Origin of the sequence: Spirosoma sp. 48-14 (genome assembly GCF_001898575.1) — a bacterium.
Lineage (GTDB): Bacteria > Bacteroidota > Bacteroidia > Cytophagales > Spirosomataceae > Spirosoma.
Window position 1 is genome coordinate 113,536 of the sequence record NZ_MKUD01000010.1, and the last position, 57,671, is coordinate 171,206.

The window sequence follows — 57,671 nt, forward strand, 5'->3', positions numbered from 1 at the left end:
TTCGCTGACCTTTTCGGCCTTGCTTATTGGATTGAATACCATGCATCCCGTCTGGTTTGCGGAGGTCCGGCAGGCAGTGGCACAGATTGATTTTGGCCGGGTATTGTTCGATGTCATGCTCAGCTTCCTGTTGTTTGCGGGGGCCTTTCATACCAATATCGATCAGCTTCGAGAGGTTCGTCGATCGGTTATCTTATTCGCCTTTGTTGGCGTCCTGATCAGTACCGGCCTCATTGGCACAGGGCTTTATGGGTTAGCAGGCTGGTTTGGATTTGCGCTTCCGTTGCCCTTGTGCTTACTATTTGGTGCGCTGATTTCGCCCACCGATCCCATTGCTGTGTTGGGTATTCTGGCCAAGTTTAAACTTCCGGAGAATGTCAAATACAATATTGTGGGTGAATCGCTATTCAACGATGGGGTAGGGGTAGTTGTCTTTGCATCCATTTACCGGATTGCTGTTGAGGGTACAGAAAGCATCAGCGTGGGCAACATCGCTTTGCTGTTTCTGGAAGAAGCAGGGGGCGGGATTCTGTTTGGCCTGATGCTGGGCTATGGGCTATTTCGGTTGTTGCGGTCTATCAATCACTACCAGACGGAGGTGCTCATTACAATAGCAGGGGTCATGGGTGGCTATCTGCTGGCACAAAAACTTCACATTTCCGGGCCATTAGCAATGGTGGTAGCGGGTTTACTGATGGGAAGTAAAGCCCGTGGTGAAGCGATGTCCGATGTCACTGAAGAGTATGTTGACAAATTCTGGGAATTGCTGGACGCGATCCTGAATGCCATACTCTTCGTATTGATGGGTATTGAGCTTCTACTGATTGATTTTCGTATGGCTTACTGGCCCCTGTGTGCAGCCGTTATCATACTGGTACTTTGTGCCCGGTTTCTGTCGATTTGGTTCCCCTTCGTAATAGCCCGTCGGTGGCTCAATCTGGACAAATACGCGCCAATCATGCTTACCTGGGGCGGTTTGCGGGGCGGCTTGTCTATTGCTATGGCGCTTTCTATCCCTATCAACCTTCCGAATCAGGACTTGCTGGTTACCATTACCTATGCCGTTGTGCTTTTCTCGGTCATTGGACAGGGGCTAACGATGGAACGGCTAATCAGGAGATTATACCCAACGGCTCCCTAGTCGTTTGATTCATATCGTTCTCAGCGTAGAAGAATAATCGTTAGTCTGGCTGAATTGTCTCAGACGTTTGCCGGGTATGTTCTGATTCAGGTTGCGCCAGAGCTTCTGTCACAAAACCGGCTTTCAGATGCTCATAAAACGATACCGGGTCTACCAGCGAGGCCGCTCCCTGCGCCATGAGCCCACCTAGCAATAACTGGAAAATTGCCGAATGGCGGTCGGTCATTTCCAGAACCAGAATGGCGGCCGTAAAGGGCGACCGCACAACGCCAGTCAGGAAACTAACCATGCTGACTAGAATCACCAAGTTCGTATCGGAAGGAGGCACCTGAACCAGTCGGGATAAGCCATCGCCAAGAATAGCCCCCGCACTAAGCGATGTGGCAAAGACCCCGCCAGCCGCCCCGCTACAGTAGCTAAGGGTCATACCGGCAAAGCGGACCGGAAACAGATACCAGGGAGTCAGATGGTCGTTTTGAAACAGCAATCGGTTGATGATGGGTTTTCCGGTGCCAAACGCATCTGTTCCGACCCAGAAGGCCAGCACGGCCAAGAGTAGCCCGGAGCCAGCCACCCAACCCGCCTGGGCAGGTAGCGTCGTAAACCGTCGGCGGTAGGCATTGGCCCATAACAGCACTTTGGCGAAAGCGGCCCCGGCCAGCCCGCAGAAGATCGCTACTAGCACGACTATCCCTAAAAACCAGCCCGTTGTTGAGGTAATCTTTGGAAAGCCAAGGTACAGATAGGGACCCAGAATGGCCTGGGCCGTCATGCCAGCAATGATAACAGCAGTAAAGACGGCCGTTCGGAAGCGGGTAATATGGGTTTGGGTGAGTTCTTCAACGACGAAGACAATCCCGCCCAATGGGGTGTTAAACGCAGCAGCCAGCCCGGCCGCTCCTCCGGTGACTAACGCAATCTGACGGGATAGTTGTGGCCATCCCGCTGGTTGTAAACGGTTGATAGCCCGAAAAATAGCTGCTGAAATCTGGATGGTTGGCCCTTCACGCCCGATTACCCCTCCACCTAATAACAGTACGACACTGCTCAGTACCTTCACGAGGGCAACCCGGAGGCTAAGCAAATACGCCAGACGCCTGTGTGTTTTTGGCGTTGATAATTCAATACCAGCCATTACCTGGGGTATGCCGCTTCCGCGTGCGGCTGGCGCTAAGCGGTTAACGGTGAGCCAGGCCAGTACGAAAGCCAAAGGTGTCAGGACAAATACCAGATAGGGTTGTCGACTCAACCACGTAAAGCTGATCCGTTCAGCCCAAAGAAACAATTCTTCATACCCAACAGCTATCAGACCAACCAGCAACGACGCTACCCAGAACGGTAAGCTTTGTAAAATAACCCGACGAACCCGTTCGGTATACAATCGGCGAATAAGATGCTGGTCCAGCCAGTCCAGCACACGAGCATACCGAGTTAATTTAGGAAGCATGCAGCTATTAAACAGTTTTTATTGAATAGTAACGCTGTTTGGATCGAGTTGATTTGCGAAACACACAGGTCTAAGCAAATTCTAATATCTCTTTAAGTCGTCTGTAACCAGGCCAGCGGAGCTTTGGGTATCCATTTATCCATTCTAAAACAACCACCTCATGCAGGAAACTGGACGCAATTCAAGCAATCTGGCCTGGACGTTGGCGCTGCTCATCGTTGTCGGGTTGGCTGGGGGCCTTTACTGGCGAACCAATCGAGCTTGGGCCACTCATTATAATCAGATTGAATTACGGGCCGACTCTTTACTGTCAGTCAAATTCCATCTCGAAGACGATATCCGCGACCTGAAAAGTCAGCTTGAGACGGCTGCCGACGATAAAGCCTATTTTGATAAACGCCTGAATCAATTCCACAACATGCTAAGTCGGCAAGATCAACAGCTATACAGCGTTCAGCAAGCCCGGCTTAATCAGACAAACTCGATTCGATTGCTAAAACAGCAAGGCGATTCCTTAACCCTTGTACGCGATAGTCTGGAGAACCAACTGGCAGCGTCGCGGGATAAGATTGGCTGGTTGACGGATGCTAATAAGCTGCTCATTGGTCAGAATAAGGAGCTGGAGCAGGAAGTAAGGAAGTTGACTACCGATATGGCGGGCAATGTTCCGCGCGCAACGCTCACGGGCAATGCCTTTCTGGTTGAACCTCGGAAAGCCAATACAAAGGTCACGGCCAAAGCCCGGAAAACCCGTAGTCTGCTTATTTCGTGTATGGTTCCGGCTGAGCTTCACCTGGAGGGGCGTCAGGAAGTTTTTGTAAGCCTAACCGATGAAAAAGGGGAAACAATGATGCCCGCCATTCGAACGACAACTGTCGAACTGCCTGACCTGAATGATGTTATACCCGTTCATGCTGCACAGATGGTATCGTTCACGCAGGGGCCCCAGCGTATTGTTTTTCAGATCAACCCTGCCAACACTTTGCGGGCTGGTCTGTACCGGGCCTCGATCTATACCCGGGAAGTTTTTCTGGGAACGGTTGAGTTTCGGTTGCGGGACAGTTTCTGGTTTTTCTAAAAGCTATGTGCAGTAATCAACAAATTAATTTTCAATCTATGGAAACGCTTAATTTCAAAACAAACCTGATGACATCCGACGATGTGGCGGCTGTAAACCTGAACCTAAACGACATCGAACCTGTCGACGGTTGGAACATAGATCCGAATGGATTGCTGACCGTTCAAACCACCGACAATCGAATTGCAGAACAGGTCATTCGCGCTGTCGAGCAGGCAGGGTATTGGGCTGAGATCCTTCCGGTTTAGCCAGTTTCCTGTTGTGGTGTCAGATGCTCACATCTGACACCACAACAGGAATCAGCAGCACAGGTAAAAATAATAAAAAGCCCTTCTAAGGCAATTCTAAGCAATCTTTAAGCCCGCTCTTAATCCTCCGTTGTAGTTTAGAAAAGCAATCCAGATCGTGTGGATTGACACGATTCCTAAAACAACAACGATTATGAAAACGCATGTTCGAATAGCCATGGTACTCGCTACGCTAACGGCTGCGCCGGCTGGTTTAGCACTAGCCCAAACAACGCCCCCTGATGCGAATACCTTACTCAACCTGGGCCGATTTGATGAGGCTAAACAACTTTTACTGAAAAACGTACAACAAAATCCATCTGCGCAAACCTATTTTGAAACGGGCTATGGATACCTGCGAACCGGCCAGCCCGACTCGGCCAGAATCTGGTTTGAGAAAGGTGTTCCGATGGATGAAAAGCGTGTTCCGCTGAATCAGACGGGGGCTGCCTTAACGTATCTGGTCAAACAGGATACCGCTAATGCCAAGCCCAAACTCGACGAGGTAGTTTCGAAAAGCAAGGGTAAAAACGCTGAGATCCTATACCGGATTGGAGAAGCTTATACGGGTTATCTGACGCCGGGAAATGGGTCCATCAAACCGATTTACCCGCGCATTGTCAATACCGCCAAAGCGATCGATTTCCTTAATCGGGCCGCCGACCGCGACAAGAAAAACCCAGCTATTCAGCTCGCCCTGGGTGATGCCTATTACCAGAACCGGGATGCTGGTACGGCTGTATCACGCTACGAAAGTGCCATTGAATTGGGTATGAATCCGTCGCGCGTGTACCAGCGTATTGGCGACATCTACTGGCAGGGCCGTAATCTGAATCTGGCCGTTGAGAATTATAAGAAAGCCATTGAGGCTAATCCCAACTATGCACCAGCCTATAACCAACTGGCCGAATTATACTTCCTGGTCAACCGATATAAAGAAGCCGCCAGCTATATCGATCAGTATGAAAACGTATCGAACGATAAACGGCAGGAATCACTGCTTCGGCAGGCACAGTTTCATTTTCTGGCGAAGGATTATCAACGGGCCATCAGCCTGATCGACAGTAACCGCACGGCCCTGGGCCAAAACCCAATTGTGTACCGGATTGAAGGGTGGGCGTATTCATCGTTGAAACAGCCACAGAAAGCCATCGAAAATCTGAATACGTTCCTGGAAAAAGCTCCGCAAAAAGCCATGCCCGACGATTACAAATACCTTGGACAGGCTTATCTGGCAACCGAAGCAACTGACGACGATTCGCTGGGTGTGCTTTATCTGGAAAAAGCAGCCCCTGCCGATACCAGCGAAAACCTCTACAGCGATATTGCCCGCTATTATTACCGGGCTAAAAAACATCCTGAAGCGGTTGCCGCACTCGATTCAGCCGCTAAGCATGGCTTCAAGGCCGACGTTCAGGATTTGTTCCGCTACGGCATGAGCAATTACACGCTGGGCTTTCAACGGGATAGCTTAGGGAAGCTTACCCGTGATACCGTCCGGTTTGCTCTGGCCGATTCGGCGCTGGCGCTGGCGCAACAGGGATCTCCTGACTATGCGCCAACGGTTCTGTACCGGGCCAAATCGAATTACTACGCCTATGCCCCTGAAGAGGCTGTGCGGAATGGGAAAGCGAAACCGTATTTTGAGCAGTTTATCACGATGGTAGCCGATAAACCCGAAGAACGGACTCGCTATAAAAATGATCTGGTGCTGGCCTTCAAATACCTCATTTCCTATAACGAACTGGTCACTAAAGACGAAACAGCCCGCAACGAATGGCTTCAGAAAGGGCTAGCCTGGTTTCCCGACAATAAAGACCTGGTCGCCATTGCTACGCCACCGTCCGGTTCTCAGTAATTGTTTTTCTATGTTGGTTCATTATGCCTTATTCTTACCGCTACCAGAGCATTGATCTCCGGTAGCGGTTTTGTTTTGAGGTTCAATCGTTCGTTTCCAATTTGACTATCGTTTAGCTATACCCAATTGGGGAAGCAACTTCTGTAATACATGCTGCCCGACATGTTCTCCCTGGACCGTACCCTCTTCAACCCCATCCCGATAATGGATACCTCCATAGACCCGGCTTATTGAGGCTTCCTGATAGGCCGCTTCAACGGAGGTAAACGACCGCACTCCATGCCCATATGGCAACTCAGTCGAATCGGTAAAGGCAACATTATTGCCAATTAACTGCCCGATGACCTTACCTGCTGCGGCCGAAATATCGCTGTGTCCACTCACATATTCGGGAAAAGCTGGGGTCTCCAGAAAAGGGCGCCATTGTGGATCGATGGTGTTATTGATCACCGTTTCGGGTCGAATTCGAGCATAGGTGTATTTTTCATCCCAACAGGCAATGAACGCGTCGAACATGGCAATGGATGTCAGCGCAAAGAGCTGAGTAGCCTGGATCATCGTCAGTTTTTGCTGCCGGGCCAGCGTCGTTGCAATAGCCAGCCAATGACCAACCGGCGACATTTTTTTGCTGGCAAACATCACATGGCCCGATATGTTGGTCACAAAGGCGTTATCGTCCCAGAAGTACGCAATAGCCTGTTCGGTCTTATCCTGCCGTTTACCAATGGTATACACTTCCTCGGTCAGTTTCCAGAACGGGCTGTTGCGATTCAGGTCGTATTTGGCTGGGGGAGGGCAACGAAACTGCCGGGCAGAGTCCAGCGTAAACACTCGAACTGTATTCCACTGAGGTTCGCAGGCATCGGCATAGGCCGGGGGCGTAGGTACCCAGGTTCCCGGCTCATTGGTCACCGTATACCGAAAGCCCCGTGTTTCTTTATAATGGTCTTTGCTGGCGTATTCCAAAACATGCTTGGCAATTAGTTCACCATACTGCACCGATCGATCATACACATCATCGGGAATCTGGAGGGCTTCTAAACGGGGCCAGAAGGTTTTCTCGAAAGCATCCCACAGATCAGCCGAAAAAGTCAGCGCCCGCCCTACCGTTATAAACGCTTTAAAACTGGCTACCGGATAGCAATAGGCAACACTCGAATCGGGCTTTGGAGACGCTTTGGAGCCGTTGAGCTTACCCATCAAGGATGAGTACTCCCTATAACCAGGTTGTAAAGCTTCATAGGCCGCCAGATAGGTGTATCCGTAAATTCGACTGGCAACAGGTGGTTTAAAAACATCATGGATCATAATATCCGTCAGCGTTTTTGAGCAATCGTAGAATAGTTGCGGATTCGATGCCTTCGGATTGTATTGTTCGGGGGGAGCACTGGGCTGGCAAGCCAGTAAACCCAACAGCAGAGAGAGAATCAAACGTTGTTTCATAAAATAGCCTGAATGGTATAGGGCTTCGTTGTGGGAAGCCCAAAAGGAAATAAGGAGCTTGTCGTCATGCCGTGGGGCACGGACGAGCTCGTTAAAGAAATCCGTTAAAAATCAGGCTATTGTTTGGGTGGGGGCGACGGGGCATCTATACCAACAGCAGCATAAGCCAGTTGAATGGCACTGTAGCCAGTACGGGCTTGCAGCGATTGAGCATCTGGCTGGGTAAGGCAGCAGGAGGTAGGGGGCAGATAAATGGTTAACCGTTCACTTAGCAATTTTAACAGACGACCCAGTGGTGATTTGGGCAGTGTTTGATCGTTGTCGCTGTTGATTTCCTGTAGCTGTTCGGCCAGATCGAAAAACCGCTCTTTCGCATTCTGGTTCGTTTTTAGTACCGTATACAAGGTGTCGTTGGCATATCGCTGGTGGACAATGTTATAAAACTCATCGCCATCCTGAATCAATCCTTCGTGGCCGTCTGCGTTTTCCCAGGATGATGTATAAGGAAGCGAAATAGGCAGTTTGACAACTTTCCATTGATCATCGCCCGACACTGGAGCTGCGGACTCATAACTCTGCTCAAAGGTAAGTACAGCCAATGGCAGCCCTATCCAGTGGTAGAGCAGCAGTACGAAAAAGCCGATGGCTGTTAATGACTTCACTTCAAAATTTTACACGCTTATGTGTAACTCGATTGTATGCTGAGCAAAATCCTGTATCTCTCAAGGAAAGCAAATTTCTCAAATTCTACTCAATTCTTCGCTCAAACTGACCTATATCAGTTCCTGGCCCTTTAAACTGGCTCTAAGGAAATTCTAAGAAATTTTTAATCTGCTCCTTAGTCGAGTATACCTTCTTGCTTGAAGAATAAACGCAACAGTCACTAAACCAATCAATTGTTTAGTCGATTAGACTAACTTCCTTATGCATACTCGCGCTGGTTTACTCAGTTTATTAATTGGTATCACCCTGACGGCCTGTTCTGATCATAGTGAGCAAAAGTCGGAAGCAACCGCTCTGACGCTTCCTGTTATTCAATTGACGGAACAGGATGCTACGCTCGATCACTTTTATACGGGTGAGCTGGAAGCAGTTCAGAATGTAGAAGTACGCGCTCGGGTAGCAGGGTATCTGGATAAAATCTTAATCGACGAAGGGCGACCCGTTCGTAAAGGCCAGCTATTATTCCAGCTTAATCCAACCGAATATCAAGTTGAAGTTGATCGGGGGCAGGCCAGTCTGGAAAGTGCGATGGCTGAAGAGCAATCGGCGGCTGTGGAACTGGAACGGGTTAAGCTCCTGGTCGGGAAAAATGTTATTTCACCTTCTGAACTGAAGCTGGCTAAAGCGAAAATGGAAACGGCTCGCTCCGCCATCAATGCGGCTAAAGCAGCGCTGACGAAAGCCCGGTTTCATGTATCGCTGACCAGCATCCGCGCACCCTTCGACGGGGTTATTAACCGGATTCCGTTTAAACGCGGAAGTCTGATCGAAGAAGGAGCTTTACTCACGAGTATCTCCGACCTGCGGGAAATGTATGCCTATTTCCACGTTTCGGAGAAAGAGTACCTGGCGTTCATCAAGAAACGGCGCGACCCGGATAAAACTACCGTTCGGGAGGTCGATCTGTTGCTGGCCGATGATACCCCTTATCCGTTCAAAGGGAAAATTGAGACCACCGAAACCGAATTTGAGGGTAATTCGGGCACCATTGCGTTCCGGGCCAGTTTCCCGAATCCCAACCGATTGCTCCGTCATGGTGCTACCGGCAAAATACGACTTGCTACAGAAGTGGACGATGCTGTTCTGGTTCCACAGAAAGCCGTATTCGAAGTACAGGATAAAAACTTCGTCTATGTGGTCGACGCCAAAAATAGAGTCCGCACCCGAAGTTTTGTTCCCCGGAGCCGGGTCGATCAAATGTATGTTGTCCAGTCGGGCCTAAAGGCGGGGGATCGGATCGTATACGAAGGTATCCAGAGCCTCAAAGATGGGATGACCATTATTCCAAAAGCACTGCCCGCCAAACACCTACAGGCTCTTTACGCATCGGCTCATTAATGGTCATTTTCTTTGCGTCATTCGGTAGGCATCGACTACTCGAAAACAATCTGTGGCCCTGAATGACATGAAGCACAGGACAACTAACTGACCATCAACAACCTTTTAGAAGATGTTCAATATATTCATCAAACGGCCTTTATTATCAACGGTTATTTCCGTGCTGCTGGTACTGCTGGGGATATGGGCCCTAACAGGGCTACCTGTTACGCAGTTTCCGGATATCGTGCCGCCTTCGGTAACGGTAACGACCAGATATACAGGCGCCAGTGCCGACGTATGTGTAAAAGCGGTAGCCACCCCACTTGAACGAGCTATCAACGGGGTACCGAACATGACCTACATGACCTCTATTTCGGGAAATGATGGGACTACACTGATTACCGTATTCTTTAAAGTAGGTACTGACCCGGATCTGGCAGCGGTGAACGTACAGAATCGGGTTACGACCGTCATAGACGAACTCCCGGAAGAGGTGATCAAAGCGGGGGTTGTGACTGAAAAAGAGGTCAATAGTATGTTGCTGTACCTCAATATCGTCAGTGATGACCCTACTGTAGACGAAAAATTTATCTACAATTTCGCCGACATCAATGTACTGGCCGAGTTGAAGCGGATCGACGGGGTTGGGTTTGCCGCCATTATGGGTAGTCGCGATTACTCCATGCGCGTGTGGCTCAAACCCGACCGCATGACGGCCTATAACGTATCGGCCAATGAGATTGTGGAGGCCATTCGCAAGCAGAACGTAGAAGCCGCTCCCGGCAAAGCTGGTGAAGCCGCCGACAAAGCTCCGCAGGTACTACAATACGTTCTGCGCTACACGGGTAAGTTTTTTGAACCGCAACAGTACGAGAATCTGGTTATTCGAACCGAGAAGGATGGCTCATTACTTTTTCTAAAGGATGTAGCTGACGTTGAATTTGGCTCGCTGGACTATTCCGTACTCTCGAAAAACGATGGCCGCCCTTCTGCTTCGATTATGCTGAAGCAACGGCCAGGTTCCAATGCCAGCGACGTGATTGCGGCCGTCAAACAGCGAATGACCGAGTTGAAAGAAACGTCGTTTCCGGCGGGTATGACCTACAACTACGCTTACGACGTGTCGCGGTTTCTGGATGCTTCGATCCATGAAGTGATTCGCACGCTGATGGAAGCCTTCCTGCTGGTGTTTGTGATTGTCTTTCTCTTTTTGCAGGACTGGCGATCGACTCTGATCTGTGCGCTGGCCGTTCCGGTGGCATTGATTGGTACGTTCACCTTCATGAGTGCCATTGATTTCTCGATCAACCTGCTGACCCTGTTTGCCTTAGTGCTGGCGATTGGGATTGTGGTCGATAACGCCATCGTTGTGGTTGAAGCCGTCCATGCGCGTATGGAGGAAGAGCATCTGCCCCCCCGAAAAGCGACGTTTGCTGCCATGCACGATATTGCCGGGGCCATTGTTGCCATCACGCTGGTGATGTCGGCGGTGTTTGTTCCCGTTGCGTTTATGTCGGGGCCCGTCGGTATTTTTTACCGGCAGTTCTCGCTGACACTTGCCATCGCCATCGTGATTTCGGGTATCAACGCCCTCACACTTACTCCGGCTTTATGTGCCCTGCTGCTTCGCCCTGTTCATCACGAGAAAAAAGGATTGCTCGGTCGATTCTTTGCCCGTTTCAATCGGGGGTACGAATCGCTGGCGAATGGTTACCAGCGGTTGCTGCGTCGAATAGTCAGTCGAAGTGTGGTTACGTGGGGGTTGTTACTTGCGTTCGCGCTGGGTACCTGGGGTGTACTTCAGTTATTGCCGGGTGGATTTATCCCTACCGAAGATCAGGGCATGATTTACGTTAACGTAACAACACCTGCCGGAGCCACTGTCGACCGGACCGAGAAAGTACTGGACGGTATTGAAGAAATAGCTTCCAGGCAGGAATCGGTCGAAAACGTATCGACACTGGCGGGGTACAGCCTGCTTACCGACGGTGCAGGCGCGTCGTATGGTATGGCCATGATCAACCTCAAACACTGGGACGACCGGACGGTTTCGACCGATGAGCTGATCAAAATACTGGAGAACGAGACAAAAGGTATTACAGACGCCAGTATTCAGTTTTTCCCACCACCGACCGTACCGGGCTTTGGGAATTCCAGCGGTTTTGAACTGCGTTTGCTGGACCGTGGCCGCAGCGACGACCTGCAAAAAACGAACAAAGTGGTTCAGGGATTTATCGAAGCGCTTAAAAAACGGCCCGAAATCAGCGATGCCTTTACCAGTTTCGACCCCAGTTTTCCTCAATACCTGCTCCACGTCGATCAGCAAAAAGCCTCACAGAAAGGCGTTTCGATCGATAATGCGATGAGCACACTGCAAACACTGATGGGGAGTTACTATGCGTCCAACTTTATCCGCTTCGGGCAGATGTACAAAGTCATGGTACAGGCGGCTCCGAGCTACCGGGTCAAACCGGAAGATGTACTGAATATGCGGGTCAAAAATGATCAGGGTGAAATGGTGCCGTATGCCAACTTCGTTAGTCTGGAGCGTATCTATGGACCTGAGCAGCTTACTCGCTATAACATGTACACCTCTGCCATGATCAATGGCGATGCGGCTCCTGGGTATAGCAGTGGGGATGCGATACGGGCGGTTGAAGAAGTAGCGGCCAAAGAACTGCCCAAAGGATTTGGGTTTGAATGGTCGGGGATGTCAAGGGAGGAAGTCAAGTCAGGCGATCAGGCAGTGTATATTTTCGCTATTTGCCTGGTGTTTGTTTACCTGTTGCTGGTGGCTCAGTACGAAAGTGTGCTGCTACCGCTGCCCGTTCTATTATCTCTGCCTACGGGTATTTTCGGCTCGTTTGCCTTTCTGCAACTGGCCGGACTCCAAAACAATATTTATGCGCAGGTAGCGCTGGTTATGCTGATCGGACTACTGGGTAAAAATGCCATCCTGATCGTTGAATTCGCTAACCAGCGCCAACGCGAAGGAGCCTCCATTATCGATGCTGCTCTGGAGGGAGCCGTTTCCCGTTTGCGCCCGATTCTGATGACATCTTTTGCGTTCATTGCCGGGCTGGTTCCACTCTGTATGGCGGCTGGCGCGGGCGCACTCGGCAACCGATCCATCGGTACGGCAGCGGCTGGTGGCATGCTGACGGGCACACTCTTCGGCCTGATTCTAATTCCCGGTCTGTTCGTCTTTTTTGCCAGACTGGGCAAACGCTTCGCTCCAAAACCGGATGATGACGACGATAACGAGGATATTCATCCGCTGGATTTAGATTCCCAACACATTGTTTCATCTACGCCAAAACAAGTCAATGGTCAAGTTATTCACAGTTCGTAACCTATGTTGGCGGAGCAGTCCGTTGCTGCTAGTGGTGGGGCTATTGGCTAGCTGTCAGCTTCCCAAACCTTTGTTACAACCCATTAAGCAGCCTGTTCCTGCTTCATTCGCCCGTCAACCCCAAACCGACTCGGCCAGTATAGCGGCTCAAAGCTGGCGCACCTTTTTTGCCGACGATAACCTGGTCCAACTAATCGATACAGCCCTGAGCAGTAACCTGGATCTCCGCATTGCCACCCAACGAATCGAGGTTGCCCGGGCCAATTTTGAATATAGTCGTGGTTTTCTGGCTCCTCAGGTCAATGCCGTGGCATCGGCTGGGGTTGATCGATATGGGAAATACACCATGACCGGCGTTGGTAATTACGACACCAACCTATCCGATAACATTCGGGAAAATCAACTTACGCCAAACCCGACACCCGATTATTTTCTGGGCGCCCGCAGTTCGTGGGAAATCGATATATGGGGCAAACTCCGAAATCGTAAAAAATCGGCGTATATCCGCGTGTTGGCGTCTGAAAAAGGGCGACAGGCGGTTGTTACGGCACTGGTTGCCGAGATTGCCCAGTATTATTACAACCTCCTGGCCTTGGATGGTGAACTGGAGATTCTCCGGGAAAATATTGATTATCAGCAGAAGGCTGTCGATTTGGTGCGTATTCAGAAACAAGCCGGACGAGTTACGGAACTGGCCGTTCAGCAGTTTACGGCCCAACTGATCAATACACAAAGTAGACTTGGACAGGTGCAGCAACAGATTGTTGAGAATGAGAACCAGTTAAATCGACTGCTTGGTCGCTACCCACACCCCATCCGTCGTGGACGATCCTTACAGGACCGAGAGCTACCGAGTCAGATTGTAGCGGGGCTGCCTGCTCAGATGCTCGTTCGGCGCCCGGATATTCAGCAGGCTGAACTTGAGTTGCAGGCAGCTCATATCGATGTTGATGTTGCCCGTGCTGAATTCCTTCCAAGCCTGAACCTATCGGCCTATCTGGGCCTGAATGCCTTCCGTACGGCCGTACTGTTCAATCCGGCTTCTATAGCTGCTGGTTTGCTGGGGGGCTTATCGGCGCCTATTCTGAATCGACGTTCGCTAAAAGCGAATTACCAGCAAACGGTTGCTCAAAGCCGGGAGTCCTTATACCGCTACCAGCAAATTATTCAAACGGGGTTTGGCGAAGTAATGACCAACTTGCGTGGTATCGAAAATTATCGACAGGTAGCCCAGTTAAAATCGCAGGAGGTCAATATGCTTCAACAGGCCGTATCGACCTCAAATGACCTGTTTGTCAATGGCTATGCTTCTTATTTGGAAGTAATTACTGCTCAGCGCAGTGTACTGGAAGCCGAACTGGCACTAATCAATACAAAGCAGGCTCAGTTTGGAGCCTTAACCAATCTATACCGTTCATTGGGTGGAGGCTGGCAATAAAATCACGTCAGAAAGTATCCGTTTAATCTTTTGACACGCAGTGAAAGCTGCGTGTTTTTTTATCCTGTTCAGGTGTTAAGCTAATCAACTATTAATGTAAATACGAAAGTTTAAACAGGTACATTCGATAAATTACCTGTAATTTTTTGTTGATTAGTCACTCCGGCCTTACTTTGTATGTAGCGCTTTAGAGAGGAATCGGCCAACTCACTCTGCAAAGGAGTAAGTTGGAAAAGAAGCGTCCCTGTTGTGGCGTTAATCAACTCAGAAAGAACCGTGTCCACTCATAAAATGCCTACACCAAGCGAACGACGACTAAGGCCTGTGTTAATTCTAATCCTTGCCCTACTAAGCAGTAGTTTGTTACTATTTGTCTACATGGCCATTAAAGGCTACTTAATGGAATAATCGTCTGGCCTATCGATTCCCCACATTACTTACTATTCACTATACATCCATGATGCTTTTTTCTACCAGAACAGCTTCTTGCCGATCGGTAATTTGTTTACTACTTTTTATCTGTGGGACTTTACTTCAGGGCTGTCGTTCGGATGGAAGCGATATCAATCCGTCAAATTCTCCACTATATGGACTTTGGACAGGTAGCTATTCGGTTTCAGCTACCGATCCGACATACGTTGGAAAATCCTTCTTTTTTAGTTTTACGATTTACGAGGATGGAACAATGACGTATAAAAGTAAAACGCCGGGAAACGATGTATATGCCTTTGGAACCTGGAGCTTAAGTGGCACCAACTTTTCGTTTAAAGTAACAACATTGAATTATGATGGCGGTTATCAGCATGTGCAGGCAGGAAGCGCCACGTATACCAGTAGCCAAAATATGTTATCCAATGGAACGATAACTGATTCTGTAACTGGAGGTAAGTCTTCTTGGACAATGACAAGGGTAAACTAAGGCCCTATGTACGTGTATACTACACAAAACCCTACCAACGTTGGTAGGGCTTGTCGGTCCATAAAATGACCACATTGCGTCGGTCACTCTTTAGACTGAATTTTCCTGGTTTGAGTCACAAAAAAGATATTGTACTGTAATAATCGTGTTTCTGTGTTAATATTACAGTCGGCATTGGCATGTTTTGCTACTCGCTTTGTCTCCGAGTCTTGTTGAAGTGCTTTATTAAGATATACGCTTAGTAAATTTATTAAGCTATATTTTATAATTATTGAATTTTTAATCATCTATGTGGAAACAAAGCTCAACCACCATGAAGACAAAAACCAACGTTAGTCTATTGAAAGAGTATATTAAGACGCTAGTCGCAACAGAAGTTGAATTTCCTGGAGTAATGCCACGAGAGTGGGGAAATGAATTTACCAGGAATGAACTATCGGCTATATACTTTACGCTAAAATTCGTTCTCAAATCAGCAGAGCCTAAAACCAGGCTGATTCTGATGGATGCATTCAAAAATGTACATCATCCGGGAATGAATATGCACTGGTTTTTATGTGACTTCTGGCCGGAAATTGCCCCTCTTCTGACAAAGCAACAGGCGTCGGAAGTTCAATATCCATCGGCTAAACGAGTAAAAACTCCACAAGGGCTTGATCTGGCTTTGTTGAACTTAATGAAAGAAACGGTAAACCAATAAGCTAATACATTGCCTTTAATACAGGTGGTTATTAACGACAGAAAAAGTTTATTGGCTTCATAGGTCTGAAAATTGATTTTGTCCTGCTGAAGTTACAGCAGGACAGAATCAATTTTCAGTTACGCTTATTTTAAACGGTTAGAACAGATTCAATAAGATGGAAAGGCTAAAGGCGATTTCTTGCGCCTTTAGCCTTTTGGCTTAATAGGTTATTTCCGCTGGAATAGTCTGTGGGCGTTTCGGGCACAAGGTAGTTATATAGCGTTCGGCTAGTTCGTTTGTATTGTATGACGCCAGTTCGACGGATAGTTTCAGCACGTTTTCTCGATACTTTATGTCGGTTAAGAGCGTTTCAACCGCTTTATAAATTTGGGTGGGTTTTGGTCTTTCCGTTCTCAGATCTATACCAACCTGACAATAAGCTAGTCGGGCAGCAATTTCATTTTTGCCTTCGTGGACACCAGCTGCTACAATTGGTAACTTATGCTGCAGGCCTAACATCACGCCACCATAGCCACCATTGGTAATATAAACATTGGCATAGGGCATCACTCTATTAAAGTCGATATAGTCTTCAATCAACGCGTTACTAATCGGAAAGCGGTTTCGAAGTTCATTGGTTTGTGAGCCGCCTGTGGTGGCAATAACAAGCGTTTCTGGCTCATTTTTAAAGGCTTCCAGCGTTGGTACGATTAATTTCTCTACATCGCGTTCGATGGTGCCCTGAGTAACAAGAATGATTCGTTTGAAAGTAGATAGTTTCCTAACTAGCTCATAGGCCCACTTTTTGCCTTTACTGTAGGGAAGAAGCGGGCCTATAAAACGAATGTTTGGACTAATACGTTGTCGAGGGTACTCGAATCCCGGTACCCCGCTTTGCAGATACAAATCGGAGGTATGTATAAGGTCATCAAATACAAAATCGCTGGCTGGAGGCATGCCATATTGTCGACGATACTGGTTATAAAGAGCATGGCATGTTTTAAGAGCATAACCCTGAATAAGATACCGAACCAGGCCTAGAAACCGTTGGCCAAGCCAATCTTTACGAGGGCTTAATCCGAGTCCTGATGCGCCAACATAAGCGTCTGATTCGGCAAGAGGGACTACACCAATGCCTACTGTTTTGATCCCTAATACATGCTTGGCAAATACCCCCCCTGTAAAGCCTACATCATGGACCAATAGGTCAAATTTCCATTCTGCATGAATTTCGGTCAGATCTTCGATAAATTCAGGGGTTCGAAGCAAGAATATCTGGTAAATATCGAACCGGAGCCGGGCTAAAGGGCTTTTTAGAGCAGCTCGTTCTGGAAACAGACGATCCAGATTGTACTGATTGACTGTCTGGGCTTTTTTGAATGGGTAATGGTGAATGCCCAATTGACGAACTTTTTGTCCATAATGCCCGCCAACATACCATCGCACATCGTACCCTGCCTGCTGCAAATGTACGGCGAGTCCAGTTAATGGGCTAAAATGGCCATCCATTGGCATGGTGGCAAAGAGAATGCGTTGAGGTGTCATCGTTTCGTTGTTTAACCCAAAGTTGCATTCTGTCCTATCGGGTGCCAATGATCGTTGCTATGAAACGGAATAAACGCCCGTTGAAGTGAGGGGTAGGTCTTCTTTGAATCGGATTAGGCAGTCAAGGCCATTCAATAGATTAGCTCGTGTAAGTATCAGAATAATAGGTATTTGGAATGATTTTTGCAACTATTTGCGGATCGTCAAAGGCTATCTGAGCGTACCGTAGAGCGCAGAAATTTATACGTTGGCAGCCTAGTTTTTTTGTGGTTATATTAGTGGATATCGCTACGATAAGTAACCAAAGTAGACGCACTAACTGCTACCGAACAGTAAATAGTGGCGTCGGGTCGCTAATCAAATTGGGCACTATAGGCGTACATTTGGTTATAGACTTTTCCGGTTTTCTCACGTTTCATATTTGGCATAGATTATGATGGCATCTACATCACGACTTTTCAAGGGTAATCGATTCGTAGTTGGGTTGCTTATTTTAGGCTTCCCCTCCCTGGTTTTGGGTCAGTCCAACTATGCTGTTACAACGCCTAACTCGGTCACTCCTGGTAATTTCAATACATTGGTTGGGCCGTTTGCCGGGAATAGCTCCATGCGTGGATTGTATAACGTATTTATGGGGTATAATGCTGGCCAGTCGACCACAACAGGCTATTATAATGTCTTTATGGGGTTTGGAACCGGACAGGCCAACACAACGGGTTCTCAAAACACATTTGTTGGTATAAATGTCGGTGCCAATAACACGATTGGTTCTCAGAATGCTATTGTAGGGGGGTATGCTGGGCAGTTCAACACAACTGGCTTTTCAAATTCATTTTTAGGCTCATACGCTGGATATAGCAATACGATCGGCTCTCAGAATGTGTTCCTGGGTACGTATGCTGGGTATACCAACCTGACTGGCGTCGACAATGCGTTTGTCGGTAGCTTTGCCGGGTATAGAAGTACAGGCTCACAAAATGCGTTTGTCGGTAGCTTTGCCGGGTATAATAATTCGACTGGTGCCCGAAATGCGTTTTTAGGATTTAATGCGGGGCGGGCCGGTACTACTGGATCACAGAATGTATTTATTGGAACGGAAGCAGGCTTTAGTACGACTACAGGCTCCTATAACGCATTCAACGGGTATCGTGCCGGATATAGTAATACAATTGGTGCCCAAAATGTATTTGTGGGAGAGAGTACTGGCTTCAACAATACAACCGGACTTAATAATACATTTATCGGAAATACATCAAGCTTCTCGAATACAATAGGGTCGAATAACGTATCGGTTGGTATCCGGGCAGGCTACAGCAATCTGTCGGGTTCTAATAATGTGTTAGTTGGGGATTCTGCGGGTTATGCAAACACGGTAGGCAATAATGTGTTCATCGGTTCTAAAGCTGGCTTTCTGAATCAGATTGGGGCACAAAATACGTTTATCGGTTTCCAGTCAGGTTACAGCGCCACAGCCGGGCTCAATACATTTGTTGGTTATTTATCCGGCCGTGCCAATACGACCGGAACTCAGAACACTTTTTTAGGCGCTACTGCTGGTCGAAATACGACAACGGGTTCTTCCAACTTATTTGTGGGCGATAGCGTAGGGCAGGCAAATACAGTTGGGCGATTCAATACGTTTCTGGGTAGCCGGAGTGGCTTTCGTAACGTAAGCGGAGAAGGTAATACATTTATCGGTCAGCAGACTGGGTTCTCCAATGCAACCGGACTTAACAATACCTTTATTGGTAATGCGTCGAGTTTCTCCAACACAACCGGTTCGAACAACATATCGGTTGGTATCCGGGCAGGCTACAGTAATGTGGCAGGTTCGAATAATGTACTAGTTGGTGACTCTGCGGGTTACACCAATACAGTGGGCAATAATGTGTTTATCGGCTCTAAAGCTGGTTTTCTGAATACAGTCGGGCTTCAAAATACGTTTATCGGTTTCCAGTCAGGTTATAGCAGCACAGCCGGCGTCAATACATTTGTTGGTTATTTATCGGGCCGCGCTAATACGACCGGAACTCAGAACACCTTTCTAGGGGTAACCACTGGGCGAAGTAATACAACAGGCTCCTCTAACCTGTTTGTAGGCGATAGCGTAGGGCAGGCAAACACCGTGGGGCGCTTTAATACGTTTCTGGGGAGTCTTAGCGGGTTTCGCAATGTAACTGGCGAGAGTAACGTTTTTGTGGGCCAGCAAACGGGTTATAGTAATCTATCTGGGATAGGAAACACGTTTATTGGCTATAATACGGGATATGCGAATACGACTGGTTATAGCAACATCGCTCTGGGGATTCGCGCCAATTATGCCAATACCACAGGGCATAATAATGTGATGATTGGTGATTCGGCTGGTTATAGTAATTCAAATTCAGGAAACGTTTTTGTAGGGTCTAAAGCAGGATACGCTACCACGTCAGGTGGGCTTAATGTGTTTGCTGGTAATCAAGCTGGAATTAAAAATAGCACGGGCGGCTCCAACTCCTTTTTTGGTAACCTGTCTGGCTTCAATAATACGTCCGGTAGTGGAAATACTTTTGTTGGTGATAGCACAGGTTACACAAACAATAGTGGCTCCCGAAATACATACATAGGGCAACGGTCTGGATTCATCGGTAATGCAACAGGTACGAATAATGTGTTTATTGGTTATGCTGCCGGTATTAATGCCGCAAATACCAGCATCACCAATTCAGCTGCTATTGGTGCCAATGCTATTGTTAATCAGAGTAATTCAATTGTATTGGGCGGTACTGGAGTCAACTCAGTGAGCGTTGGCATAGGCAATACAGCTCCCAATGCTAAACTGGAGATTACATCATCGACATCTGGGGTGAGTGGTTTACGCTTTACCAACCTGACATCAGACTTTGTACCAACAGGTACGGTCACGAAGGTTTTGACGGTCAACGCAAACGGTGATGTATACCTGGCTAATGTAGCGTCAGGTACTGTTGTATCGACAACGGTTGTCTCTACTTCTGTCGTTAGCAATACAAATGTTGCTACCAGCGACAATCTATGGCTGCGCCAGAATGGGAATTTGTTTCCAGTTCGGGACGATGCTGTTGTGATTGGTGCTTTGGTTACTAAGATACCTGTTGGCTATAAATTGTACGTACAAGAGGGTATTTTAACCGAAAAAATCAAAGTGGCTATCAAAAACTCGGCCGAATGGAGCGACCATGTATTCGAACCCAGTTATCGACTGAAAAGTCTGAGTGAAGTTCAGCAATTCATACAACGGAATAAACATTTGCCAGGTATACCTTCTGCGAAAGAAATGGTAGAGCAGGGGAACGACCTCCATAAAACTGATGCCAAGCTGCTGGAAAAAATAGAAGAACTAACCTTGTACAGTATCCAGCTTGAAAAAGAAAATCAGGAGCAGCGAACAGTTAACCAGGAGCAGGAGAAGAAGCTTAAGTCAGTAGAGGAAGAGTTGCAAAGTTTGAAACAGATGGTTCAACAGCTATTGCAGAAATCGGATAAAAAGTAATCGGATAGCAAGCATCTTCATTCCATAAAAAAGCCCGACAGAGAGCTCTGTCGGGCTTTTTTATGGAATGAAGATGCTACAGATAATCGACAATTCGTTTGCCCGTAATGCCACTTTGTAGTTCCCGGCGCAGGACGGCCCGTCGACGGCGGGGATGGGTGGTTATGTATTTTACCCGCATTTTAAGGCCAAAGCTGACAAGCATATAAACACCAAACAAACCGGCAATAATAACGAGTGAAAACGTATTGGAAATGTTACGGTGCAATAGCAGAAATAAAATGGTATTGAATAACGAAACTCCGCAAAGAACGGCTGTTGCTCCAATATGCGACAGGCCATTATCGAGCAGAATATGGTGCATATGATTTCGATCGGCAGAAAATGGGGAACGCCCTGCCAGTATCCGAACCAGAAATACACGTAACGTATCGAAAATGGGTATAATCAGAACGACAATCGCCAGAATTGGGGCATTGAAAAAAGCTGTGGGCTCATACCGATAAGAGGCATTCAGACTGACAAAACGTACTGCGAAAAAAGCCAGCATGAACCCAATTATCAGGGAGCCAGTATTGCCCATGAAAATCTTACTCGTCTTCGAGAAATTGAACCGCAGAAAGCCCAGCAATGCCCCTGCCAGTGTGAAGGCTAAACAGGCCATCGAGAAGTGATTGGTCATTAAAAACCAACCCCCGAATGTACCGCTGGCAATCGTCGCAATACCACCCGCTAGTCCATCGATTCCATCAATCAGATTAATAGCATTTGTAAGGGCAATAAAAATGAAACAAGTGAGCAGGATACCAACAATTTCGGCCACATGATGAAAACCCATAATGCCGTATAGATAATCAACACGCAGGTCGCCAAAGAAAATCAGAATCATGGCCGCTAAAACCTGGAACATGATCTTTTTGGCTGGGTCGATGCCTACCAGATCGTCCTTAATGCCAATAAAAAACAGGATCGTCATCCCGGCAATGGATAAGTTTGTCCGATAAATTTCGGTTTGATCAATACTTGGCCATAGGAAATAGGAAATAAGCAGACCCGCAAAAATGGCAATCCCACCGAAGGTAGGGGTTGGCGTAGAGTGTGCCCGTCGTTCGCCCGGCTTCTCCATGAGTGATTTCAGCTCGGAGATTTTAATGATGACCGGGATCGCAACGACCGAAACAAAACAAGCAACCAGAAACGATAATACGCACTGGTACAGCCCGAGTGTAAACAGATCGTCTTTGAATTTATGTTGTAGGTAGGCAATGAATAAGTCTATGTTCATAAGGCAGGACGTTTAGATACTGATTCCCTTGCTGGGTATTTCGTCAGTTTGCGTCGAGTAATGCTACCTAAGCCAACCGTATAGTTTAATTTTTGGGTCGTAAGGAGCATAAAATTCATGGGTTTAGCTAATGAGAAAACAAAAATCTGATTTAACGGTATAGTTTATGACGGATTGTCATCTTTAGGAGGTTTGCTCACATATTGTTTGAGTTTACGTAATGGTTTCAGCCATAATGTAAAGAAGTAAGGTCTGAGGTCGTTCAGTTCCCAGGCTAGTTTGTCTTCCCGATTGGCTCGAAGCCGATTTTGCAAACTACTGTTGCTAATTCCTCCGGCTCGCATTACAATCGTTACCTCGTCCATATAAGCAATTTTGGCTTTATTTTTGTGAATGAACCGTAGCATGAGTTCGTAATCGGCAGCACTTTTCATGTCCAGTCGAAAAGAACCATATCGCTCATACAGCCAGCGTTTCGCAAAGAATGAAAGATGACCAGGCATCCATCCCCATAAAAAGGCATTCGTACTGTACCACCCTGATCGCCAGTAACGCTTGAGTTGTTGAGGGTTTACCCGGTTAACATAGAGCATATCGCCATAGACCGCGTCGCTACCTGTTCGTTCGAATGTCGCTACCATATGCTCGATAACACGGTTGTGTCGATAAAAGTCATCTGCATTCAGCAAGCCGATAACCTCACCAGTAGCCATACGAATACCTTTGTTCATAGCATCGTATAAGCCTTTGTCGGGTTCGGAGATAAACTGAGCAATTTTGGTGCCGTACGACTGAATAATATCGACCGTGCCATCTGTCGATTTTCCGTCTACAATGATGTACTCAATATCTGAATAAGTCTGATTCAGAATCGATTCGATGCAGTCTCGAATAAATTCCGCACCATTGTAAACAACCGTTATAATAGATACTTTCACGCTGTTATGGTTCGTTTGCGGACAAAGACTGCCGGATTGCCCTGATAAATGCTGTATGCGTTTAAGGAACGCGTAGCTACGGAATTGACCGACAGGACCGAGTGCGATTCGCAGCGAACACCCGCACAGACAACTGACCGAGCCCCAATCCAGACGCCATCTTCCAACGTAATCGGTTGGGTAGTCAGATCGAAGGTGATGCTTCGGTAGTTGTGGTTACCTGTTAGAATCATGGCTCCCTGCGACAGACAGGCGTTGCTGCCGATGACAACCTGACTTAAGTTGTCGATCCAGACCTGCTCACCAATCCAGACGTAATTGCCAATCTCCAATAGCCAGGGGTATTTGATACTTACCGCTGGTTTGATCATTACATTGTGGCCAACTTTAGCCCCGAACAACCGTAAAACCGCTATTTTGAGTTTGACAGGTATTGGCAAATAGGTATTTAGGAAATAGGCGTTCACAAGAAACCACAGCACAAGCCGCCAGCGTGGGCCATGGTTGTACCAGCTATTGTCGAAGCGTGACAGGTCTGTTTTTCCGTCGATCTGTTCCGTCATACTAATCGTGTTCCTGAATGAACCTATTGGGTTCAGGATTGAGTAACCTGTTGAGGGCGAATAGCCCGCAAGTCTTTACCGTACTCGGTTTTAAAGTAATTGATAATGGCCTCTTTATCGTTGCCAATTCGAATGTCCAGTTCAAGAAGTTTGGCATCAACCAGATAGCGATACCATAATCCTTGAAGAAAGCACCAGACGAAGCCTGGCCGCCCATCCAGAAAGCCCAATCGGATAAAATACCGGTAGACGAAATAAAGGATAGGCCGCGTGAAATAGGGCATCGACGCATACATTTCCTTTAAAAATCGAATTCGCTGATCCTGCGTTCCAAAAAAACGAGGTTGTACTTTTTCGGCCTGATCAAACTGGTGACGATAGTTGAGCAGGTTGATCATTTCCAGAATGGTGTAATGGTTGTGTTTCTGCGTCCACCAAGTCAGGTTATTCAGGTTATGATCGACAATGTCGTGGTCGAAATGTATGGGTTCGCCTTTTGTTAGTTTTATGTGCTCGTCATGCCACACCTGTTCACAAAACCCATCTCCTCGACGCCATAAACGAAGCAGCCAGATTGGATAAAAACCACCATAGCGTATCCAGCGATTCAGAAAGAATACCCGGCGCTTTACATACACACCACCAATAGAATCAGGCAGAGTAGTTAAGCGTTGATTGATCTCGGCAGCCAACTCCGGCATGACGTATTCGTCGGCATCCATGCGCATAAGCCAGGCCGTCTGAAAAGGTGTTTGCTCGATGCCAAAATTGAACTGAGTGGCATAGTTAACCCATGCATTTTGCACCACAACAGCCCCCATAGACCGGGCAATCTCTACGGTTCGATCAGTCGAAAACGAATCAACGATAAAGATTTTATCCGTAAACGGGAGTAGGCTATCCAAACAGCGAGCAATGTGTTTTTCCTCGTTGTGTGTCAGGATGATGACAGATACGTCGGTCATACTTAAAGTTACTGTTTGCTCAATAAATAGCCTTCTTTGCCGACTTTTATGAAAAAAGCCTTATTTTACCAACATATTCCTTTCTGGAAGGAAGATGCAATATTATAACTTTTTTTATACTCGACAAAGCTTGTGAAGGCACTTTACGTTACGGCTATATTGTTTTTGTACTATTTTACCACATCAGCTCAGGTAGTTTTCCTGCAGATGCCGCGTCCTTACCAGCTTTTTCCCCGAAATGCTAATAATCAGGCCGAAGTAGTAATTAATGGTATTAATTATACGCCCTGGTTTACAAAGCTAACCATGGAAGTATGGCGCGAAGACTCATTAATTAATGTTCAAACCAAAACGCTGACCCCTGACGTAGATAGTACACTGTTTCGTTTTTCATCGATTATTAAAGCAGAGCGTGCTGAATATACATTTAAAGTGTATGCTTACACACAGACAGACTCATCGCTAATCGCCAATCAAAATGGAGTGGTTTGCGGAGATTTCTTTATCATTCATGGTCAATCCAATGCGTTAGCACTAGCTCAACTCGAAGAATATTACTCGTATAGTTTTGATGATAAATACCTGCGGAATGCTGGATATTCAGCCGGCGAATCGCCTGATAAGATAGCCTGGTATCCAGCAAAACAACCGTATGCGAGTGTAGGCGGGTTGGGGCTGACGTTACAACGATTGATTTTACAGTATTACGGTATACCAACCTGTGTGCTTAATGGAGCAAAAGGAGGAACAGGTATTGACGCGTTGATGTTGCGTGATCCCAATAACCACGCCAATCCGTATACGATCTATGGTGATTTGCTATATCGGGCACAATGGGCAGGTGCTGCCAAAATAGCAAAGGCTATAATCTGGCGGCAGGGGGAGGAGGATGCGGGCACGGGCACGAAAAACTATCCCGGAAAGTTTGCTACGCTCTATAACCAGTTTCGCGAAGATTATGGAGATATGCGTATCTATGTGGGCCAGATCAATATCCTGAGTAATGCCAATCCACAGGATAGTGCGGCTGCGTTGCGCGATTTTCAACGCCGAACGAAATATTTATTCAAGAATGTCGAAACCATTGCTACGGTCGGAACCCCTGGGTACGATGGCGTACACTATGAACCGTTAGCCTATCAACGTCTTGCCTTCGAACAGTTCCGGCAGATTGCCCGTGATGTTTATGGTTCAACGGATACGCTCCAGATTAATTCGCCCGATATTAAACGAGTATTTTATAATGTCCAGAAAGATTCTGTGACGATGGAATTTACGGATCAGGTACTCTGGAAGAATGATACTACCTTTTTCAATTTTGCAACGGGACAGGTTTTGGTAACTCGTTACCAGAAAGATTATTTTTACCTCGATGGTCAATCGGGGTTTGTTAAGACGGGTACACCCAATGGCAACAGGGTAAAACTCGCCCTGAGCCAGCCTGTTACCGCAAAACGACTGCGGTATTTACCTGCCTTTTTCTCCGATGATGTGTCGGCTTTTTACGATGGCCCCACACTCCGAAATGCACGAGGGATGCGGGCATTTTCGTTCGACGTCCCAATTGCCGATGCTATTGCTACCGTTACAACACTAGCTGCCAAACCGTTATCCGAAAAGCAGATTCAACTGAACTGGGTGGCCTCGGCTGGGTCCGATGTGCAGATTCTGGAGCGTTCAGATACTGTAGCGAACCGATTTAAGCAGATTGCTGTGTTAAACGGAACGACCAATACGTTTACCGATCCAAATCTACCCAATATGTACGGTACGTATTACTATCGGCTTCGTGCTTATAGTAGTGCGTCGGAGTCGGTATACAGTAACGTTGTCAAGGCACAGCCATTGATTCTGGGAGTAGAGCCCAACGAGCTGCAGGTACAGCTTTATCCGAACCCGGTAGTCGCCGATCGGATGCTTCATGTGGAGGCTGACCAGATTACGTTTACTGACCTGGTACTACGGGATGGTATTGGTCGGGTGGTGAAAAACTGGCACGGAAATGCCAGAAACTCGTTCTCCCTGAGTGTAGCAGACCTTAGTGCTGGTATGTATATCGTCGATTTACAAACCACTGAAGGTTATTCTGTGCGTCGAAAACTGATCATTCGATAAGAACAAATCTTGCCTTTTCGGGGGAATACGTAGTTTTGTGACATTAACATTTGCGAATCGGTTATGCGCCTTGTGATTCTTACGCAGGATGATCCCTTTTATCTTGCTCGTAATATTGATTATCTGTTGAAAAAATTGCCACCCTACGCCGAAGTGGTAGCAACGGTGGTGTTCGACGTATCGCCGTTTGGAAAGCGAGAGACATTTACTGAGAAGATCAAAAAAACTTATGACATCTTCGGCTTCCCATTTTTTGTTCGGTACGGCCTAAAATTCGTTGCCTCTAAATTAAACAGTCAGAATAATGTTCGGAAGGTGCTTGCCGATCGAAATATTCCACTGATTCATATCGAAGGAAATATTAATAAAGACGAAAACCTGGATAAGCTCCGCGCTTACAAACCTGATCTGTTTGTATCGATTGCGGGTAACCAGATTTTCAGACAGAAATTGCTCGATGTAGCGACGTACGGCTGCATTAACTTGCACACGGCCTTATTACCAAAATATCGAGGGCTGATGCCTTCGTTCTGGGTACTGAAAAATGGCGAAACACATACAGGAGTGTCCGTATTTTTTGTGGATGAAGGAATCGATAGCGGTCCCATTCTGGTCCAGAAAAAGCTCGCTATTGGTACTATGAGTCAGGCAGAACTGATCGACGTAACCAAAAAAATGGGCATGGACGCCATTCTGGAATCAATTGAAAAAATTCACTCGGGCAAGTACGAGCTCATTGAAAATGATGCCTCGCAGATGACCTATTTTACATTTCCTACCCGCGAGGATGTGCAGGCTTTCCGGGCAGCAGGAAAGCGGTTTTATTAAAGAAGGACCAATGATTTAGAGGGAGTGAATGGGCACTGAACTGAATGGGTCCCTTCGCTCTTTCCGCTGTCTTTCTCTCTTTACCCCTTGTTTATGAATATCCTGACGTTTGATATTGAAGAGTGGTTTCATATTCTGGATAACGCATCGACCCGCACTGAAGCCGACTGGGGGCGTTATGAAACCCGTATTCATCAGAATATGGATCTGATTTTCCAGCTTTTGGAGGATACCAAAAGCCGGGCTACGTTTTTCTGCCTGGGCTGGGTAGCGGATAAACATCCCGATGTGATCCGGAGAATCGACGCGGCTGGTTATGAGATTGCTACGCATTCGTACGCCCACCAACTCGCCTATGAGCAAACGCCCCAGGAGTTTCAGGAGGATTTGGCCCGTTCCATTAAGCATTTGCAGGATTTGACGGGGAAAAAGGTGCGGTCGTACCGTGCACCCGGTTTTTCAATTAAAGCGTATAATCGGTGGGTCTTTCCGATTCTGATCGAACAGGGAATCGAAATTGATTGCTCTGTATTTTCGGCGCGACGGGCGCATGGGGGCGATGCCTCACTGAATATGTTCGAACCAGGGTATCTGAATGTGGATGGCACTCTCCTGAAGGAGTTTCCCATCAATACAGCAGCCGTAGTGGGTCAGGACCTGATTTTTTCGGGTGGGGGCTATTTTCGATTGTTCCCCTATTCGGTTATCAAGGGACTGATGCGACGATCTCCGTATGTGATGACCTATTTCCACCCCCGCGATTTCGATGCCGAGCAACCTATGATTCCTGGATTAAGTCGCGTACGGCGATTTAAGTCGTATTATGGTCTCAAAAACTGCTTGCCGAAGCTGAAACAACTCCTTACCGAATTCCCATTCGTCGACCTGGCCGAAGCCGATAAGCAGGTCAACTGGGAACGCGTAATTCAACGGCCGGTGTCGCCATAGCGACAACTTATTTTTTCTTGCAGATCTTCTCGTACTCGTCCAATAATTGTTTCGCCACTACGTCAATGTCGTAGTAGGTCTTTACCATGTCTGTGGCATTGGTGGCTACCTGCTGGCGGAGGGCGTCGTTGGTAAGTAGACTTTCGAGGCCTTCGGTTACCGCTTCAGCCGTCAAGCTGGCAAGTAGACCAGCGGCTTTGTGTTTCCGAATGGCCTCCCCAAAACCGACTCGATCTGAGACGAGGGCAGGTGTACCAGCGGCCATCGCTTCCAGTACCGCCATCGAAAATCCTTCGGAGTAGGAGGGAAGCGTAAATAAGTCCGCATCGGCAAGGGCGGCTTTCTTGTCATCGCCCGTAAGCATACCAACCAATCGAATTGACTCACTCAGGTTATTCTGCTCAATAAACTGACGGGTAGCTGCTTCATACCCATCGTCGGAACCTGCAATGGCCAGTATAGTATCGGGATGGCTAGTGACATAGTCTTTAAAGCCGGGCAGGAGAATATCCAGTCCTTTCTTGATATTCAGTCGGCTCATAAACAGAACCAGCTTTTTATCAGTCGGTAAATTGAATTTCTGCCGGAATGTCCCTTTGGGGGGCAACTGTGCAAAGTCGCTCCGTTTAACACCATTCGGAATGATCACGATGTTGGGATGGCGTTGGCCCAGGTACTGCAGAACGTCTTCCTGTTCATCCGTATTGTTGATCTGAACAAGGTCGGCCCGACGCAGAAAAGCCTTTTGGGCTAATGTATCCATAAGCTGCTTTTTCCAATTGTTATGGGCATACACCCATCGGTCCAGCACACCGTGTATGGTAATTACTTTCGCTACCGAACGATCGAGCATAAACGGAGACAGTGTACCGAAATGCCAGAGTCCATGGCAGTGAATGACATCATACTCATGAATATGTTTTTTTAGATACTGGTACAGCTCGATGGAAAATTCCCGAAAGAATCGACTGATTCCGGGGGTTCGTTTGCAGAGAATTAGCCGGGCTCCTTCGGGGACAGTATACGGTTTTTCGCCAGGTGAAATGGGGCTTAGGATGTCGACCTGATGGCCATAGCGAAGCACAACCTGCGTATGGTCGAAAATAATCTTAGGGGGGCCACCCGTTTGCCAGGTGTATGCACAGATGTTTAAAATTCGCATAGATACCGCGAAATAACCGATTATTTCGTGATTTTGATAAATCCGTCAAGCATTTCCTTGGCTACGGCCTGGGGTGCATAGGGGGCTATGAACTCCTTGGCAAGCTGGCCCATGAGCCGGGTATTGACGGTGCCATCCATAAACTGGATGAGCCGATAGGTTAATTGAGCAGGCTGGTCGGGGTTGAAAACAAAGCCGTTCTGGCCATCATGTACTATATCAACAGCGCAGCCGCATCGGTTGGATACAATAACGGGTAAGCCACAAGCCATGGCTTCATTGACTACCAGCCCCCATGGTTCTGATTGGCTTGGTAATACCAGAACATCACTTAGAGCCAATACTTCAGGTACGCGAAACCACGGGCGGCCCGGTAATAGTTTAACCCGATCCGCTACGCCCAGATGCTGGATATGATTGATTAGGTTTTCGTGCTCTACTCCATCACCCAGTAAAATCAATCCCCATTCGTCGCTGTTTATCGATCGTTTTCCGGCCTCTGCAAAGGCTGTAATAAGCATGGGGAGGTTCTTAACTTCGATGAGCCGCCCGACGAAAATAAAATTCTTAGGGCGTAAACCAGCTTCCTGTTGTTGCGAAACCCGATTGGGTAGCGTTCGTTCGTAAGCTGCCAGGAGTGCGTTGTTATCGACGGCGTTCTTTCGAAGTAAAATCGTTTCAGGAGGTACACCGAGCTGTATGAGATAATCAGCGGCCTGGCTACCGAAGCAGAAGAAGCCATCGCATAGCCGAAAAACCTGCCGCTTTAGCTGTTCTTTCCAGCCGCCCCGTTGTTGGTCGGCAGCCGTACTTTCATTCTGCATAACTACCCGAATGCCTTTACTTTTTGCCCAGATCAGCAAGATAAGCTGAGCCGGATCGTAATAGCCCGTCAGGTTGATTACATCCGGCCGAAAAGCAATCGCTCGCTTTAATAACACCTGTGTGCGTTCACGAAGCCCTACTTCTTCCGCATATCGGTCGAAAAGTAGCTCGTAGCTATACGAATAAGTAGGGATGTTTTTATCCGTAGACACTTCTAATCCTGCACGCGAGCGCTCATTACGAGCAATCTGTAAAACATGGATGGTTAAGTCGTCGCGTTGATCGACTACCTGTTGCAGAGCCTGAAAAACGCTGGATTTATAATGCGCCCACAGCAGATTATGGACAATAAGGATACGCATCAGGCAGGCTCTGGACTTGGCACAACAACATACTTTTCCTCGACTGGCGCAGACGGTTTATCCGATAAGTGGGCAGGAAACAGATGCTCTACTCCCATAAATCGAATCATCAGGCAGAGTGGAAACCAGAATGAAATTTCATTGGGGCGCCCATTGGTAAATGCCTGAACCAATATCAGGAAGTAAAAATAGGCTAAAAAAATACTCAACGGATTGGGGTTAGTCCGCATAATTCGCCAGGCATTTTTTAGAACCAGCCAATTCAACCCACCAAATAATACCAGTCCTAAAATGCCTTGGTTGATCAATGACTCCAGAATAGGGATATCGAGATAAAGATATTTATAACCATACCCTAAAACCAGCATATGCATATGACTGAATATTACTAATTGAAGAAACTGGGTACTGACTGAACGGTTGGCTGTTGAATCATCCAGTACGGCCTTGTAATCATGACCTGACGATTTCAAGCCAAGCATAGCATAAACCGTTTCCATGTTTCGGGTCAAAAAAGCAGTAACATAATCATACAGGATCAGATACGTAGTAATATTCCGCTGGAAGAAATAAACAACGCCAAGGAAGCCCACAATCATCACCATGATAGGAATCGGTTTTACCAGGCTTCGGGCGGCAGTTCGTATCTGAGCAGGGCGAACATTGAAATACAAGAAAAAACATACTGCGACCAGAAAGGCTAGAATCGCAGAACGAGTTTGAGTGAGCACTAACACGGCGATGTTGACTACACCTGCGAAAAACGATAGTAGCCGAAAAATCAGAAGTGTATTAGGTCGTACCAGCCAAATAGCGCAGGCCACAACACCCATATAGGCATTTCGTGAAAAAGCGTGGGGGTTCCCTGAACCGGGATCACCATTGTTCAGGGTAATCGTAGCTCGTTGACCAATCGCCCAGGTAGGATCGGTAATCAGTGAATAAATAAGCCCCAGATTGGACGCTAACGTGAACCAGACAACAACAGGGACAAAATAGGGAATGATGTCATTCGGGATATTGATCAGCAGAAACATGAAAATCAATATGTACGTGAAGTAGATCATATCCCGCCCTGCATCCTGGAATCCTGGTACACCGTTAAAGATAAACATGTACACGATACTCAGTAAAATATAGCCCATGCCCATCCAGAACATGGTTATGTTAGGCCGGTAAAGCCGTCGGAAAACTGTAAAAGGCACCATGAGCAGTAACCCGCCTGCCAGGGCTACAGCGGTAAAGGTGGTACTTCCTGGAGCCAACCGCATCGTTTCCCGAAAAAAGAATATAAGGGGATACCCATCGACAATGATGCAGATACCAAGCACCATGCGCATAAAATCGAGGGACCGAACCAGACGAATCAAACCGTTCATAAACAGATCATAGTTTTCCGCTTTCTGATTTCAGTATACGAAAACAGGGTACACTGAAAATCGAAAGCGATTATCTGGCCTGGCGTAGCCTAAGCCGATGTATAACGTACTTAAACTGACCTTTACCCACAAAGGCCAGTAGTTTTCGCAAGCGACAATAACGTTGCCAGAATGAAGCCCCCAGCGACGAGGTTAGCATAGACTGGTATTTTGTTTTAATAAGCTCGTGTTCCTGTAGACCAACCGTACCGGCAATGGTCGATGATTTGGCATCTGGCTGAACCCGAAAGCCACCCCAGAATCCATCGACATGCCGAAATGTGATGCCTGCCTGCACACCTAGTCGGGCTACAATTTCGTAATCGATTACAAAACGTAAACGTTCATCAAGTAAGCCAACCTGCTCCAGTCGGGAACGTCGCATGAATAACGATTGGTTAAATACCTGCATTCCTTCGTAAATCTGGCATTCCAAACAGAAGTCCGGCGCCCGCATTTCTTCCAGGATAACGTCATCTTCATCGGTAATATACATATCTCCGAAGAAAACATCGGTATCGGGGGCTTTTCGCCAAGCTTCAGCTACCCGGCTGAACGCATTTGGTGCAAACACGTCGTCGGAGTTCTGAAAAGCAACGTAATCGCCCGTTGCCTGCCGAAATCCTTTATTAATGGCGTCTGTCTGTCCCCGATCTTTTTCGCTCACCCAACCGGCCAGATACGGTTCGTATTTTTTAATTATATCAACACTACCATCGGTTGAACCACCATCGATAATAAAATATTCCAGATTAGGATATTTCTGATTTAAGACGCTTAATATGGTCCGTTCCAAATAGTGCGCCTGATTGAATGATGGCGTAACAACCGTTAGCTTTGGGTAATTGCTCTGGTCAGGGTTAGTTGCTACGGATGGATTATAAGGTTGCGTAACAAACGACCGAAGTGATTTTGGGTTCGAATTCATGCCTTAGCACATAGATTGATACACGTCAAGTGTTTGCTGTGCCGTTTTGTCGCATGAAAACAACTGGAGTCGTTGGGTTCCTTTCTGGCGTAATTCCGTGCACAGTGCATCATCCGTAACAATTCGTTCAATCGCTTCGGCAATGGAGTCATCGTCTTCAGGATCAAAATAAAGAGCTGCGTCGGCGCCTACCTCTGGAAGCGAGCTTCGATTGCTCAGAACAACCGGACAGCCACCGCTGAAGGCTTCCAGCACAGGCAGACCAAACCCTTCATTAAGTGAAGGAAAAACAAAGGCGCGGGCATGTTGATAGAGATTCATCAGCCCTGCATCGGTTATCGGTCGGTAATGAATCTGTTCGTTGAGACGACTCGCATAAAACAGTGTTTGCTCTTCATGCGTAAAGGCTCCTCCTCCTGTGCATATCAGATGCAGATCAGGATAGCGATGCAAAATGGGCTGAATGGCCCGGAAAAAGCCATTGAAGTTTTTGTACAGCCCTCGTTTGCCCACATACAGAAGGTAGGGCGCTGGAAAAGGCCGAGCCTGTTGATCGAACACAGGAACAGATTCACTTAAACGGGTTCCTAGATGAATGACTTTTACCTTATCGGGATCGATAGGAAAGTAGCGAAGCAGGTCCTGTTTACTAAACTCTGACACGCTGATAATGCAGTCGGCCCGGCGCAGGAGTTGCTTTTTTAAGTCATATAGTCCTTCGCCAACTTCAGGATACTGTTTGCCGAATCGCTCGCTGGTTGCATCATGAAAGGTTAATACAAACGGCTTTTTGTCAATGGCTTTCAGGAAATACCGATGGTAATAGGTCGGATGGAAAACATCGAACTTACCCGCTCGAACCCGTTGTAGGCTATATAATCGATTAAGAACAGAGGCTACTCGGTGGGCATTACGAATCTGGGCAAGCCCGTGATACCGAACATGATTGCTAAACGAGGCCTGATCTAAATATTCGTTGTTCGACAGCCGAAGCGACAGCTCAAACTCAATGTCTGACCGCTTGGTGAATGAACGCATCAGTTCAAAAAAATACCGGGAAACACCCCCATAAGGCAGTCCCGTGAACGATTGATGGTCGAAGAGTACTTTCATGTAGGAAAACCTACAAACCAGATGCCGGTTTGTATTTTTCTGAGAAAATGTGCCGACAAAAATAGGGGTATTTGCCGATAAATCCTTAATCTCCGTCGATTATTCGGTGCATACTCTTATCGAATGGCAGGTAAGTAGACCTGGTCAATAAACCGATTGATTTCCTGCATGGATTGGATCGTTTTATAGCGCCAGCCACGAATGATACGAGCCTCTGGCTGCTGACCGTAGGCAGGATGAATCACTTCGAATACCGATGGTGTTTGTAATGAAATGGTTTGTTGGTAATTCTTTATCAATGATTGAATAGCTGGCTGTTTCGACAATATGGCCCGATTCTGATGTGGAAAAAAACCTTCGTCAGGATTGTACAGACCCTTGTAATTGATGAATTGTAGGGGTTGATTTTGACCGGAGGGGCCATTTACCTGCCACTGACCAGACGCTGAATGGATCGACCGTTCGGGTAAGTTCCAGAGACCCAGGTGCCAGCCTGGATTTTTGACAATAGCCACGTTACGAAAAAAGACGGGCACATGCATCAACCAAATCTGATCCAGACATAGCCCGGCGCAGAAATTAATGAAAGCTCGTTCGCGAACCCGATTATCCCACCAGGCCAACATTCGTTCGGTCTCGGCTGATCGTTTGAAAGCTAAAAAATCAGCATTATAGAGCCCGATATTCTGGAACGCTTTTTCGTCTGGCCACGACTTTGTTGTGTTGCCAGACATAGCAAAGTCGCGAGTAATAAACGGTGTCAGAATAAAATTCGTGTTCTCCAACTGGGACCAGATCGGGTCAATAGAAGCCGAAAAATGAATATTGGGATCGGCATAGATGAGCCGCTGTATTTCCGGGTATCGGCGGAAGGCTTCGGCAATAAACACAGGTTTGCAGGCTGCCGCAAATTCGGTGGGTGTATATTGTGCCGATAACGCCCTTAATTCGTCAACCGGGAGTATATCCTGGATCGGTAGGATTGGATAGGGTGACGTAAAACCCGGTGGTAACTGGGTAGGGTCATCGGCCAATCCAATGACAATAAATGGGTCAGTAGCCGAAAACTGACGAAAACTGTCGCCCAGAGCTAAGGCCTGGGGTAATTGACGAAGGGTACAGATGGTAAGTAACACAGTAAGCGCAAAACTACGTCATTCAAACAAATCGCCCAAAACTGCCAGATAAGGGGCATACCAGTCGGCAGCCGGATCGGCATACCGGTGGTAATTGCCTTCCCAAAGGCTAGTTAGAACAGGAATAAACCGCTTCAGACGATTAGGAGGCAGATTGCTGCGCATGGTGTAATGCGCCAGCTGGCGATGGAGCTGAGGTAAACCAGGCGAATCCTGTGGGACTCGTTCGCTCAAAAGCTGGCTGATTACTTTTAATTGAATCTGTTTTTTATGCAGCGGTGCTAGTTTACGAGCCCTATGTCGCGTAAATCGATCACGAAGACGAATCCGCTCACCGACTTCCTGAGGCCGAACGCCAACCTGTTGCTGTACGTGCGTTCGATAGAGCTGCAATGGCTGGTCTATGAAGTGAACGGCATTTTGCGTAGCGGCAACCAGAGCCATCCAGCCGTCGTAAATATAGCCTGGAATTGTCTTTGGAATAGGAATTATCATCGACAGGTACGACTTCCGTATTACAGTAGCACAGCCCATCATCCGATTGCCATCCAGCATGACGTCCATGACTTCACCCGCTCGCCAGCGGTTTTTGGCTTTTTCGTCGAATCGAACCGCTCTCCAGAACCGTTCTTCGCGCCCATCCAGATATTCGTCGGTAACCCAGGCGTCGCAGAATGCTATCTGGGCCTCGGGGTGCTGGACCATGTATTGCGTCATGGAGCTGATTTTTTCTGGTAGCCAGAAATCATCCTGATCACAGAGAAAAATCAGATCGCCCTGACAGGCTGCAATAGCCCGTTCGAAGTTTTTATTATACCCTAAGCGGGTTGTGTTGGGTAGAACACGCACCGTAAATGGTGCTTCGGCGGCCAGTTGCTTCAGCAAATCAGGTGTTCCATCCGTCGAGCAATCGTCCGAAATGACCACCTCGTCGGGTAACTGGTGCTGATGCATCAGGCTATGCCATTGTACAGGCAGGTAGGTTTTACCATTGTATGTACAGAGAGCAATAGAAATCGTTGGTTTTTGCACAGATGTAGTCATACGCGCAGTCATATTTGGTAACCGTATTGGGCAAAAATGGGGCGCCAGTACGTTAGTCCATGTATATCCCAGGCGTGGCAACCGAATGGTAGTTTCCCTTGATTGTAATGCTCAACGGCCCATTGCGGAAAAAATTCAATTGAAAAATGTAAAGCTTCCCGATAATTCGGAATTCGAAGGTGTGGCCAGTACCGATTCACTTCAATACCCCAGAATACATCTTCGTGGTATTGGTGCATGGTATTTTGATTATACTCGGCAATTTTTTTCTCGAAAGGTTTTAAGCAGCGCAGCATCGCTGGTACACGACGAAGCGAAAAGCCACCACACCCGACACCGTTCAGGTTAATAATTTCCCGAGGGGTAATACCATCGGGTTTTTTAAGATCCAGCCAGGTGGCTATCTGTTGCTTAATCGTAAACCAGATTTGGTCACCCAAACCTGTGAAATCCCGGTCGCGAAGCCAGGGAGCACCAATGTAATCATAATTCTGCTGACACCAATAGGCTAGTTCATCTTTAAAGACAAACGCATCTAACTGATGTATCAGCAAATATTCCTGATCGGCAAATGCCTGATAAAATTCCTCCGATACCATCAGCCGATTATAACCCTGAATGTCGGAGAAATAACTGTTGTCAAACGTGCGAGCCTGTAACGTAGGGCTTATTTCGCGGTAGGCCGATAGATCGAGCGAATGTGGAGTTGCTAACCAAATAGGATAATTTTTTAATACATTTACGCACTGAGTTAGCGCAATGCGCTCATAGTCAGTAAGCTGTGTTTTGTAAACGGGTATAACAACGTTTACACTAACGGGTGTTGATGCTTTCATGCAAATTTAGGTTGCCCCAGACGTTTAGCGACCGCTTTCTGTACCCAGCCATACGGCAGATCGGCACAGTGATGATCGAAATGGTTGAGGATTGTAATACCCTCGCCCCGCTTATAACGGCCTGAATAAGGTAGATAATCGACAAAGTCGAACAACTTTCCTAATAAAATAATCCCATCTGTTTCAACAGCATTGGCCATATGAGCAGGCCCACTGTCGATGCCAATAAACAGGCACGCCTGCCGAATCACTTCGGCCGTTTCGAGTAAACTCAATTGGCCGCACACACTCCGATAATGTGGATGTTCCAGGGTTATGGTCGGCGTCAAACCAATTTCAATAACTGGATTAGGGTATGTGTTAATGATCCACTGAACCAGTTTATTCCAGTTGGCTGCTGGCCAGTCACGCATGACATGGCTCGACTGACAGTGAATTACAATCGGATCGTCAGGCAAGTGTAATGATGCGATTTTCTGCCGAACACGTTCTGGAATATACATTTTCGGATCGGCGGTAAGAGCGGGTAAACCAGCCGCCTGCGGAAAAACATATAGCAGGTCGCCCCGGTCATAATAATTATCAAAGTTCAGGCCAATCTGATCGGCTATCGGATTAACAGGATCTTCCAGACAATACTTACATTTTCGGTGTGAAATATGCAGGTTGTAAACTTTGTCGAAAATGCCTGATCGAAGGAGTCGTACCCGTTCGCCAGGGCACTTCTCGATTAGGTATCCATCAAGATCAGGATGATATTTAACCAGATCGAGATAGGGTTTACGAACCACCCAGATGATATAATCATTCGGATGTCTGCGTCGAACTTCTTTGGCTACTGGCTCACAGGCAATGATATCGCCCATCTGTTCTGAGAGAATAATAGCGACAAGCGGGCGATTTCTATGCCTTTGTTTAAGCCACCATAGCTGTACATATTTGGCCCAAAACGACCAAAACTTACCGACTATGTGGGTATACTTATGAAAACGATAGGTCCAGAGTTCCCGGAAACGAGGTCCCTCATTCATACTCAATGCGATTCTAACAGCGAAATAACTTGGTTGAACGGTGTTTGAAGGAATTTACGAACTCGTTTGTAACGAAGTATTACCGGTGGTTTAATGTAAACGCATGGATACTGCCTATACTGTTCGTTGTAGTTCGCCAGCAACCGCTCGCGGTAGAAATCGAATAATGGACGCACATCGGGTCGTTGCTCTTTGGTCTGACTTGCGTCGGCAAAGGTAAAACGCGTTTGATATTTTGAGATTTCATCGGGGCGATCAGGGTTGTAACCGCTGTAATGAAAAAACTGCAATGGTTCAACAGTCGTTTCATTGTCCGACGAAAAAGGTGGATCAATCGCTCCGGTGATTTGCCATTGACCCGCCTGGTTCTTCGAAAAATACCGTTCGTGCAGATTCCAGTAAGCGACGTTATAGCCTAAATGATGATCGATCAATACATTATCGTAATAAACCGGGGCGAAATTGACCCAATGCTGATCCACAAATAGCCCTTCGCAGAGATCAATCCGGCATTCGTACACCAGCCGTTCTTTCCACCAGTTCACAAACCGACGGGCTGTTTCGTCGGCCCGTAAGCCAATAAACCCGAGGTTGAAAATACCCGTATTCAGGTGGTGCAATTCGTTCGGGCGCTCCCAGTCAGGCGTAGGTGAGCAGGTATGCGGAGTCAGTACCAGGCTATACGTTTTTAAGGCTTTATTTAAATCGAGTAAAGGCTGAAAAACAATAATGTCCGGGTCGAAATAAATAACTTCGGTAGCGTCGGGGTAGGTCTTGTAGAAATAATCGATAAAGAACGGTTTGACAGCCGTGTTGAGTTCGGTAATATCGTAGCGGTCGCACATGGCCCCAAAGTCTGGAATCCCGATCTTGTCCACTTCGAGCATGGGGTAATCCGGGATTAATTCGTCAGGAAGATTGGCCGCGCTTACTATGTCAACTAACCCAATAATATATCGATAGTCAGGATTGGTTTGTCGGAGTGATTCCCCCAGCGTTCGAGCCTGAGCCAGATAGTTGATCGAGCAGATTGTAAAAGCAAGTGTCATAAAGAAGCTGGGAAGATAGCAGATAATTCAGTGATGACAAAACGAATACCCCAACAGATCGATTAACTCAAGCCTTTTCAAGAGAAGTAATACGACTTGTATTGACTTGGTTTTTAATTGTAAATCAGCAAATTGGAACGATACGTGTCGACGGTATAAACCTAGTCAATGGGTGCTCCCAGGTTCTGGGTTTAAATCGCGTAAGCGTTAAGCCGCCAGTTGATTGAATAACTTGATGAGCGTATCGACACTTTGTTTAGCCGGATGCCGTTCCAGGATTTTTTGCCCCAGCCGTTGCCCCATTTGCCGACGAAGATCAGGGTTCTGAAGGAGCTCAATGATCCGATCGCTCATGGCGTCCAGATCGAGATAGGGCACTATATAGCCTCCGTCGGTTTCTACCAGTTCGGGCGAACCGCCAGCTCCATCGAAACACACAACAGGAACGCCACTTAGGCCAGCTTCAAATACCACCAACGGGTAAGGGTCTTCGCGGGAGCAAAGTACAAATACATCGAATCGGCTGGTGTACCGAAGTACTTCGGGGGTAGGAGGGATCAAATGAACCCGATCGGCCAGTCCGGCTTTACGAATATCCAGCCAGATATCATCGTGCAGCGTTCCTTTGGGCATACCTACCCAAACAAAATGGATAGGCTGTTTGCCCGTATACCGGCCAATTACCTGACGGGCAATACTGACAAACAGATCATTCCCTTTCCGCCACTCTGCATTGCCACACCCGCCAACAATCAGCGCATCGGCTGGCAGGCCCAGTGAGGCATACAACGAAGGCTGTTCCGTCGCTTTTTGAACGTTTTTCTCCAGCGAAGGCGTGTCGATAAGTGTGTACAACGATATGCGGGTCGGGTCGAAGCCATGCTCCTGCTCGTAGTATCGGGCGGTTGCTTTCGAAACGGCCAGCATATGATTTGTCCGTTTTAGCAGATAGGCCAGCTCATCGGGCCGGGTATAAATCCGAACCGACATGTCGAGCTCATGTACAAACGTGACAACGGGTATTTGATCGGGAATCGCCAACTGTGCCACCCACCGGCTACTGGTAACAGTATTTACCAGGACCAGATCGACCTTGTCCAAGCCTAGTTGGGCTCGAATGGCCTGTTGATGCGCTTTAGTCCGGCGCTCATAAAACTGCTGCCATTGGCCTAATTTCCACAACACCTTATCGGCCAAAGCGCTTACTGCATAGGTCGGAGGAGTTGGCCAGATTGTAACGGGACAAATCGCCTGGTATTCTTCCAAAAGTGGCCCTCCTTCGCCTAATAGCAGATGCATCTGAAAACCTTCCACTTTCAGCAGACGCATTACATTTAATAAAACAAGCTGCGCTCCGGCGCGGTTGGCATCATGGCCGATGAGAAGGAGATTCATGCTTAAGGAGTGAGGAGTCAGGAACGAGGAGTGAGAATGCTGATGCGTGTTTTCCTGATTCGCCAGCTATTCTCTCTCCTTGCTCCTAACTCCTGTGTACTAAAATCAATAGGCTTCGTAACTGGGTTTGGGTAACTTTTTGGCGGGATTGCCGAGGTAGAGTCCCCATTCTTCAGTGTCTTTGTAAATCGCTGAGGCCATCCCTACCAAGGTGCCGGTTGCGATGTGAAGAAAATCCCGGATGGTGCTGTTGACACCAAAGAAGCAATAGGGTTCTATGACACAATGCCCCGACATCACGACATGGGACGTAAAGAAGACATGGTCTTTAATTTGCCCATGATGACCAATGTGATTGCCGCTCCAGAGAACGACATTATTGCCTATAGTTGTGAACGGTTGTATGGTATTATCTTCCAGAATGAAGCAGTTTTCGCCGATCTGGTTGCCAAAAACCGTCGCTTTTGAACTGACATACGAAATAAACGCGTAACCTTTGGCTTTGGCTTCGAGGTAAATCCGTTCGCGATTGCGATTCATGTTCCGACCTGTCATCGGCGCGAAAAACTTGTACTCGCTGGGCGAAAAAATGGTTTCGACCTCTTCAAAAGCGACTAAAGGCAGTCCCTGAAATTCGGTACCGTTCATGTATTCACGGCTAACGGTAAACGCTACCACCTCATGTTCAGAATCGTGCTTTAGGTAGAAATGGGCCAGTTCGGCCGTATCCATTACGCCAAAAATGATAACTTTTGCCATACTTTTTTAAGGAGTGAGGGCAGCTCTCGGTTCTAACGCCTAAAACTACACCAATTCATATTCATCCAGCATCGCTCTGGCGCTGGCCAGGTCGTTGTTCATCAATATATCCAGAATCGATAGCCAGGGAATAAACGGGTTTCGATTATTGCCCTGAGCATACTCGACTTTGTTCGATTTAATAAAATTCAACTCAATACCTGCCTGCGCAAAGGTTGGTTTGTCGTATAACTCAGTACCACCAATGGGGTTGATGTACCGGGTTGCCGCTTCCTGCCGACAAATATCCAGAATCCGTTCCTGGGCCTTTAACTCGACATTGTTGTAAATACTCGACGACTGGACCAAAACGGTTGGTAGTTCCAGGTAGCGATTCAGTTCAAGAAGGCTGCTGTAAACCAGTTCGGCAATCGAATCGGTAGTAAAATTGATGATTTTTTCGGCCAGAGGCATAACCGTTTGATAATAGGGTGCTTTACGGTAACCCTGTTCAATGGTTTTCAGCAATTTGCCCCTCCATTTTGGATCATCGGTTATGTGCACTTCATTGATTCGTTTGTTCTGGCTGGCGTCTTTTAGGGGAACCGTAAATAAATACTCCTGGCCATTGATCGCCAGTCGGTTACGGTTTATCCAGCCCCGATTAATGAAGGCGACATCGTCGTAGAGAATGAACTTATCAACAGCCTTAATGAGTTGCATGTAGCCAACATAGGGCAGAAAATAAGGCTGCATGATCGCTATAGTCATCGCAAAAGTAGGCTTGGTAAGTCAGTAGCGAGAAGAGTTAACGCATAGTGTTGTTTAACGCGTCAACCATTCTCGCGACTGGTTTTCAATCCTTTTTAAGTTTTCGTAAATAATAGTCTTCTCCCGGAACAATGATGGCGGCCCTCATGGTGGTATCGGTGCCTAGCCGGATATCGCCGGGTTGTGGATGAATCACACTTTTATCGAAAAACAGGTAATCGGCGTTTTTCGGAATGGGTTTTAGGCCCTGCTCAAACGGGTTGATGGCAATGAGTCGACGAGATAAATGAGGGCCGTAAAGTGGGTATTCGTAGTCGTCATTAATCGTCGCCAAAGCAACCGTGGCCTGCTCCGGGACCAGTTCATCGAATCGCTTGTAGGGAATATACGTATCCGGGCGGCCCAATGTCATTTGTTTGATTCGATCTGCTTCAAAAGCAGACGAAAATGAGCGACCATCAGGGGCTGTCCAGGCAAACGGAAGGGCGCGGGTGTTGAAGAAGATGCACAGAATAGCCGAAATGCATCCCAGAACGGTTATCAGGCCGACATAACCTTTCCAAACAACCCGATTAGGAACGTCAACCGACGTACGGGCGTGCAAAAATAGCAGAGCGAGAAAAGGAACGCCGAATAAACTGGTCTCTATGAAATACCGGCCCTTGAATGGGTCGTAAGGGGCTGAGTAGGAAAGTGCTGCAAAGTGGAGTAGCAAGGCTATACCCAGGAACGTATGCGGTGTTGAACGCACGTAACCGATGAGAACCAGAATCAGCAAGGGAAAAATAAGTCCAAAGCCAAAGATACCCCAATACGGATTCGCATTATAGAACACAAACTTGCGGTCGAAGGCAAATGGCTGGATCGAAAAATCCGTTTCTTCATCCAGACGCATATGTAGCTTATCTTCCAGAACAACAAGCGGTTGGCGCATGGCATGATTCAATTCCGCTCCTAAAGTCAAATTTCGGATACCATCGAGATTAACATGGTCGTAGCCATAGCGGATAACATTGCGGCTCCCCTGTTCAAACAGATTTCTAAGTGTACCGGCCCGTTCAACAGACTGATGTTTGAGGGCGGTTGGTGGGCCGATCGGGTGACCAAATACTTCAATGTTTTTTAGATACCCCGTTGGTAACATCCACAAGCAGACCCCCACCACAATAGCGGCTCCCAGTCGCCACGTACGTTGAAACGTTACAGCCCAGGAAGACGACAGAAATACCGTGTAAATCATGACCACGAACACTGAAGGCAGGAGCAGGGCGAAGGTAATCTTGTGTCCGAACGCAATGCCAAATGCCATACCCGCAAGGTACAAATACCGATTGTCGGTTTTAGGCTGGCTGCTTTTATAGCTGAACAGCATATATAAAAGCACACTCAGGTAAGCAGTCAGTACAATATCGGTTTCAGTTGTAATGGACTGCATCAGAAAATCGGGCAGTAGAGCAAACGCCAATGCGCAGAAGAAACTGGCTGACAGCCGATTTTGGCCTATGCGCTGGACGATGCCAAAAACAGCAACAATAGCTGTCCAGTAGCTAAGATGATGAATGAACTTGAAGCCGTTTTCGAAACGGCCCGTCATCAGAAACGAATAGATCTGAAGCGTACAAACACTTTTCGGATACGTATCGATGTTCCAGTTTGTACCGCCAAAATGACGCATCGTGCCGCGCTGAATGTACTGCATGACTCGGTTCAAATGGCCTGTCATACTATCCCACTCGTTGGGAACGGTGAACAGCACCAGCAACAGGTTAGTGACGCCAAGTACAGCCAGGGTGATGAAGAGTATGGAAAATACAAAACGGGAGTAACCTGATAATCCATTGAACCATTGGCGACCTGTGTGCCAGCGATCTTGAATAAGCGATAAAACAGAAAACGCTTCTGGGTTAGCAGTAAGCCAGCGTAGTATAAAGCCGATAAGGGTAGCTGTAACAAAAACCGAAACTGCCCATACCAGTGTGTTTGCTGTTAGATAAAGTGCTGAAAGTATAAAACCAGTTAAAATGACACTACTGGCTCCCAGTAAAAACGTAGTCAGCCACCATTCGGTAAGTGAACGCCGGGAAATTCGTGTCGACAGACGACCAATGTAGCCAAGAAATAGTGCTAGTGCAAGAAGATAAATCAGGGTCATAACGCACGATATACGGTGCAGGTACTAAAGTAAATGGATACGATCAGATGAACAATGGATGACTGACAGGCAGGCTATGCGTTGGCGAGCATCAGTGTCCATTAAGTATCAGTTTATCCGTTTACTTCGCTGACAATGGCAATGGCTTCGTTAACTGACGTAGCAATCCGATCAATGTCTGCTTCGGGCAAGTCAGGATAGAGAGGCAGGCAAAGGACACGGGAAGCTATATCTTCCGAAATAGGGCATGGTTGCTGAACACTGTCTTTGAGTGCAAAAGGTAGCGTATTCAGCGATGGATAAAAATAACGCCGGGGTATTACGTCCTGAGCCTTAAGCGCTTCTGTGACCCGAAGGAGAGTTTCTTCGGAGTCGAGTACGATCGGGTAATAGGCGTAATTGTAATCGGTACCAGGTAGTAAAGCAGGCCGGGTAATCCGGGTAAAGTCCAGCCGATCGGCATAATAGCCAAACCGTAGTTTACGCGCTGCAATCAGGTCGGGCACTTTGGGTAACACACAAAGTCCCATTGCCGCATGCAGTTCCGAATTTTTGGCGTTAATACCCATCTCGAAGTAATCATCGTTTCGATGACCAAACGAACGGAAGTGCCTTAGTTTTTTAGCAATGTCGTCGTCGTTTGTGACGATACATCCGCCTTCAACGCTATGAAACACTTTGGTAGCATGAAAACTACAGGTGCTTATGTCCCCATAGCTTAATATAGACTGGCCTTGATAGCTGGCACCGAATGTATGAGCAGCATCATAGATCACCTTCAGATTATGCCGATCGGCAATTGCCTGTATCTGCTCCATGCGGCAAGGGTTGCCGTAGACGTGCGTTGCCAGAATTGCCTGCGTGTTTTCGGTAATCAACGGCTCGATCTTGTCGGGATCTATGTTGAAATCGTCGGGATTGATATCCGCAAAAATGGGCGTACAGCCTTCCCACAAGAGCGCATTAGTCGTGGCTACATACGAAAAAGGAGTTGTAATAACTTCTTTTGTGATATTAAGAGCCTTGAGGGCCATCTGAAGCACGATGGTACCGTTGGTACAAAAAAGAAGGTGTTTGACTCCTAACTCTTTTTTCAGATCCTCTTCCAGCTTTTGTAGTAAAGGCCCATCGTTTGTGAGGTGTACACGCTCCCAAATACCTTCCAGGTACTTTACATAATCCTGTAGATCAGGCAAATATGATTTCGTTATGTAGATCATACGTCAATTGGCAGTTCCTGGGTGAGCAGACTATAACTTAGGGTAAGGTATTCAGTTGACAGTTGGCTGACGTATAAATACGGCATGCACTATAAACCGAATAGTGTGACCGAACGACTAGTTATGACTCACTAACAACTGGTTCCAGCATTTTAATGTGAAAGGGAAACTGAGGCCGTACATAGCCCGGCCATTTACCGTACCATGCAATGCCTTCCCGATAATCTTCCACATCAAAGGTAATGCCTTCTTCCATAACAAAAACGGGGGTAACCGTATCCTTGACAATCATCATGGAAATTGTGTAGGAACCATCATTCAGAAAATAACCCGGAATGGTACATTCGCCGGCTATTAACCCCTTCCCATACGGCTGCGATTGCGTACCTATATTGAAGATACACTCGCCTGTAAGTGAGTTTAAATGCAGACTCAAGTTCAAATTGGCGCGGTCCATCATGTTCCAGAATTCGAACCGGAATTTCATTGACGTGCGCACGTCGATATGAGTAAGATCATCTAAATAATCGGGTATCAACTCAATTCGGCGGACCCGAACCAGGTCATTGCCGGGGGCTTCTTCCGGTGTATCCCATTGACGAACCAGCCGTGTTTTAGAAACCTTACTTAAATAGGAAGCCACTACCTGGTTTGTTTCTCCCTGCTCGATTAGTCGGCCTTTTTCGAAGTAAAGGGTTTTGTTGCAAAGCGCCTGAACGGCAGTCAGGTTATGGCTCACAAAAATAACCGTTCGCCCACTGGCCGAATTGTCACGCATTTTGCCAAGGCTTTTCTTTTGAAACTCTGCATCGCCTACAGCCAGTACTTCGTCCACAATCATGATTTCGGGATCAAGGTGGGCCGAAATGGCAAACCCCAGCCTGACATACATCCCCGACGAATAGCGTTTTACAGGGGTATCCAGGAACCGTTCAACCCCTGCAAAGGCCACAATCTCGTCGAACTGTTTTTTTATTTCTGTTCGGCTCATACCCAGGAGTGAGCCATTTAGAAATATATTTTCCCGCCCGGTCAGTTCGGGGTGAAAACCAGTACCTACTTCGAGCAGGCTGGCTACCCGCCCACGAATGCGAACGGTGCCGGTAGTAGGCTGGATAATTTTGCTCAGGATTTTGAGCATGGTCGACTTGCCAGCGCCATTGTGCCCGATGATACCGACCCGGTCGCCCTGTTCAATCGAAAAATTAACATCCCGCAAGGCCCAGAATTCCTCGTGGGTGATGGTGGTTTGGTCTTTTTTGCCGCCGAATATCGACCGGAAGTTTTCCGAGATGACATCCCGCAACGTATTGACACCCTTGCCCTTTTTGTGGTCAATGATGTATTGCTTGCTAATATTTTCGACAGTAATGACAGACATAAGTGGTGAGGAGCGAGTAGTGAGGAGTAAGGAGTGAGAATGCTGACGCTTTAAGAAAAAAACATGCGCCAGTATTCTCACTCCTCACTCCTCACTACTCGCTACTTTTAAATATCATCGACAAATGTATTCTCCCGTTTCCGAAAAAAGTAGAGGGAAAGCGTTAAACATACCAGTACAATACTGACGGATATGAGTAGACTCTGTGGATTGAAGTAGGCTTTCTCGCCCAGTAGTGACCAGCGGAACCCATCGATAATACCAACCATTGGGTTGGCCCAGTAGAATGGAGCCCACCATTCCGACGCTTTATCAGCAACAAGACGGCTACTATAGGCGATTGGACAAATATAAAACCCAACCTGCACAATAAACGGAATGAGCTGAGCTATATCGCGGAAACGGACATTAACAGCCGCAAAGAAAAGCCCAAAGGCAAAAGATGCTAGTAATGCCAGTAAAATAAAGGCAGGCAGTAGTAATAAGTGCCAATCAGGAATAAACTTGTACCAGATGGCTAATAGAATAAACAACCCCAGCGATACCAGAAAATCAACCAGACTAATGGCAATCGAGCTTAGGGGCATAATCAGCCTTGGGAAGTATACCTTCGTGACCAGATTTGAATTCAGGGTTACGCTATTGCTGATCTGGGTAAATGCGGTTGAGAAAAATGTCCAGACCGTAATGCCTCCCAATACCATCAGCGGATACGGAATACCCGGATCGGGTGGTAGTTTGGCAATCTTGCTGAACACGAATACCATGATCAGCATAGTGGTCAATGGGCGAATAAGTCCCCAGGCTGTACCCAGTGCTGTTTGCTTATAACGAACCGTTACGTCGCGCATCGACAGAATGTAGAGCAACTCCCGGTTTCGCCACAGATCCCGCCAATAATGCCGTTCCGAACGACCTGGCTGGATAACAACTTCGTGTGTTTTCAAAACGAATACTAGTTTATAGGTTTCGATGAGACAGTGTTAGAGGGTTATTGGTCACTGCTTCAGCGTAACATCTTATTCTTTCATGATTGAGCGGTAGGTTTCCCGCACGAAAATGATCACAATCGAAAGGATCAGCGTTAAGGCAATACCAACCTGAAGTCCCTGCGTTTTAATAACTTCTCGGTACAATGGGTAGGCAACCGGCTCGATAACCGTAAACAATGGTGTTTCCCGGATCAATGATAAGCGCATGTTGTCGGCACTCTGAAGGGCCTGATAATACAAGCCAGACAGGAAGCTTGAATTACGGGTCAATTTACTTTCTTTCAGCTTGGCCTGCGCCACAACAACCTGCTGATTCTGGTCCATATACTGAGCCAGTTGATTCTCCGTTCCCGTTATGATTTTGGCTAATGAGTCGGCTCGTTGTTCGAGCATCTCATACATCTCCCGGGTTTTCTTGGTTTGCTTCTTCTGGTAATCTTCTTCAATGGTTTTCAGGTGTGTGTTCAGAAAGGTAGCCGTCAGCTTTTCGTCTTCCATGAAGCACTCCAATTGCATAAATGACGATTTACGCTCAGGTTGCTTAATTGCCATCTCTCCTTCAATCCGTCCGCAAATGCCAGCCATCACGATCTGTTCCATTTTCGTGTACTGATCGGGCGTTTTGGCTTTCTTAAAATAGAAAGCCCGTAAGGAGTCATTGTCTTCCCACTCTTTATCACGGATGCCACTATGACGAATATAGTAGTTAACCAGCAGCGTGTCTTTGCCGTTGATCGTATCCGTTTTCATCAGGGTTTTCTCCAGCACAGGCCGGGATGTAGCGTAAATCAGGAAGTTGTCGCCCACGAAGATATTGGCATCAGGAGCACCTGACGATAGGCCAAATGCACTGGCCAACTGTCCTAAATCGCCACCAAAACTACTGCTGGATGAGCCGCCACCGAGGTTAAACATGATGCTACCCGTATAAACGATCCGGGGTTTATGCATCATATCGTAGATAAAACCGCCAATGCCCCCAATACCAACCAGAATAACGAGCAGTTTCCAGTTTCGGTAAAAAACGTTCTTTACGGCTAACACCCGTAAAACGACTGATTTAGGTGAAATTTCATCGGGAGGCAACGGGCGACTCACAATGACGTTTGGATCTGTATTTGTTTTATTTGTAGGGTTCATACGTAGACTCCTGACTTAGTTTCCAACCCGGGATAGGGCAATAATCAACCCAATAACGCTAAGCAATGATGAAATGGTACCGGCGGTTGAACTGAGCACCTGCTGCGGGGTTAATGGTGACGATGTCCGTTTTGGAACTACAATTTCCGCTCCTGGCTCCACACGTGGATAAACGTTAAAGAACATAAATTTCCGGGTACGATCGACCGAACCGTTGGCATATACAATAAACGATTTCCGGCGCTGCGACTTTGAGGTAAATCCACCCGTTTGCGAAATGTAATCCTGGAACGTCTGTCCAGAGCGGAATTTAACCGTATTGGGCAATTGTACTTCTCCCTGAATTCGTACTGTTTCAAGCAATTTAGGAATGCGAAGGGTGTCGCCTTCCTGAACCAGAATATCCTCGCTTGAACCGGGCTTCGCCAGGATTTTCTTTAGATTGATACCAATTGACTCCGAAGATGTTGGCGATTGCACTTCCGTTTCAACAACGGTTTTAGAAGCATTATCACCCACTTCCTGGATAGCCCGTTGCTTCCGCTGAAGCTCATCTGAGCTAAGCCGCACAGGACGTACCAGCGTGGCTCCTTCAACATAGGCTTGTGGGGTTAAACCGCCTGATTGAAGAACCAGATCCGAAATTTTCATGTCTTTGCTGCGAATGGCATACGGGCCAGGCATAATTACCTCACCGACAACAGCCGCATAAGTTTGTTCCAGGTAGTTGGGCGAACGGCGCACGATGATCTGATCGAATGGTTCGAGAACGAAGTTTCGGTTCGCATCGTTGGACAGGGTCAGATCCCGGTTGACATTGAATCGGTAGATATCGGCAATTTGAGCCGTTGGGGATTTAGGGTCAACGTCTTTCTTACGACGCACTACTTCCACAACAGAGTAAGCTGCCGACTCCTTCAGGCCACCTGTTTTGACCAGCACGTCGTTCAGGGTCATATTGGCCATGTAAGCCATACCGGGGTCAGGTTTGTTCAATTCACCGATAGCCGATATGGTTGCCTGCTGAGCCAGTTCGAAGCGTGAGGGAATAATAACCTGGTCTTCGCGCTGTAGTGGAATGTCGGGGTCAGTACCTGCCAGGATATTCGCCAGGTTGATCGACAGGTTTTCAACGGCTAAATCTTCGCGGGTGCGTACAATATTCACGCGCCCTGTAAAGGCATCACCTCGTAGCCCTTCGGCCGACGTGATCAGGTCTTTCAGCGTTTTATTGTTGTCGAGAGAATACTCACCAGGGCGGAATACTGCTCCTTCAATGGTGAGCTTGTTTTCAAAGCGGTTCAGAACCCGCTCCACCGACACGACATCGCCATCCTGCATAACAAACGTCTTAAATTCGGGTGCGGTAACGTCGGTTACCTTCAGCTCACGGTCAGTTACCCGAGTGACTTTCAAACGACCTTTGTAGGCATTGGCCGTAAAACCACCTGAATAGAACAGAAGTCGATCGAGTGTTTCACCAGGGAGCATTTCAAAAATATTGGATCGTTTTACAGCTCCACCAATTTCAATCCGTTCAATAAACGAAGTAAAGCGGATGTTGTCATTGTCCTGCAGACGAAGGTCATTCTGCTGAATTCCATTCAGTAGATAGTCATAGAGGTCAAGAGTTGCCACAACGCGGTTGTTGCGAATGAGCTGTACTTTCCGATACGAACCAATATCATTGGGACCCCCAGCCTGATAAATAGCATTCATGACCGTCGATAGGCCCGACATAGTATAAGTACCCGGACGAACAGCATCGCCGGTAACAGTAACCCGTATGCTGCGGATCGATCCAAGCGATACTTCCAGAAATGTGTTTTGTGGCCCATAGGATGAATTTCGAAGCCCGACAAATTTTGTTGCCATCCGGCTGATCAGCCGTTCTTTTGCTTTCTCCACTGGTAAGCCAGAGACGAAAATAGGGCCAATACCTGTCTGCTGCGCGATGTAGACGAAACCTTCAGGGGATACTTTCTGTGAATAATCACCTTCTGAATAGCCGAACATCCGAATGTTTAACTCATCGCCGGGGCCAACAATGTAATTACGCGGGGTGGCGATATTGATGTTGGGTTGGAAGGTTGCTGCCATCGCTGGATCGTTGAACAGCGAGTAACCAAACAGTTTCTGCCGACGTTCTTCCTGTTCACGACGTTGCGCCTGTTTTATGCGTTCTTCAGCGATTTCTTCATCGGTTGCGGGGGCACTTTCCGAATTAGTGTCCTGTTTGTCGAACTGCTGATTGCCATTAGTACCATTAGGCGTGTTCGTTGTGTTACCGTTATTGCCCGTACGGGATTGTTGGGCAGGGGTAGGATTACCTGTTCGGCCGTTTGTTCCATTTTGTCCCCGCTGGTTGAGCTGTTGCTGGACATTTGCTGGTAAGTTAGCCGGATTCACTCCAGCTGGAAGAGCTGTCCCTCTGCCGGGAGCTGCTGGGTTAGCAGAACTTGGGGCAGCGGGGGCAGCCCCTGATGAAGGGGCCACTTGACCCTGAGTTGTCAATCCCACTAAGAGAACCAGCAAACCAGTAAAAAAGGTAGTCAATTGACGGGGTAAACGGCTGGCGCCGAAAAGAAAAAAATTCAGTGGAAACACGTGAATAATTCTTGAATTTTGCATATTTTTAAGAAGTCGAACAAATTGCAAGCAACGCCGACTAACACCAGTAGTTAACGAACAATTTATTCGTGTAGTACGCAGGATAGTTTAGCTGGCAAAGTAAGCGAACTTTTGTTGGATTTTAAACAGTTTCCTTTTGAATGGTAAGTTTTATACCTCTTGCTATACATGGTATGATTTTTCCGATGTACTGGAAGGGCGGCACAAAACTACTACTTTTTTAGTTAATCCATTAACCTAACATGGCAGAATCTCTGAACCAGCCGGTTCAATACAATGAAGACAGCATCCGCTCGCTGGATTGGCGTGAGCACATTCGCCTGCGACCAGGCATGTATATTGGTAAATTAGGCGACGGATCGGCTGCCGACGATGGTATCTACGTTCTCCTGAAAGAAACGATTGATAACTGCATTGACGAACACGTAATGGGCTTCGGTAAAACGATTGAAGTGCGGGTAACCGACCATCGGGTCGAAGTTCGTGACTTTGGTCGAGGCATTCCACTCGGTAAAGTGGTCGAGGTAGTATCGAAGATCAATACCGGGGGGAAATACGACTCTGGGGCGTTCCAGAAATCGGTAGGACTCAATGGAGTGGGTACTAAAGCGGTCAATGCATTGTCCACTTATTTCCGGGTGCAGTCGTTTCGCGAAGGCCGAACCGTATGGGCTGAATTTGAACGTGGTGAGCTAAAACAACAGGGTGAGGAGGTTTCGTCTGAACGCAACGGTACCCTGATATGCTTCGAGCCCGACGATACCGTCTTCAAGCACTTTCACTATATCCCGCAGTTTCTGGAAAATATGATCTGGAATTACTGCTACCTGAATGCGGGTCTGACCATTGTTTTCAACAAGCAGAAATACATTTCCCAGAATGGACTTCTCGATCTGCTTCGGAATAAAACCGACGAAGATTCGCTACGGTATCCGATCATCCACCTCAAAGGGCATGACATCGAAATCGCGCTTACTCACGGCAATCAATATGGCGAAGAGTACTATTCCTTTGTAAACGGCCAGAATACGACCCAGCATGGTACGCACCTCAATTCTTTGAAAGAAGCTGTCGTTGAAACGATCCGTAAACATTACGACAAAAGCTACGAAACTACTGATATTCGGGCCAGTATCATCGCTGCCATCAGTATTCGGGTTCAGGAGCCGGTGTTTGAATCGCAGACGAAGACCAAATTAGGTTCGGTCAATATGTCGCCTGAGCCAAACGCCCAATCGGTTCGATCATTTGTAAGCGATTTTGTGAAAGAACGCCTGGATGATTACCTGCACATCAACCCGTCGGTACGCGATGCACTCAAAAAGCGGATCGAACAGTCGGAACGGGAACGCAAGGAACTTGCCGGTATCAAAAAACTGGCCAATGATCGTGCCAAAAAGGCAAGTCTGCATAACAAAAAACTACGCGATTGCCGAAACCACCTGTCCGACCTGAAAGCGGATGATCGCTATCAGACAACCTTGTTCATTACCGAGGGAGACTCGGCTAGTGGGTCGATCACAAAATCACGGAATGTGCAAACGCAGGCTGTGTTTAGTTTGCGTGGAAAGCCATTGAACTGCTTCGGACTAACCAAGAAAGTGGTGTATGAAAATGAAGAGTTCAACCTGCTTCAACATGCACTGGATATTGAAGATGGTCTGGAAGGGTTACGCTACAATCGTATTGTGGTTTCTACCGATGCTGATGTCGACGGCATGCACATTCGATTACTGATGCTAACTTTCTTCCTCCAATTCTTTCCCGATCTTGTCAGGAATGGCCACCTCTATATATTAGAGACGCCTTTATTTCGGGTTCGGAACCCGAAAAACCATAAGGAAACAACCTATTGTTATTCGGACGACGAGAAGAAAAAAGCCATTGATAAGCTGACAAAGGGGGGCAAAAAGGTTGAAATCACCCGATTCAAGGGGTTAGGTGAGATATCGCCAGAGGAGTTCGGGTTATTCATTGGCGAAAATATGCGGCTAGAGCCTGTTATTATGGAAAAGGAAACTTCCATTCCCAAACTGCTTAGCTATTTTATGGGCAAGAATACGCCCGAGCGGCAGCGCTTTATTATCGACAACCTACGTATTGAAAAAGATGTAGAAGAAGCGGCTCTGGTTGCCTAGCCCGATAATATCGATACGTATAGGAACAAAAATGCTCACTGGAGGTCCAGTGAGCATTTTTGTTCCTATACGTATCGAATTTTTGTCATTTCAGTCTAATATATATTAACAAAGGTTAAAAATTTAATTAAAAAGAAATTAATGTAAATTCTTGATAATGTCAAATAATTCTATATTTCGGTATTAAAGATTGTTATAATGAGTTTTTTGGGAATTATATATTGTTAATATCTATTTATAGCATATTTTTGCGGCTTATTAAAAATTGATTAAAGTAAAATTCACTTAAAAGCACTTCATGAAAAAACTTTTATTAACTAGTTGGTTACTAACCATTGTCTTCTGTTTACCCGTTTTCGCACAGGATGTAACTGTATCTGGTCGGGTAACATCGTCGGAAGACGGAGCCGGCTTACCGGGGGTAAGCGTTCAGCTCAAAGGTACTTCGCGGGGTACAACCACCGATGCCGAAGGAAAGTACCGGATCAATGCGCCTGCCAGTGGACGTCTCGTATTCAGCTTTATTGGTTTTGCCTCTAAAGAGATGGCAATCGGAAACCAATCCACGATTTCGGTCGATCTGACACCCGACGCGGCCAATCTGGATGAGGTAATCGTTACGACTTTCGGTACAGCTAAAAAAGCTGCATTTACTGGCTCTGCGGGTGTTATTGATCAAAATAAGATTCAGAATCGAGTTGCGACGAATATTGGCCAGGTTTTATCGGGGGCTATTGCCGGTGTTCAAACAACGGCTGGTAGCGGACAGCCCGGTACTGCCCCTGATATTCGTATTCGGGGCTTTGGTTCGATTTCTTCGGGTAACGATCCATTGTATGTGGTTGATGGCGTTCCTTATTCGGGTAGTATTGCCAATATCAGCCCTGGGGATATCGAGAGTATTTCGGTACTGAAAGATGCCGCTTCTACGGCACTATACGGGTCGCGGGCGGCTAATGGTGTCGTGGTAGTAACGACAAAAAAAGGTCAGAAGGATCGGAGTATCGTCAATGTACGCTACACAAAAGGGTTTAGTACGCGGGGTTTGCCCGAGTACGATCGGGTTGGTGTTGGCGAATACTATCCGCTGATGTGGGAAATGTATCGAAACAGTGTTGCCTATCGGGCTACGAACCCAGTCGCACTTGCAACGGCTAATGCAGATGCAACCAGCCGATTGATCAGTCTCGTTGGATACAACGTATATAATGTACCGGACAATCAGGTCGTGGATGTAAACGGTCAGATGAATCCAACGGCTACGCTTAAGTTCTCGCCCGACGATCTGAACTGGGAAAAGCCAATTATGCGGCAGGGAAATCGAGATGAGATAACCGTAGGGTTGTCGGGGGGACAGAATAAGACCGATTATTATGTATCGTTTTCGTACCTGAATGATAAGGGATACCTGATTCGTTCAGACTATGATCGGTTTACGGGACGCCTGAATGTGAACTCGCAGATGAAACCATGGCTGCGGACTGGGGCAAATATTTCGACTACGATTACGAAATCGAATCAGGCCGACGCCGGTAGCAGTACGGCTTTCGTAAATCCATTCTATTTCTCGCGCAATATGGGGCCGATCTATCCGGTTTATGCCTATGATCCGGCTAATCCAGGCCAGTTTCTGCTCCTGCCTAATGGCGATCGGCGGTGGGATTATGGTAACCTGACAGCACTGGGATTGCCTGCTCGTCCGCAGTTTGGTGGCCGCCATTCGGTTGCTGAAACATTGTTGAACCAAAACTATTTTCGCCGAAATGTATTAGGTGCCCGTGGTTTTGCGGAGGTTTCGTTCCTGAAAGATTTTAAATTCTCAGTGAATATTGGTACCGATATTACCAACTACAACGGCTATACGTTTGGTAACCCCGAAGTAGGCGATGGTGCTCCGGCGGGTCGTGCTTCTCATGAGTTCCAGAACATTGCTAGTTACAACCTCAACCAGTTGCTGAACTACAACAAAGGATTTGGAAAGCATAATGTTGAAGTGCTGGTAGGGCATGAGAATTTCCAGGTGAACGACAATAACCTGGCGGGCTCACGGTCGCAGCTTATTCTGGAAGGAAATTATGAACTGGTGAACTTCACGACAACTACCAATTTGTCGTCGGTATTCAACACCCGTCGGGTAGAAGGGTATTTCTCACGTGTAAATTACGATTATGACCAGAAGTACTTCCTTTCGGGTTCGGTACGTCGGGATGGCTCGAGTAAGTTTTACACTGATTCGCGCTGGGGTACTTTCTATTCGGTCAGTGGTGCATGGCGGTTGGATCAGGAAGAATTTGTTCGATCGATTCCGAGCATCAATTTGCTGAAATTAAGAAGCTCATACGGGCAAACGGGTAACGATGGCGGTGGAAATACAGCCGATGGGGCCAGCATCAGCTACTACGCCTGGCAGCCACTTTACGGATTAGGCTGGAACAACGCATCGGAAGCGGGGATTCTGCAAACGAGCTTAGGAAACCGTAATCTGGCATGGGAATCGAGTAATTCCTTTGACGTAGGCCTGGAGTTTAGCCTGTTTAAAGGACGGGTATCAGGTACGGTTGAGTACTTCAACCGGCAGTCGTCGAACCTGATTTTTGATGTTCCACTGCCGCTGTCGTCAGGTATCTCTACCGTCACCCGGAATATTGGTACCATGTATAACCGCGGTATCGAAGTAGAGCTTGGCTTGGAGCCAGTTCGGACGAAAGATTTCACCTGGCGTCTTGATCTGAATGCGACGACCCTTAAGAACCGGATCACGAAAATGCCGGACGAAAACCCGGAGATTATCGATGGTACCAAAAAGCTGGCCGTCGGTCGGTCAATCTATGATTACTGGTTGCGGGAGTATGCAGGGGTAAACTCGGCCAATGGTGAAGCACAGTATCGGGCGGCTAATTATGTTGCGGCTAACACGCGCATTACTGAGCAGGGGGATACGCTAACCAACAGTGTAAACAATGCACGCTATCGTTATAATGGATCATCGATTCCGGCACTGATGGGTGGTTTTACTAATACCTTCAAATACAAAGGGTTATCGCTCTCGGCACTGGTTGTTTATCAGATAGGTGGTAAAACTTACGATGCGGCCTATTCCGCGCTTATGAGCGTAGGGGGGTATGGTAGTGCCAAGCATGTCGACATTCTGAAGCGCTGGCGGAATCCGGGCGATGTTACCGACGTACCACGTATGGATGCTGGCAGGACTTCGGATTTTGACGCGGCTTCTGATCGTTGGCTCATTGATGCCAGTTACCTGAACCTGCGTTCGGTGACGCTATCCTACGCACTGCCAACAACGCTGGCCCGGAAGGTTTTCCTGGAAAATGCACAGGTGTATCTGAGTGCTGAAAATTTCCTGATCCTGTCGAATCGGAAAGGGATGAACGTGCAACAGACCTTCACGGGCGTAACCAGCAACGTATTCAGTCCGGCCAAGAGCGTAGTACTGGGGGTTTCATTTACATTATAAGACAAGCATCATCAACTCATGAAACTGAAATTTTTAACGATTGCCATAGCCGTAGGCCTGCTTACAACAGCCTGCGACAAAGAGTATCTGGAAACAGCACCCACCGGAAGTATTGATGCTGGTGCGGCTTATGCTACAACCAAAAATGCGGCTGCGGCTATTAACGGTATTTACCGCGCCATGATTGTTCGTTACCTCGATTCACAGGGGCACTTTGGGCATCCCGCCATGATGATTATTCTGGATGTGTTGGGCGAAGATGTGGTCATTCCCAATACATCGAACACCTGGCACCTGGGTGAAACCCGCTGGCAGGCGCATCGCTCCGAAACATCTGTAGGCGATCAG

The 57,671-nt window shown here is 47.3% G+C and carries 42 protein-coding genes (2 of these 42 only partly in view); 15 read left to right on the forward strand and 27 right to left on the reverse strand.

Going from position 1 to position 57,671, the window contains the following annotated elements; translation table 11 throughout:
- On the forward strand, nucleotides 1-1,141 hold the 3' portion of the coding sequence (locus tag BGO59_RS08945) for a sodium:proton antiporter (protein WP_293683281.1). 107 nt of this gene lie to the left of the window's left edge; the window shows 1,141 of its 1,248 coding nt (coding positions 108-1,248); the start codon falls outside the window, past its left edge; the stop codon is at nucleotides 1,139-1,141.
- Nucleotides 1,142-1,181: 40 nt separating this feature from the next.
- Here BGO59_RS08945 and BGO59_RS08950 read toward each other — a convergent pair whose 3' ends face one another.
- On the reverse strand, nucleotides 1,182-2,588 hold the full coding sequence (locus BGO59_RS08950; protein WP_293683282.1) for a chloride channel protein: 1,407 nt from the start codon (nucleotides 2,586-2,588) through the stop codon (nucleotides 1,182-1,184).
- A 160-nt stretch (nucleotides 2,589-2,748) separates the two neighbouring features.
- Between BGO59_RS08950 and BGO59_RS08955 the strand changes: the two genes are divergently transcribed.
- The 3 genes from BGO59_RS08955 to BGO59_RS08965 all read left to right on the forward strand — a co-directional run bounded on the left by BGO59_RS08955 (nucleotide 2,749) and on the right by BGO59_RS08965 (nucleotide 5,811).
- Nucleotides 2,749-3,666 (forward strand): hypothetical protein, encoded by a 918-nt coding sequence (locus BGO59_RS08955; protein WP_293683283.1) that lies wholly within the window; start codon nucleotides 2,749-2,751, stop codon nucleotides 3,664-3,666.
- A gap of 38 nt (nucleotides 3,667-3,704) precedes the next feature.
- Entirely contained in the window at nucleotides 3,705-3,914 is a 210-nt protein-coding gene (locus BGO59_RS08960; RefSeq protein ID WP_293683284.1) for a copper chaperone, read from the forward strand.
- A 193-nt stretch (nucleotides 3,915-4,107) separates the two neighbouring features.
- Nucleotides 4,108-5,811, forward strand: a complete 1,704-nt coding sequence (locus tag BGO59_RS08965; protein ID WP_293683285.1) for a tetratricopeptide repeat protein — start codon at nucleotides 4,108-4,110, stop codon at nucleotides 5,809-5,811.
- A gap of 105 nt (nucleotides 5,812-5,916) precedes the next feature.
- Here the strand turns inward: BGO59_RS08965 and BGO59_RS08970 are convergent, their stop codons facing one another.
- Together BGO59_RS08970 and BGO59_RS08975 are read right to left on the reverse strand one after the other, a co-directional pair.
- The gene (locus tag BGO59_RS08970) at nucleotides 5,917-7,254 is read right to left on the reverse strand and encodes a vanadium-dependent haloperoxidase (RefSeq protein ID WP_293683286.1); all 1,338 of its coding nucleotides are present in this window, start codon (nucleotides 7,252-7,254) and stop codon (nucleotides 5,917-5,919) included.
- Nucleotides 7,255-7,370: 116 nt separating this feature from the next.
- The gene (locus tag BGO59_RS08975; RefSeq protein ID WP_293683287.1) at nucleotides 7,371-7,916 is read right to left on the reverse strand and encodes a hypothetical protein; all 546 of its coding nucleotides are present in this window, start codon (nucleotides 7,914-7,916) and stop codon (nucleotides 7,371-7,373) included.
- A gap of 262 nt (nucleotides 7,917-8,178) precedes the next feature.
- Here BGO59_RS08975 and BGO59_RS08980 point away from each other — a divergent pair, with 262 nt between their 5' ends.
- From BGO59_RS08980 to BGO59_RS08995, 4 genes are all read left to right on the forward strand, one after another.
- Nucleotides 8,179-9,315 (forward strand): efflux RND transporter periplasmic adaptor subunit, encoded by a 1,137-nt coding sequence (locus tag BGO59_RS08980; RefSeq protein WP_293683288.1) that lies wholly within the window; start codon nucleotides 8,179-8,181, stop codon nucleotides 9,313-9,315.
- Between the two features lie 112 nt (nucleotides 9,316-9,427).
- On the forward strand, nucleotides 9,428-12,649 hold the full coding sequence (locus BGO59_RS08985; protein WP_293683289.1) for an efflux RND transporter permease subunit: 3,222 nt from the start codon (nucleotides 9,428-9,430) through the stop codon (nucleotides 12,647-12,649).
- Entirely contained in the window at nucleotides 12,624-14,087 is a 1,464-nt protein-coding gene (locus BGO59_RS08990) for an efflux transporter outer membrane subunit (protein ID WP_293683290.1), read from the forward strand. Before BGO59_RS08985 ends, BGO59_RS08990 begins: the two co-directional genes overlap by 26 nt.
- A gap of 1,232 nt (nucleotides 14,088-15,319) precedes the next feature.
- Nucleotides 15,320-15,706, forward strand: a complete 387-nt coding sequence (locus BGO59_RS08995) for a hypothetical protein (RefSeq protein ID WP_293683291.1) — start codon at nucleotides 15,320-15,322, stop codon at nucleotides 15,704-15,706.
- A 201-nt stretch (nucleotides 15,707-15,907) separates the two neighbouring features.
- Here BGO59_RS08995 and BGO59_RS09000 read toward each other — a convergent pair whose 3' ends face one another.
- The gene (locus tag BGO59_RS09000) at nucleotides 15,908-17,233 is read right to left on the reverse strand and encodes a nucleotide disphospho-sugar-binding domain-containing protein (RefSeq protein WP_293683292.1); all 1,326 of its coding nucleotides are present in this window, start codon (nucleotides 17,231-17,233) and stop codon (nucleotides 15,908-15,910) included.
- 433 nt (nucleotides 17,234-17,666) lie between these two features.
- Between BGO59_RS09000 and BGO59_RS09005 the strand changes: the two genes are divergently transcribed.
- Nucleotides 17,667-20,744: a hypothetical protein gene (locus tag BGO59_RS09005; RefSeq protein ID WP_293683293.1), complete on the forward strand. Its 3,078-nt coding sequence runs from the start codon at nucleotides 17,667-17,669 to the stop codon at nucleotides 20,742-20,744.
- A 76-nt stretch (nucleotides 20,745-20,820) separates the two neighbouring features.
- Here the strand turns inward: BGO59_RS09005 and BGO59_RS09010 are convergent, their stop codons facing one another.
- The 4 genes from BGO59_RS09010 to BGO59_RS09025 form a co-directional block, all read right to left on the reverse strand.
- Entirely contained in the window at nucleotides 20,821-22,029 is a 1,209-nt protein-coding gene (locus tag BGO59_RS09010; protein ID WP_020595974.1) for a glycosyltransferase family 4 protein, read from the reverse strand.
- Between the two features lie 164 nt (nucleotides 22,030-22,193).
- The gene (locus BGO59_RS09015) at nucleotides 22,194-22,967 is read right to left on the reverse strand and encodes a glycosyltransferase family 2 protein (RefSeq protein ID WP_293683294.1); all 774 of its coding nucleotides are present in this window, start codon (nucleotides 22,965-22,967) and stop codon (nucleotides 22,194-22,196) included.
- Nucleotides 22,964-23,530, reverse strand: coding sequence for a WcaF family extracellular polysaccharide biosynthesis acetyltransferase (locus BGO59_RS09020; protein ID WP_293683295.1), 567 nt, complete (start codon nucleotides 23,528-23,530; stop codon nucleotides 22,964-22,966). Before BGO59_RS09020 ends, BGO59_RS09015 begins: the two co-directional genes overlap by 4 nt.
- A 32-nt stretch (nucleotides 23,531-23,562) precedes the next feature.
- Complete coding sequence (locus tag BGO59_RS09025) at nucleotides 23,563-24,495, reverse strand: glycosyltransferase family 2 protein (protein WP_293683296.1); 933 nt, start codon at nucleotides 24,493-24,495, stop codon at nucleotides 23,563-23,565.
- Nucleotides 24,496-24,627: 132 nt separating this feature from the next.
- Between BGO59_RS09025 and BGO59_RS09030 the strand changes: the two genes are divergently transcribed.
- The 3 genes from BGO59_RS09030 to BGO59_RS09040 all read left to right on the forward strand — a co-directional run bounded on the left by BGO59_RS09030 (nucleotide 24,628) and on the right by BGO59_RS09040 (nucleotide 28,386).
- Nucleotides 24,628-26,610 carry a sialate O-acetylesterase gene (locus BGO59_RS09030; RefSeq protein WP_293683297.1) on the forward strand — a complete coding sequence of 661 codons (1,983 nt, stop codon included), beginning with the start codon at nucleotides 24,628-24,630 and terminating at the stop codon, nucleotides 26,608-26,610.
- 63 nt (nucleotides 26,611-26,673) lie between these two features.
- Complete coding sequence (locus tag BGO59_RS09035; protein ID WP_293683298.1) at nucleotides 26,674-27,438, forward strand: formyltransferase family protein; 765 nt, start codon at nucleotides 26,674-26,676, stop codon at nucleotides 27,436-27,438.
- 93 nt (nucleotides 27,439-27,531) lie between these two features.
- The gene (locus BGO59_RS09040) at nucleotides 27,532-28,386 is read left to right on the forward strand and encodes a polysaccharide deacetylase family protein (protein WP_293683299.1); all 855 of its coding nucleotides are present in this window, start codon (nucleotides 27,532-27,534) and stop codon (nucleotides 28,384-28,386) included.
- A gap of 7 nt (nucleotides 28,387-28,393) precedes the next feature.
- On the opposite strand, the gene BGO59_RS09045 is transcribed toward BGO59_RS09040, so the two are convergent.
- The 19 genes from BGO59_RS09045 to BGO59_RS09135 all read right to left on the reverse strand — a co-directional run bounded on the left by BGO59_RS09045 (nucleotide 28,394) and on the right by BGO59_RS09135 (nucleotide 51,710).
- On the reverse strand, nucleotides 28,394-29,548 hold the full coding sequence (locus BGO59_RS09045; RefSeq protein WP_293683300.1) for a glycosyltransferase: 1,155 nt from the start codon (nucleotides 29,546-29,548) through the stop codon (nucleotides 28,394-28,396).
- Between the two features lie 20 nt (nucleotides 29,549-29,568).
- A complete protein-coding gene (locus BGO59_RS09050) occupies nucleotides 29,569-30,735 on the reverse strand; it encodes a glycosyltransferase family 4 protein (RefSeq protein WP_293683301.1) in 1,167 nt (388 codons plus the stop codon).
- Nucleotides 30,735-32,114 carry a hypothetical protein gene (locus tag BGO59_RS09055; RefSeq protein ID WP_293683302.1) on the reverse strand — a complete coding sequence of 460 codons (1,380 nt, stop codon included), beginning with the start codon at nucleotides 32,112-32,114 and terminating at the stop codon, nucleotides 30,735-30,737. Before BGO59_RS09055 ends, BGO59_RS09050 begins: the two co-directional genes overlap by 1 nt.
- 70 nt (nucleotides 32,115-32,184) lie before the next feature.
- Complete coding sequence (locus BGO59_RS09060; RefSeq protein ID WP_293683303.1) at nucleotides 32,185-33,081, reverse strand: glycosyltransferase family 2 protein; 897 nt, start codon at nucleotides 33,079-33,081, stop codon at nucleotides 32,185-32,187.
- Nucleotides 33,082-33,084: 3 nt separating this feature from the next.
- Nucleotides 33,085-34,194: a glycosyltransferase family 1 protein gene (locus BGO59_RS09065; protein ID WP_293683304.1), complete on the reverse strand. Its 1,110-nt coding sequence runs from the start codon at nucleotides 34,192-34,194 to the stop codon at nucleotides 33,085-33,087.
- 116 nt (nucleotides 34,195-34,310) lie between these two features.
- Nucleotides 34,311-35,330 (reverse strand): hypothetical protein, encoded by a 1,020-nt coding sequence (locus BGO59_RS09070; protein ID WP_293683305.1) that lies wholly within the window; start codon nucleotides 35,328-35,330, stop codon nucleotides 34,311-34,313.
- An 18-nt stretch (nucleotides 35,331-35,348) separates the two neighbouring features.
- Complete coding sequence (locus BGO59_RS09075; protein ID WP_293683306.1) at nucleotides 35,349-36,374, reverse strand: glycosyltransferase; 1,026 nt, start codon at nucleotides 36,372-36,374, stop codon at nucleotides 35,349-35,351.
- An 8-nt stretch (nucleotides 36,375-36,382) separates the two neighbouring features.
- A complete protein-coding gene (locus BGO59_RS09080; RefSeq protein ID WP_293683307.1) occupies nucleotides 36,383-37,210 on the reverse strand; it encodes a DUF5672 family protein in 828 nt (275 codons plus the stop codon).
- Nucleotides 37,207-38,241, reverse strand: coding sequence for a glycosyltransferase family 9 protein (locus tag BGO59_RS09085; protein ID WP_293683308.1), 1,035 nt, complete (start codon nucleotides 38,239-38,241; stop codon nucleotides 37,207-37,209). The genes BGO59_RS09080 and BGO59_RS09085 overlap by 4 nt, the downstream gene beginning before the upstream one ends.
- A gap of 2 nt (nucleotides 38,242-38,243) precedes the next feature.
- Nucleotides 38,244-39,290: a glycosyl transferase gene (locus tag BGO59_RS09090; RefSeq protein ID WP_293683309.1), complete on the reverse strand. Its 1,047-nt coding sequence runs from the start codon at nucleotides 39,288-39,290 to the stop codon at nucleotides 38,244-38,246.
- 207 nt (nucleotides 39,291-39,497) lie between these two features.
- The gene (locus tag BGO59_RS09095) at nucleotides 39,498-40,685 is read right to left on the reverse strand and encodes a glycosyltransferase family 4 protein (RefSeq protein WP_293683310.1); all 1,188 of its coding nucleotides are present in this window, start codon (nucleotides 40,683-40,685) and stop codon (nucleotides 39,498-39,500) included.
- 105 nt (nucleotides 40,686-40,790) lie between these two features.
- The gene (locus tag BGO59_RS09100) at nucleotides 40,791-41,444 is read right to left on the reverse strand and encodes an acetyltransferase (RefSeq protein ID WP_293683311.1); all 654 of its coding nucleotides are present in this window, start codon (nucleotides 41,442-41,444) and stop codon (nucleotides 40,791-40,793) included.
- 45 nt (nucleotides 41,445-41,489) lie between these two features.
- Nucleotides 41,490-42,194, reverse strand: a complete 705-nt coding sequence (locus tag BGO59_RS09105) for a WbqC family protein (protein ID WP_293683312.1) — start codon at nucleotides 42,192-42,194, stop codon at nucleotides 41,490-41,492.
- Nucleotides 42,195-42,279: 85 nt separating this feature from the next.
- Nucleotides 42,280-44,346 carry a glycosyltransferase family 39 protein gene (locus tag BGO59_RS09110; protein WP_293683313.1) on the reverse strand — a complete coding sequence of 689 codons (2,067 nt, stop codon included), beginning with the start codon at nucleotides 44,344-44,346 and terminating at the stop codon, nucleotides 42,280-42,282.
- 113 nt (nucleotides 44,347-44,459) lie between these two features.
- Entirely contained in the window at nucleotides 44,460-45,566 is a 1,107-nt protein-coding gene (locus tag BGO59_RS09115; RefSeq protein WP_293683314.1) for a DegT/DnrJ/EryC1/StrS aminotransferase family protein, read from the reverse strand.
- Between the two features lie 121 nt (nucleotides 45,567-45,687).
- A complete protein-coding gene (locus tag BGO59_RS09120; protein WP_293683315.1) occupies nucleotides 45,688-46,947 on the reverse strand; it encodes a polysaccharide ABC transporter ATP-binding protein in 1,260 nt (419 codons plus the stop codon).
- A gap of 107 nt (nucleotides 46,948-47,054) precedes the next feature.
- A complete protein-coding gene (locus tag BGO59_RS09125) occupies nucleotides 47,055-47,894 on the reverse strand; it encodes an ABC transporter permease (RefSeq protein ID WP_080056080.1) in 840 nt (279 codons plus the stop codon).
- A gap of 72 nt (nucleotides 47,895-47,966) precedes the next feature.
- Complete coding sequence (locus BGO59_RS09130) at nucleotides 47,967-49,079, reverse strand: hypothetical protein (RefSeq protein ID WP_293683316.1); 1,113 nt, start codon at nucleotides 49,077-49,079, stop codon at nucleotides 47,967-47,969.
- Between the two features lie 15 nt (nucleotides 49,080-49,094).
- Nucleotides 49,095-51,710, reverse strand: coding sequence for an SLBB domain-containing protein (locus tag BGO59_RS09135; protein ID WP_293683317.1), 2,616 nt, complete (start codon nucleotides 51,708-51,710; stop codon nucleotides 49,095-49,097).
- A gap of 242 nt (nucleotides 51,711-51,952) precedes the next feature.
- Between BGO59_RS09135 and BGO59_RS09140 the strand changes: the two genes are divergently transcribed.
- The 3 genes from BGO59_RS09140 to BGO59_RS09150 form a co-directional block, all read left to right on the forward strand.
- Nucleotides 51,953-53,848: a DNA topoisomerase IV subunit B gene (locus tag BGO59_RS09140; protein WP_293683318.1), complete on the forward strand. Its 1,896-nt coding sequence runs from the start codon at nucleotides 51,953-51,955 to the stop codon at nucleotides 53,846-53,848.
- Between the two features lie 298 nt (nucleotides 53,849-54,146).
- Nucleotides 54,147-57,323 (forward strand): TonB-dependent receptor, encoded by a 3,177-nt coding sequence (locus BGO59_RS09145; protein ID WP_293683319.1) that lies wholly within the window; start codon nucleotides 54,147-54,149, stop codon nucleotides 57,321-57,323.
- An 18-nt stretch (nucleotides 57,324-57,341) separates the two neighbouring features.
- Nucleotides 57,342-57,671, forward strand: the 5' end (the start) of a protein-coding gene (locus BGO59_RS09150; RefSeq protein ID WP_293683320.1) for a RagB/SusD family nutrient uptake outer membrane protein. It continues 1,149 nt past the right edge of the window; only the first 330 of its 1,479 coding nucleotides appear in the window; its start codon is at nucleotides 57,342-57,344; its stop codon lies off the right edge, out of view.

Coding starts and splice junctions, on each gene's coding strand:
- BGO59_RS09020 (WP_293683295.1), bottom strand. CDS start 23,530: ATGACGGAACAGATCGACGGAAAAACAGACCTGTCACGCTTCGACAAT.
- BGO59_RS08960 (WP_293683284.1), top strand. CDS start 3,705: ATGGAAACGCTTAATTTCAAAACAAACCTGATGACATCCGACGATGTG.
- BGO59_RS09110 (WP_293683313.1), bottom strand. CDS start 44,346: ATGACCCTGATTTATCTTCTTGCACTAGCACTATTTCTTGGCTACATT.
- BGO59_RS08970 (WP_293683286.1), bottom strand. CDS start 7,254: ATGAAACAACGTTTGATTCTCTCTCTGCTGTTGGGTTTACTGGCTTGC.
- BGO59_RS09005 (WP_293683293.1), top strand. CDS start 17,667: ATGATGGCATCTACATCACGACTTTTCAAGGGTAATCGATTCGTAGTT.
- BGO59_RS09095 (WP_293683310.1), bottom strand. CDS start 40,685: ATGAATCTCCTTCTCATCGGCCATGATGCCAACCGCGCCGGAGCGCAG.
- BGO59_RS08980 (WP_293683288.1), top strand. CDS start 8,179: ATGCATACTCGCGCTGGTTTACTCAGTTTATTAATTGGTATCACCCTG.
- BGO59_RS09060 (WP_293683303.1), bottom strand. CDS start 33,081: ATGAATTCGAACCCAAAATCACTTCGGTCGTTTGTTACGCAACCTTAT.
- BGO59_RS09010 (WP_020595974.1), bottom strand. CDS start 22,029: ATGAACATAGACTTATTCATTGCCTACCTACAACATAAATTCAAAGAC.
- BGO59_RS09065 (WP_293683304.1), bottom strand. CDS start 34,194: ATGAAAGTACTCTTCGACCATCAATCGTTCACGGGACTGCCTTATGGG.
- BGO59_RS09130 (WP_293683316.1), bottom strand. CDS start 49,079: ATGAACCCTACAAATAAAACAAATACAGATCCAAACGTCATTGTGAGT.
- BGO59_RS09135 (WP_293683317.1), bottom strand. CDS start 51,710: ATGCAAAATTCAAGAATTATTCACGTGTTTCCACTGAATTTTTTTCTT.
- BGO59_RS09100 (WP_293683311.1), bottom strand. CDS start 41,444: ATGGCAAAAGTTATCATTTTTGGCGTAATGGATACGGCCGAACTGGCC.
- BGO59_RS09075 (WP_293683306.1), bottom strand. CDS start 36,374: ATGACTACATCTGTGCAAAAACCAACGATTTCTATTGCTCTCTGTACA.
- BGO59_RS08950 (WP_293683282.1), bottom strand. CDS start 2,588: ATGCTTCCTAAATTAACTCGGTATGCTCGTGTGCTGGACTGGCTGGAC.
- BGO59_RS08995 (WP_293683291.1), top strand. CDS start 15,320: ATGAAGACAAAAACCAACGTTAGTCTATTGAAAGAGTATATTAAGACG.
- BGO59_RS09040 (WP_293683299.1), top strand. CDS start 27,532: ATGAATATCCTGACGTTTGATATTGAAGAGTGGTTTCATATTCTGGAT.
- BGO59_RS09035 (WP_293683298.1), top strand. CDS start 26,674: ATGCGCCTTGTGATTCTTACGCAGGATGATCCCTTTTATCTTGCTCGT.
- BGO59_RS09140 (WP_293683318.1), top strand. CDS start 51,953: ATGGCAGAATCTCTGAACCAGCCGGTTCAATACAATGAAGACAGCATC.
- BGO59_RS09000 (WP_293683292.1), bottom strand. CDS start 17,233: ATGACACCTCAACGCATTCTCTTTGCCACCATGCCAATGGATGGCCAT.
- BGO59_RS09120 (WP_293683315.1), bottom strand. CDS start 46,947: ATGTCTGTCATTACTGTCGAAAATATTAGCAAGCAATACATCATTGAC.
- BGO59_RS09080 (WP_293683307.1), bottom strand. CDS start 37,210: ATGAAAGCATCAACACCCGTTAGTGTAAACGTTGTTATACCCGTTTAC.
- BGO59_RS08985 (WP_293683289.1), top strand. CDS start 9,428: ATGTTCAATATATTCATCAAACGGCCTTTATTATCAACGGTTATTTCC.
- BGO59_RS09145 (WP_293683319.1), top strand. CDS start 54,147: ATGAAAAAACTTTTATTAACTAGTTGGTTACTAACCATTGTCTTCTGT.
- BGO59_RS09050 (WP_293683301.1), bottom strand. CDS start 30,735: ATGCGTATCCTTATTGTCCATAATCTGCTGTGGGCGCATTATAAATCC.
- BGO59_RS09055 (WP_293683302.1), bottom strand. CDS start 32,114: ATGAACGGTTTGATTCGTCTGGTTCGGTCCCTCGATTTTATGCGCATG.
- BGO59_RS08990 (WP_293683290.1), top strand. CDS start 12,624: ATGGTCAAGTTATTCACAGTTCGTAACCTATGTTGGCGGAGCAGTCCG.
- BGO59_RS09085 (WP_293683308.1), bottom strand. CDS start 38,241: ATGAATGAGGGACCTCGTTTCCGGGAACTCTGGACCTATCGTTTTCAT.
- BGO59_RS08965 (WP_293683285.1), top strand. CDS start 4,108: ATGAAAACGCATGTTCGAATAGCCATGGTACTCGCTACGCTAACGGCT.
- BGO59_RS08955 (WP_293683283.1), top strand. CDS start 2,749: ATGCAGGAAACTGGACGCAATTCAAGCAATCTGGCCTGGACGTTGGCG.
- BGO59_RS09115 (WP_293683314.1), bottom strand. CDS start 45,566: ATGATCTACATAACGAAATCATATTTGCCTGATCTACAGGATTATGTA.
- BGO59_RS09025 (WP_293683296.1), bottom strand. CDS start 24,495: ATGACCGACGTATCTGTCATCATCCTGACACACAACGAGGAAAAACAC.
- BGO59_RS09045 (WP_293683300.1), bottom strand. CDS start 29,548: ATGCGAATTTTAAACATCTGTGCATACACCTGGCAAACGGGTGGCCCC.
- BGO59_RS09105 (WP_293683312.1), bottom strand. CDS start 42,194: ATGACTATAGCGATCATGCAGCCTTATTTTCTGCCCTATGTTGGCTAC.
- BGO59_RS09090 (WP_293683309.1), bottom strand. CDS start 39,290: ATGACACTTGCTTTTACAATCTGCTCGATCAACTATCTGGCTCAGGCT.